This is a genomic window from Bradyrhizobium australafricanum (genome assembly GCF_020329495.1).
In the GTDB taxonomy this organism is placed as follows: domain Bacteria; phylum Pseudomonadota; class Alphaproteobacteria; order Rhizobiales; family Xanthobacteraceae; genus Bradyrhizobium; species Bradyrhizobium australafricanum.
This window is the reverse complement of sequence record NZ_JAGKJL010000003.1, coordinates 224,784-280,978: the sequence shown is the minus strand read 5'-3', so window position 1 is coordinate 280,978 and position 56,195 is coordinate 224,784. Positions and strand designations below refer to the sequence as shown.

At 64.7% G+C, this 56,195-nt stretch carries 57 protein-coding genes (2 of these 57 cut by a window edge); 24 read left to right on the top strand and 33 right to left on the bottom strand.

All coding sequences use genetic code 11. The features are described 5' to 3' along the window. The 7 genes from coaA to hisB form a co-directional block, all read right to left on the bottom strand. Positions 1-623, bottom strand: partial view of a type I pantothenate kinase gene (gene coaA / locus J6525_RS04855; RefSeq protein ID WP_026192056.1) — the 5' portion only. The gene continues 334 nt to the left of window position 1, outside the view; the window shows 623 of its 957 coding nt (coding positions 1-623); it begins with the start codon at positions 621-623; the stop codon falls past the left edge of the window. Positions 624-658: 35 nt separating this feature from the next. Then, positions 659-982, bottom strand: a complete 324-nt coding sequence (locus J6525_RS04850) for a phosphoribosyl-ATP diphosphatase (protein WP_092081190.1) — start codon at positions 980-982, stop codon at positions 659-661. A gap of 150 nt (positions 983-1,132) precedes the next feature. Continuing rightward, positions 1,133-1,909, bottom strand: a complete 777-nt coding sequence (gene hisF / locus J6525_RS04845; protein WP_225642456.1) for an imidazole glycerol phosphate synthase subunit HisF — start codon at positions 1,907-1,909, stop codon at positions 1,133-1,135. A gap of 9 nt (positions 1,910-1,918) precedes the next feature. Beyond that, positions 1,919-2,647, bottom strand: a complete 729-nt coding sequence (hisA, locus tag J6525_RS04840; RefSeq protein ID WP_028335795.1) for a 1-(5-phosphoribosyl)-5-[(5-phosphoribosylamino)methylideneamino]imidazole-4-carboxamide isomerase — start codon at positions 2,645-2,647, stop codon at positions 1,919-1,921. Further along, complete coding sequence (gene hisH, locus J6525_RS04835; protein ID WP_028341984.1) at positions 2,644-3,294, bottom strand: imidazole glycerol phosphate synthase subunit HisH; 651 nt, start codon at positions 3,292-3,294, stop codon at positions 2,644-2,646. The genes hisA and hisH overlap by 4 nt, the downstream gene beginning before the upstream one ends. Next, on the bottom strand, positions 3,291-3,821 hold the full coding sequence (locus J6525_RS04830) for a DUF2628 domain-containing protein (protein ID WP_092081194.1): 531 nt from the start codon (positions 3,819-3,821) through the stop codon (positions 3,291-3,293). The genes hisH and J6525_RS04830 overlap by 4 nt, the downstream gene beginning before the upstream one ends. Positions 3,822-3,909: 88 nt before the next feature. Next, the gene (gene hisB, locus J6525_RS04825; RefSeq protein WP_016841476.1) at positions 3,910-4,503 is read right to left on the bottom strand and encodes an imidazoleglycerol-phosphate dehydratase HisB; all 594 of its coding nucleotides are present in this window, start codon (positions 4,501-4,503) and stop codon (positions 3,910-3,912) included. 244 nt (positions 4,504-4,747) lie between these two features. On the opposite strand from hisB, the gene hslV reads away from it, so the two are divergent. The 5 genes from hslV (at position 4,748) to J6525_RS04800 (ending at position 9,034) form a co-directional block, all read left to right on the top strand. Continuing rightward, the gene (gene hslV / locus J6525_RS04820; protein WP_028335798.1) at positions 4,748-5,305 is read left to right on the top strand and encodes an ATP-dependent protease subunit HslV; all 558 of its coding nucleotides are present in this window, start codon (positions 4,748-4,750) and stop codon (positions 5,303-5,305) included. 2 nt (positions 5,306-5,307) lie between these two features. Continuing rightward, positions 5,308-5,793: a GNAT family N-acetyltransferase gene (locus J6525_RS04815; protein WP_225642446.1), complete on the top strand. Its 486-nt coding sequence runs from the start codon at positions 5,308-5,310 to the stop codon at positions 5,791-5,793. Continuing rightward, on the top strand, positions 5,790-6,386 hold the full coding sequence (locus J6525_RS04810; RefSeq protein ID WP_225642444.1) for a DUF2585 domain-containing protein: 597 nt from the start codon (positions 5,790-5,792) through the stop codon (positions 6,384-6,386). Before J6525_RS04815 ends, J6525_RS04810 begins: the two co-directional genes overlap by 4 nt. Before the next feature lie 61 nt (positions 6,387-6,447). Next, on the top strand, positions 6,448-7,752 hold the full coding sequence (hslU, locus tag J6525_RS04805) for an ATP-dependent protease ATPase subunit HslU (protein ID WP_225642442.1): 1,305 nt from the start codon (positions 6,448-6,450) through the stop codon (positions 7,750-7,752). 157 nt (positions 7,753-7,909) lie between these two features. After that, positions 7,910-9,034, top strand: coding sequence for a hypothetical protein (locus tag J6525_RS04800; RefSeq protein WP_225642441.1), 1,125 nt, complete (start codon positions 7,910-7,912; stop codon positions 9,032-9,034). A gap of 2 nt (positions 9,035-9,036) precedes the next feature. On the opposite strand, the gene J6525_RS04795 is transcribed toward J6525_RS04800, so the two are convergent. Genes J6525_RS04795 through J6525_RS04785 form a run of 3 tightly spaced genes read right to left on the bottom strand, consistent with a single transcriptional unit; the run spans position 9,037 to position 11,916 of the window. Further along, positions 9,037-9,630: a Smr/MutS family protein gene (locus J6525_RS04795; protein WP_225642439.1), complete on the bottom strand. Its 594-nt coding sequence runs from the start codon at positions 9,628-9,630 to the stop codon at positions 9,037-9,039. Beyond that, a complete protein-coding gene (gene mltA, locus J6525_RS04790) occupies positions 9,627-11,234 on the bottom strand; it encodes a murein transglycosylase A (protein WP_249795909.1) in 1,608 nt (535 codons plus the stop codon). Before mltA ends, J6525_RS04795 begins: the two co-directional genes overlap by 4 nt. Next, on the bottom strand, positions 11,212-11,916 hold the full coding sequence (locus J6525_RS04785) for a Tim44/TimA family putative adaptor protein (RefSeq protein ID WP_057020336.1): 705 nt from the start codon (positions 11,914-11,916) through the stop codon (positions 11,212-11,214). The genes mltA and J6525_RS04785 overlap by 23 nt, the downstream gene beginning before the upstream one ends. 411 nt (positions 11,917-12,327) lie before the next feature. Between J6525_RS04785 and secB the strand changes: the two genes are divergently transcribed. Next, the gene (secB, locus tag J6525_RS04780; RefSeq protein ID WP_069279084.1) at positions 12,328-12,816 is read left to right on the top strand and encodes a protein-export chaperone SecB; all 489 of its coding nucleotides are present in this window, start codon (positions 12,328-12,330) and stop codon (positions 12,814-12,816) included. A gap of 173 nt (positions 12,817-12,989) precedes the next feature. Here the strand turns inward: secB and dnaQ are convergent, their stop codons facing one another. The 4 genes from dnaQ to J6525_RS04760 are packed head-to-tail and all read right to left on the bottom strand — an operon-like array spanning position 12,990 to position 15,841. Next, positions 12,990-13,715, bottom strand: coding sequence for a DNA polymerase III subunit epsilon (gene dnaQ, locus J6525_RS04775; RefSeq protein ID WP_225642429.1), 726 nt, complete (start codon positions 13,713-13,715; stop codon positions 12,990-12,992). Between the two features lie 30 nt (positions 13,716-13,745). After that, positions 13,746-14,345: a dephospho-CoA kinase gene (gene coaE, locus J6525_RS04770; RefSeq protein ID WP_092081208.1), complete on the bottom strand. Its 600-nt coding sequence runs from the start codon at positions 14,343-14,345 to the stop codon at positions 13,746-13,748. Positions 14,346-14,385: 40 nt separating this feature from the next. Next, positions 14,386-14,994 carry a Maf family protein gene (locus J6525_RS04765; RefSeq protein WP_225642427.1) on the bottom strand — a complete coding sequence of 203 codons (609 nt, stop codon included), beginning with the start codon at positions 14,992-14,994 and terminating at the stop codon, positions 14,386-14,388. Between the two features lie 10 nt (positions 14,995-15,004). Next, positions 15,005-15,841 carry a pyruvate, water dikinase regulatory protein gene (locus tag J6525_RS04760; protein WP_016841463.1) on the bottom strand — a complete coding sequence of 279 codons (837 nt, stop codon included), beginning with the start codon at positions 15,839-15,841 and terminating at the stop codon, positions 15,005-15,007. Positions 15,842-16,314: 473 nt separating this feature from the next. Here J6525_RS04760 and hemJ point away from each other — a divergent pair, with 473 nt between their 5' ends. After that, positions 16,315-16,737 (top strand): protoporphyrinogen oxidase HemJ, encoded by a 423-nt coding sequence (gene hemJ / locus J6525_RS04755; RefSeq protein WP_038382762.1) that lies wholly within the window; start codon positions 16,315-16,317, stop codon positions 16,735-16,737. Positions 16,738-16,989: 252 nt separating this feature from the next. Next, positions 16,990-18,255: a transcription termination factor Rho gene (gene rho / locus J6525_RS04750; protein WP_021078151.1), complete on the top strand. Its 1,266-nt coding sequence runs from the start codon at positions 16,990-16,992 to the stop codon at positions 18,253-18,255. Positions 18,256-18,374: 119 nt separating this feature from the next. On the opposite strand, the gene J6525_RS04745 is transcribed toward rho, so the two are convergent. Next, the gene (locus J6525_RS04745; protein WP_225642608.1) at positions 18,375-18,653 is read right to left on the bottom strand and encodes a hypothetical protein; all 279 of its coding nucleotides are present in this window, start codon (positions 18,651-18,653) and stop codon (positions 18,375-18,377) included. On the opposite strand from J6525_RS04745, the gene mnmE reads away from it, so the two are divergent. The 5 genes from mnmE to J6525_RS04720 all read left to right on the top strand — a co-directional run bounded on the left by mnmE (position 18,553) and on the right by J6525_RS04720 (position 24,716). After that, complete coding sequence (gene mnmE / locus J6525_RS04740; RefSeq protein ID WP_225642425.1) at positions 18,553-19,878, top strand: tRNA uridine-5-carboxymethylaminomethyl(34) synthesis GTPase MnmE; 1,326 nt, start codon at positions 18,553-18,555, stop codon at positions 19,876-19,878. The genes J6525_RS04745 and mnmE overlap by 101 nt on opposite strands. Before the next feature lie 234 nt (positions 19,879-20,112). After that, positions 20,113-21,996 carry a tRNA uridine-5-carboxymethylaminomethyl(34) synthesis enzyme MnmG gene (mnmG, locus tag J6525_RS04735; protein ID WP_225642423.1) on the top strand — a complete coding sequence of 628 codons (1,884 nt, stop codon included), beginning with the start codon at positions 20,113-20,115 and terminating at the stop codon, positions 21,994-21,996. Positions 21,997-22,131: 135 nt separating this feature from the next. After that, the gene (gene rsmG / locus J6525_RS04730; protein ID WP_225642421.1) at positions 22,132-22,797 is read left to right on the top strand and encodes a 16S rRNA (guanine(527)-N(7))-methyltransferase RsmG; all 666 of its coding nucleotides are present in this window, start codon (positions 22,132-22,134) and stop codon (positions 22,795-22,797) included. Positions 22,798-22,829: 32 nt separating this feature from the next. Beyond that, positions 22,830-23,681 (top strand): ParA family protein, encoded by an 852-nt coding sequence (locus tag J6525_RS04725; RefSeq protein ID WP_028342002.1) that lies wholly within the window; start codon positions 22,830-22,832, stop codon positions 23,679-23,681. A gap of 144 nt (positions 23,682-23,825) precedes the next feature. Next, on the top strand, positions 23,826-24,716 hold the full coding sequence (locus J6525_RS04720) for a ParB/RepB/Spo0J family partition protein (protein ID WP_176936804.1): 891 nt from the start codon (positions 23,826-23,828) through the stop codon (positions 24,714-24,716). 107 nt (positions 24,717-24,823) lie between these two features. Here the strand turns inward: J6525_RS04720 and holA are convergent, their stop codons facing one another. From holA to J6525_RS04700, 4 genes are all read right to left on the bottom strand, one after another. Beyond that, positions 24,824-25,855, bottom strand: coding sequence for a DNA polymerase III subunit delta (gene holA, locus J6525_RS04715; RefSeq protein ID WP_225642419.1), 1,032 nt, complete (start codon positions 25,853-25,855; stop codon positions 24,824-24,826). A gap of 8 nt (positions 25,856-25,863) precedes the next feature. After that, on the bottom strand, positions 25,864-26,421 hold the full coding sequence (gene lptE / locus J6525_RS04710; RefSeq protein WP_225642417.1) for an LPS assembly lipoprotein LptE: 558 nt from the start codon (positions 26,419-26,421) through the stop codon (positions 25,864-25,866). Continuing rightward, a complete protein-coding gene (leuS, locus tag J6525_RS04705) occupies positions 26,408-29,044 on the bottom strand; it encodes a leucine--tRNA ligase (RefSeq protein WP_225642415.1) in 2,637 nt (878 codons plus the stop codon). The genes lptE and leuS overlap by 14 nt, the downstream gene beginning before the upstream one ends. 223 nt (positions 29,045-29,267) lie before the next feature. Next, positions 29,268-30,959: a sensor domain-containing diguanylate cyclase gene (locus J6525_RS04700; RefSeq protein WP_225642413.1), complete on the bottom strand. Its 1,692-nt coding sequence runs from the start codon at positions 30,957-30,959 to the stop codon at positions 29,268-29,270. A gap of 108 nt (positions 30,960-31,067) precedes the next feature. Here J6525_RS04700 and J6525_RS04695 point away from each other — a divergent pair, with 108 nt between their 5' ends. Further along, a complete protein-coding gene (locus J6525_RS04695) occupies positions 31,068-31,772 on the top strand; it encodes a YggS family pyridoxal phosphate-dependent enzyme (protein ID WP_225642411.1) in 705 nt (234 codons plus the stop codon). Between the two features lie 336 nt (positions 31,773-32,108). Here the strand turns inward: J6525_RS04695 and J6525_RS04690 are convergent, their stop codons facing one another. Continuing rightward, positions 32,109-32,894, bottom strand: coding sequence for a 2-keto-4-pentenoate hydratase (locus J6525_RS04690; protein WP_092081230.1), 786 nt, complete (start codon positions 32,892-32,894; stop codon positions 32,109-32,111). A 103-nt stretch (positions 32,895-32,997) separates the two neighbouring features. Continuing rightward, on the bottom strand, positions 32,998-33,537 hold the full coding sequence (locus J6525_RS04685; protein ID WP_225642409.1) for a L,D-transpeptidase family protein: 540 nt from the start codon (positions 33,535-33,537) through the stop codon (positions 32,998-33,000). Positions 33,538-33,778: 241 nt separating this feature from the next. Between J6525_RS04685 and J6525_RS04680 the strand changes: the two genes are divergently transcribed. Beyond that, complete coding sequence (locus tag J6525_RS04680; RefSeq protein ID WP_016841446.1) at positions 33,779-34,465, top strand: response regulator transcription factor; 687 nt, start codon at positions 33,779-33,781, stop codon at positions 34,463-34,465. 57 nt (positions 34,466-34,522) lie between these two features. Continuing rightward, on the top strand, positions 34,523-34,963 hold the full coding sequence (locus J6525_RS04675) for a cyclic nucleotide-binding domain-containing protein (RefSeq protein WP_016841445.1): 441 nt from the start codon (positions 34,523-34,525) through the stop codon (positions 34,961-34,963). A gap of 146 nt (positions 34,964-35,109) precedes the next feature. Here the strand turns inward: J6525_RS04675 and J6525_RS04670 are convergent, their stop codons facing one another. The 4 genes from J6525_RS04670 to J6525_RS04655 all read right to left on the bottom strand — a co-directional run bounded on the left by J6525_RS04670 (position 35,110) and on the right by J6525_RS04655 (position 40,772). Next, positions 35,110-35,925, bottom strand: coding sequence for an exodeoxyribonuclease III (locus J6525_RS04670; protein WP_028335822.1), 816 nt, complete (start codon positions 35,923-35,925; stop codon positions 35,110-35,112). Between the two features lie 216 nt (positions 35,926-36,141). Then, entirely contained in the window at positions 36,142-36,948 is an 807-nt protein-coding gene (locus J6525_RS04665; RefSeq protein ID WP_225642407.1) for an outer membrane lipoprotein carrier protein LolA, read from the bottom strand. A 100-nt stretch (positions 36,949-37,048) separates the two neighbouring features. After that, positions 37,049-39,529 carry a DNA translocase FtsK gene (locus J6525_RS04660; protein ID WP_225642405.1) on the bottom strand — a complete coding sequence of 827 codons (2,481 nt, stop codon included), beginning with the start codon at positions 39,527-39,529 and terminating at the stop codon, positions 37,049-37,051. Positions 39,530-39,545: 16 nt separating this feature from the next. Next, entirely contained in the window at positions 39,546-40,772 is a 1,227-nt protein-coding gene (locus J6525_RS04655) for an aminotransferase class I/II-fold pyridoxal phosphate-dependent enzyme (RefSeq protein ID WP_092081236.1), read from the bottom strand. Positions 40,773-40,950: 178 nt separating this feature from the next. On the opposite strand from J6525_RS04655, the gene J6525_RS04650 reads away from it, so the two are divergent. Beyond that, the gene (locus tag J6525_RS04650; protein WP_225642403.1) at positions 40,951-41,424 is read left to right on the top strand and encodes an NUDIX domain-containing protein; all 474 of its coding nucleotides are present in this window, start codon (positions 40,951-40,953) and stop codon (positions 41,422-41,424) included. Between the two features lie 187 nt (positions 41,425-41,611). Here the strand turns inward: J6525_RS04650 and J6525_RS04645 are convergent, their stop codons facing one another. The 3 genes from J6525_RS04645 to J6525_RS04635 all read right to left on the bottom strand — a co-directional run bounded on the left by J6525_RS04645 (position 41,612) and on the right by J6525_RS04635 (position 44,042). After that, positions 41,612-42,016: a GFA family protein gene (locus J6525_RS04645; protein ID WP_016841439.1), complete on the bottom strand. Its 405-nt coding sequence runs from the start codon at positions 42,014-42,016 to the stop codon at positions 41,612-41,614. A gap of 199 nt (positions 42,017-42,215) precedes the next feature. Further along, complete coding sequence (locus J6525_RS04640; protein ID WP_057020316.1) at positions 42,216-43,664, bottom strand: ammonium transporter; 1,449 nt, start codon at positions 43,662-43,664, stop codon at positions 42,216-42,218. Between the two features lie 39 nt (positions 43,665-43,703). Beyond that, complete coding sequence (locus J6525_RS04635) at positions 43,704-44,042, bottom strand: P-II family nitrogen regulator (protein ID WP_024583097.1); 339 nt, start codon at positions 44,040-44,042, stop codon at positions 43,704-43,706. 659 nt (positions 44,043-44,701) lie between these two features. Here J6525_RS04635 and J6525_RS04630 point away from each other — a divergent pair. Genes J6525_RS04630 through J6525_RS04605 form a run of 6 tightly spaced genes read left to right on the top strand, consistent with a single transcriptional unit; the run spans position 44,702 to position 52,433 of the window. Beyond that, positions 44,702-44,947 carry an acyl carrier protein gene (locus J6525_RS04630; protein WP_057020315.1) on the top strand — a complete coding sequence of 82 codons (246 nt, stop codon included), beginning with the start codon at positions 44,702-44,704 and terminating at the stop codon, positions 44,945-44,947. Between the two features lie 4 nt (positions 44,948-44,951). Further along, complete coding sequence (locus J6525_RS04625) at positions 44,952-46,154, top strand: acyl-CoA dehydrogenase family protein (protein WP_376708430.1); 1,203 nt, start codon at positions 44,952-44,954, stop codon at positions 46,152-46,154. A 1-nt stretch (position 46,155) separates the two neighbouring features. Beyond that, the gene (locus J6525_RS04620) at positions 46,156-47,079 is read left to right on the top strand and encodes an amino acid--[acyl-carrier-protein] ligase (protein WP_057020313.1); all 924 of its coding nucleotides are present in this window, start codon (positions 46,156-46,158) and stop codon (positions 47,077-47,079) included. 1 nt (position 47,080) lies between these two features. Continuing rightward, positions 47,081-48,079, top strand: coding sequence for a DUF1839 family protein (locus tag J6525_RS04615; RefSeq protein ID WP_225642590.1), 999 nt, complete (start codon positions 47,081-47,083; stop codon positions 48,077-48,079). Between the two features lie 44 nt (positions 48,080-48,123). Next, positions 48,124-50,634, top strand: a complete 2,511-nt coding sequence (locus J6525_RS04610; protein WP_225642401.1) for a glycoside hydrolase family 2 protein — start codon at positions 48,124-48,126, stop codon at positions 50,632-50,634. Beyond that, entirely contained in the window at positions 50,631-52,433 is a 1,803-nt protein-coding gene (locus J6525_RS04605) for an alpha/beta hydrolase (protein ID WP_225642399.1), read from the top strand. The genes J6525_RS04610 and J6525_RS04605 overlap by 4 nt, the downstream gene beginning before the upstream one ends. 27 nt (positions 52,434-52,460) lie before the next feature. Here J6525_RS04605 and J6525_RS04600 read toward each other — a convergent pair whose 3' ends face one another. The 5 genes from J6525_RS04600 to J6525_RS04580 all read right to left on the bottom strand — a co-directional run bounded on the left by J6525_RS04600 (position 52,461) and on the right by J6525_RS04580 (position 55,790). Further along, entirely contained in the window at positions 52,461-53,087 is a 627-nt protein-coding gene (locus J6525_RS04600; RefSeq protein ID WP_092081250.1) for an ATP-dependent Clp protease proteolytic subunit, read from the bottom strand. A gap of 52 nt (positions 53,088-53,139) precedes the next feature. Next, entirely contained in the window at positions 53,140-53,496 is a 357-nt protein-coding gene (locus J6525_RS04595) for an SRPBCC family protein (protein WP_225642397.1), read from the bottom strand. Continuing rightward, positions 53,493-53,807, bottom strand: coding sequence for an ArsR/SmtB family transcription factor (locus tag J6525_RS04590; RefSeq protein ID WP_016841428.1), 315 nt, complete (start codon positions 53,805-53,807; stop codon positions 53,493-53,495). The genes J6525_RS04595 and J6525_RS04590 overlap by 4 nt, the downstream gene beginning before the upstream one ends. Before the next feature lie 177 nt (positions 53,808-53,984). Further along, entirely contained in the window at positions 53,985-55,304 is a 1,320-nt protein-coding gene (locus J6525_RS04585) for an ammonium transporter (protein ID WP_225642394.1), read from the bottom strand. A 147-nt stretch (positions 55,305-55,451) separates the two neighbouring features. Continuing rightward, entirely contained in the window at positions 55,452-55,790 is a 339-nt protein-coding gene (locus J6525_RS04580) for a P-II family nitrogen regulator (protein ID WP_028335836.1), read from the bottom strand. A 330-nt stretch (positions 55,791-56,120) separates the two neighbouring features. Between J6525_RS04580 and J6525_RS04575 the strand changes: the two genes are divergently transcribed. Continuing rightward, positions 56,121-56,195, top strand: the 5' end (the start) of a protein-coding gene (locus J6525_RS04575; RefSeq protein WP_225161893.1) for a DUF4339 domain-containing protein. 816 nt of this gene lie beyond the right edge of the window; 75 of the gene's 891 nt are visible here — the first part of the coding sequence; the start codon lies at positions 56,121-56,123; its stop codon lies beyond the right edge, outside the window.

Genomic DNA, 56,195 nt, shown 5'->3' with positions numbered 1-56,195 from the left:
CCGGTCTGCAACACGTTGACGCCCTCGACGATCAGGATGTCAGGCTGGTCGATCTCGACCCATTTGTTCGGCACGATGTCGTAGGTCAGATGCGAATAGACCGGCGCGCGCACGCGGCGCCGTCCGGCCTTGATGTCGCTGAGGAACGACAGCAGCGTCGGCAGGTCGTAGCTTTCCGGGAAGCCCTTCTTCTGCATGATGCCCTGCCGCTCGAGCACCGCGTTCGGAAACAGGAAACCGTCGGTCGTGATCAGGTCGACCTTCGGCCGCGGCGACCAGCGCGCCAGCAGCGCCTGCAGCACGCGTGCCGTGGTCGACTTGCCGACCGCGACGGATCCGGCGACGCCGACGATGTAGGGCATCTTGCGGTCGCGGATGTTGAGGAACTGGCGCTGCGAGTAATACAGCCGCTGCGTCGCATCGACATAGATCGAGAGCAGCCGCGACAGCGGCAGGTAGATGTCCTCGACCTCCTGCAAATCGAGGCGGTCGTGCATCGAACGCAGGCGATCGAACTCGCCCGGCTCGAGCGTCATCGGCGTGTCGTCACGCAGATGCGACCATTGCTGGCGCGTGAAGATGCGGTAGGGGTTGTATTGTTGATCTGGTGCCCGGATGTCCATGAGGCCGCCCCTCTCGATGCGCTCGATCATTTGCGCTAGTCGCGCTTGCGCGACGCCTTCTCTTCCAGTCCCGACATCGAGGTGCGCTTCTCCAGCGCGGCCTCGACGTCCTCCAGCTTCACGCCGCGGGATTTCAACAGAACCAGCAGGTGAAACACGAGATCGGCACTTTCCGCGATGAGGTGATCGCGGTCATTCTCGACCGCGGCGATCACGGTCTCGACCGCTTCCTCGCCCAATTTCTTGGCGCAATGCTCCGCGCCCTTGTCGAGCAGCTTGCGGGTGTAGGACGCCTCACCGCCCGATGCAGCGCGGGCGTCGATGGTGGCGGCCAGATCGTGGACCGTGAAACGCGACATCAACTCAACTCAAGCATGCACAGCGGCACCGCACGGGTGCCACCCCTTAGGTGGGGACTTAGCATTTTTGTGACAAGGAGTCCCAGCTCTCCCTGTTTGAGCGTGGTCTTCACGGAAAACCGGATTCCACTTTTCCTGACCACGCCCACGCTAGGGATCGAGCCGCATCGGCAGGCCGGCGCGCGCCATGTGATCCTTGGCCTGGCGGATGGTGAATTCCCCGAAGTGGAAGATCGACGCGGCCAGCACGCCGGTGGCGTGACCCTCGCGGACGCCGTCGACCAGGTGGTCGAGATTGCCGACACCACCGGACGCGATGACCGGTACGGGGACACTGTCCGCGATCGCCCGGGTCAGCGGCAGGTCAAAGCCCTGCCTGGTGCCGTCCCGGTCCATCGAGGTCAGCAGGATTTCGCCGGCGCCGAGCGAGACGACCTCCTGGGCGTACTCGATGGCGTCGATCCCGGTGGCATTCCGTCCACCATGGGTGAAGATCTCCCAGCGGTCCGAGCCGCCGGCGCGCTTGACCCGCTTGGCGTCGATCGCGACCACGATGCATTGCTCGCCGTATTTCTCGGCCGCTTCCTTGACGAATTCGCGCCGGCTGACGGCCGCCGAATTGATCGAGACCTTGTCGGCGCCGGAGCGCAGCAGGGTCTTGATATCGTCGACGGTGCGGACGCCGCCGCCCACGGTCAGCGGCATGAAGCAGGCTTCCGCCGTCCGCCGCACCACATCCAGCATGATGCCGCGGTTTTCATGGGTGGCAGTGATGTCGAGGAAGGTGAGCTCGTCGGCGCCGGCGGCGTCATAGGCGATCGCCGCCTCGACCGGGTCGCCGGCGTCGCGCAGATCGACGAAGTTGACGCCCTTGACCACGCGGCCGTCCTTGACGTCGAGGCAGGGGATCACGCGAACCTTGAACATGATCTCCTCCTACGCGCCGCGGATCAGCTGAAGGGCGGCGGCCGGATCGAGCCGTCCGTCATAGAGCGCACGGCCGACGATCGCGCCGGCCAGCTTCTTCGCACGCGGCTCCAGCAGCGCCTTGACGTCGTCGATCGAGGCAAAGCCGCCGGAGGCAATCACCGGAATCGAGATGCGGTCGGCGAGCGCGATGGTGGCGTCGAGATTGAGGCCCTTGAGCAGACCGTCGCGGGCGATGTCGGTGAAGATGATCGCGGCGACGCCGGCATCCTCGAAGCGCTGCGCGATCTCGAGCGCGGTCACGTGCGAGGTCTCGGCCCAGCCCTCGACCGCGACCTTGCCGTCGCGCGCATCGAGGCCCACGGCGACACGGCCGGGGAATGTCTTCGCCGCGCCCTTCACGAGCTCAGGATCGCGCACCGCGGCGGTACCGATGATGACGCGCGTGATGCCCTTGTCGAGCCAGGCCTCGATGGTCTTGAGGTCGCGGATGCCGCCGCCGAGCTGCACCGGCATGGTGACGGCCTTCAGCATCGCCTCCACCGCATGCGCATTCATCGGCTTGCCGGCGAAGGCGCCGTCGAGATCGACAACGTGGAGATATTCGAAGCCCTGCGCGGCAAAGCTCGCCGCCTGCGCCGCCGGATCGAGATTGAACACGGTGGCGCGCGCCATGTCGCCCTGCTCGAGGCGCACGCACTGGCCGTTCTTCAGATCAATCGCTGGAAAGAGAATCACGGCTTCCACTTCAAGAAATTGGCGATCAAAGCGAGGCCGAAGCGCTGGCTCTTCTCGGGGTGAAACTGGGTGCCGATCGCGGTGTCCTTGCCGACGATCGCGGTCACCGGCCCGCCATAGTCGGCGCGCGCGAGCACGTCCGCCTCATTGGCGGCGTTGAGGTGATAGGAGTGCACGAAATAGGCGTGACGTCCCTTGGGCCCGAGCGGCAGCCGCTCTAGCACCGGATGCTCGCGCACCATGTCGAGCGTGTTCCAGCCCATATGCGGGACCTTCAGGCTCTCGTCGCGCGGCTCGATCTTCTCGACATCGCCGCCGATCCAGTTGAAGCCCTCGGTGATCACGTGCTCCTTGCCGCGCGTCGCCATCAGCTGCATGCCGACGCAGATGCCGAAGAACGGCCGCGCCTTGACCCGCACCGCCTCGGTGAGGGCCTCCAGCATGCCGTCGACCGCGTCGACGCCGCGGCGGCAATCGGCGAAGGCGCCGACGCCGGGCAGCACGATGCGATCGGCGCGATACACGGCATCGGGATCGCGCGTCACCTTGATGGCTTGCGGATCCTCCATGCTGCGTGCGGCGCGCTCAAAGGCCTTGGCCGCCGAATGCAGATTGCCGGAGCCGTAATCGATGATTGCAACGGTCATCGCGATCCTCCTGGCTCTGGAAACAATCCGATGATGCCGCCCTGCGGCATCGGTGGGGGTTTTGAGAACGACTGACCTGGAACGTCGCGGGTCGGTGGCGGTCCGCCGCGGTCCACGGACCGCTGGTCGTTGACAGCGCCGCGATGCCGCGCGGTCCAGCGCGCGAAGAAACGGCGCTCGGCGGCCTCCACGTCGTCACCCACGACGATGTCGATCTGGCGCCATCTGCGCCGCGACAGCGTCCAGCGTTGCAAGGTCGCGGCCTCGAGCCCGAGCAACACCATCAGCACCAGGTCGACGAAGAAGATCGCACTACGGCCGACGCCAAGCTTGGCCAGCGCGTAGTCGATCACGAAAGTAAGAACGAGCCAGCCGATCAGCGCCAGCCAGAGCCGATGCCAGGCCAGCCAGATCGCGCCCGCAACTGCGGCCCAGAAATGGAAGCCGTCGCGCACGAAGACGAACCTGTCGGTCGCCGCGAGATCGGCGCCATTGGCCACGGGGGCATGCACTGTATAGACCGGCATAGAACGCTCCGCCGAGGATGGACTCTTATTTTTAAAGCATGATCTTTCGGAAAACCGGCATCCACTTTTCCGGATCATGCTCCAGAGATCAGCCGCCGAGCTGACCCTTGGTCGAGGGCACTTCGCCCTGAGCACGCGGATCGATCGCAATTGCCGTCCGCAGCGCCCTCGCCAGACCCTTGAAACAGGATTCGGCGATATGATGGCTGTTCTCGCCATATAGGGTCTCGACGTGCAGAGTCACGCCGGCATTCATCGCGAAGGCGTTGAACCACTCGCGCACCAGCTCGGTGTCGAACTCACCGATCTTGTCGCGCGGGAATTCGGCCTTGAACACCAGCACGGGGCGGCCGGAAATGTCGATCACGACGCGCGACAGCGTCTCGTCCATCGGCATGTGGATCGAGGCGTAGCGGGTGATGCCGGCCATGTTGCCGAGCGCCTGCTTCACGGCCTGCCCGAGCGCGATCCCGACGTCTTCGGTGGTGTGGTGGTAATCGACATGGAGATCGCCATCCGCCTTCACCGTGATGTCGATGCGCGAATGCCGGGCCAGGAGGTCGAGCATATGGTCGAAGAAGCCGATCCCGGTCGAAACCGTGGATACGCCTGCTCCGTCGAGGTTGACCGTCACCTCGATGTCGGTCTCCTTGGTCTTGCGCTTGATGGTTGCGGTGCGCATGAAAATTAAGCTTTCCCGTGCCGAAAACGCCGGTCTTTTAACAGGCTGATGTCACCTTCGCTACTGCGGGATGACCTCGAAACGCCCCAACTTCCGGCCATGGTGACCGGAATTCGTTGTCGATCTGGTTCTGCCGCGTTTTCTTCACGCGAACCGGTGCCACCTCGCCTGAAAACGCTCCGATTTCGTCCCGATTGTAACCCCCTGCCCGACCGCCTAAATCTGCCCGGAAGAGAGGTAACCTATGCAAGCATCCCCAAATGAGCTGCCGGTCTGGCATGGCACCACGATCTGCACGGTCCGCAAGGGCGGCAAGGTAGTGATCGGCGGCGACGGGCAGGTCTCGATCGGCCAGACCGTGATCAAGGCCAATGCCAGGAAGGTCCGCCGGATCGGCAAGGGCGACGTGATCGGCGGCTTTGCCGGCGCCACCGCCGACGCCTTCACCCTGTTCGAGCGGCTGGAAAGCAAGCTGGAGCAATATCCGGGGCAGCTGACCCGGGCGGCCGTCGAGCTCGCCAAGGACTGGCGGACCGACCGCTACCTGCGCCGGCTGGAGGCCATGATGATCGTGGCCGACAAGGACGTGTCCCTGGTGCTGACCGGCACCGGCGACGTTTTGGAGCCCGAATCCGGGGTCATGGCGATCGGTTCCGGCGGCAATTACGCCCTCGCCGCGGCCCGCGCACTGGTCGATACCGACAAGGACGCCGAGACCATCGTCCGCCGCGCGCTGGATATCGCCGCCGATATCTGCGTCTACACCAACCGGAACGTGACGATCGAGACGATCGGCGGCTGAGCATGGCCTGCCCCTATCATTTCCGCCCGATGACGCCGGCCGACCTGCCGCAGATCAAGCAGTGGCTGGCATTGCCGCATGTCCGGGAATGGTGGGGGGACCCGGCCGAGCAATATGCGCTGGTCAGCGGCGACCTTGACGAGCCGGCCATGGACCAGTTCATCGTCGCGGCCGATGGCGGCAACCTCGGCTATATCCAGTGCTACGACATGACGGCGTGGAATTCCGGCTTCGGGGCCCAGCCGGAGGGCACGCGCGGGATCGACCTTTTCATCGGCGAGCCCAACATGATGGCAGGTGGCCATGGCTCGGCGCTGATCCGCGCCTTTGTCGACGACCGGCTGGCGCAGGGCGTGCCACGCATCGTCACCGATCCCGATCCGGCCAATGCGCGCGCGATCCGCGCCTATGAGAAGGCGGGTTTTCGGAAGATGGGTATGGTCGATACGCCGGACGGGCCGGCCCTGCTGATGGCGCGCGACGCATGACGATCGCGCACAAGCCCATCACCGGCGTTTCAGCGTGGCATTGGCTGGCGATCGCGGCAGCGCTGCTCGTGCTGCAGGCGGCGCTGCTTTATGCGATGGGCCGTCTGCCGATCTGCGCCTGCGGCTACGTCAAGCTCTGGCATGGCTCGGTTCAGAGCTCGGAGAACTCGCAGCACATCGCCGATTGGTACACGCTGTCGCATGTGCTGCACGGCCTGCTGTTCTACGGTCTGACCTTCCTCCTGTTGCCGCGCCTCGCCTGGCCCGGGCGGCTGATTGTCGCGATGCTGATCGAAGGCAGCTGGGAGCTCGTCGAAAATTCCAACTGGATCATCGAGCGCTACCGCGCCGGCACGATCTCGCTCGATTATTACGGCGACACCATCGTCAATTCGGTGTCGGACACCCTTGCGATGGTTGTCGGCTTCCTGCTGGCGCGCAAGCTGCCGATCGCGGCGACCGTCGCGCTCGGCGTGTTGTTCGAAACCGTGCTGCTGCTTCACATTCGCGACAATCTGACACTGAACATCATCATGCTGATCCACCCGTTCGAGGCGATCAGGCAGTGGCAGGCCGGGCCGCCGATTCTTTAGAGGACGATGCCTTGGAGGACTGCCGCTTGCCGAGACCGCGATTCCAACCTAGCTAGAGCCAATGACTCACTTCTCTCCCCGTGAAATCGTTTCTGAACTCGACCGCTTCATCGTCGGCCAGACCGACGCCAAGCGCGCCGTCTCGATCGCGCTGCGCAACCGCTGGCGGCGGCTGCAGCTCGCCGGTTCCCTGCGCGAGGAGGTTCTGCCCAAGAACATCCTGATGATCGGGCCGACCGGCGTCGGCAAGACCGAGATCGCGCGGCGGCTGGCCAAGCTCGCCGGCGCGCCGTTCCTCAAGGTCGAGGCCACCAAGTTCACCGAGGTCGGCTATGTCGGCCGCGACGTCGAGCAGATCGTCCGCGACCTCGTCGAGGTCGCAATCGCGCAGACCCGCGAGCGCAAGCGCAAGGACGTTCAGGCCCGCGCCCAGCTTGCCGCCGAGGAACGCGTGCTGGACGCGCTGGTCGGCCCGGGATCGAGCCCGGCGACGCGCGAGTCGTTCCGCAAGAAGCTGCGCGCCGGCGAGCTCAACGACAAGGAAATCGAGATCGAGACGCAGTCGGGCAGCAGCGGCATGCCGATGTTTGAGATCCCCGGAATGCCCGGCGCCCAGATGGGCGCGATCTCGCTCGGCGACATCTTCGGCAAGATGGGCGGACGCAGCAAGACCCGCCGCCTGACGGTGGAGGGCTCGCACGAAATCCTCGTCAACGAGGAATCCGACAAGCTGCTCGACACCGATCAGCTGGTGCAGGAGGCGATCAACGCGGTCGAAAACAACGGCATCGTGTTCCTCGACGAGATCGACAAGATCTGCGTGCGCGAAAACCGCGCCGGCGGCGACGTCTCCCGCGAGGGCGTGCAGCGCGACCTGCTGCCGCTGATCGAGGGCACCACGGTCTCGACCAAGCACGGCGCCGTCAAGACCGACCACATCCTGTTCATCGCCTCGGGTGCGTTCCATATCGCCAAGCCGTCGGACCTTTTGCCGGAGCTGCAGGGCCGCCTGCCGATCCGCGTCGAGCTGCAGGCGCTGACCCGCGACGACATGCGCCGGATCCTGACCGAGCCGGAGGCGTCGCTGATCAAGCAATATGTCGCGCTGATGAAGACCGAGGGCGTCACGCTCGACATCACCGACAACGCCATCGACGCGCTGGCCGATGTCGCCGTGGCGGTGAATTCCACGGTCGAGAACATCGGCGCAAGGCGGCTGCAGACCGTGATGGAGCGGGTGCTGGACGAGATCTCCTTCACCGCGCCCGATCGCCACGGCGAGACCATCCAGGTCGACGCCGACTACGTCACCAAGCATGTCGGCGACCTCGCCAAGAACGCCGACCTGAGCCGGTTTATTTTGTAGGCGGCCACCATAGTCGTCCCGGCGAAAGCCGGGACCCATAACCCCGACAGTCCGCGGTGACAAAGACTCGGGCCGACATTCCTTCTAGAACTACCTTCGGTGGTTATGGGTCCCGGGTCGCGCTTCGCTTGCCCGGGACGACAAGAGTGGGCGATCGATGAATCTGCGGGTGTGGCAAAACCCCTGGCGCCTGATGCTGGCCGTCAATGCGGCCGTGCTGGTCGGCGTGTTCCTGCACAAGATCGCTCTGCCGCCCTTCGTTCCCTACATCCATCTGCTGGTCGACTATCATTACGGCTTCACCAAGCGCGCGCTGGTCGGGGCGATCGTCTCGCTGTTCACCGACAAGGTGCCCGTCTGGCTGGTGTTCGCGCTGGCCGGCGCGATCTGGCTGCTGACGCTCGGACTGTTCATCAAACTGTTCCGCCGCACATTCGGCTTCAACGACGCGCATTGGCCGTTGTTCGTCTTCATCGCGGGCTCGCCGTTCTTCCTGAAGAACTTCATGCACACGCTCGGCCATTTCGACATTTATGGCTGTGCGCTGACGATCGTGCTGCTGCTGATCCCGGCGCGCTCAATGGTGTATGTGCTGATCGCCGCGCTGTTCTCGATCCTGCTGATCCTGGTCCATCACATCTTCGTCTTGATGTATGTGCCGACCATCGCGGCGATCGTGGTGCTGCGCTTTTATCTGGTGCAGGGCGTGACGCCGCGGAACGCCGTCTTCGGCATCGCGGCGCTCGCCGCGGTCGGCATCCTGTTCCTGGTCGCGCAGTTCGCCGGCACGGTCGACGTGCCCTATGACGAATTCATCCGTCATCTGCAGAGCCGGATGGCCGATCCGGCACGCACCGACCTGCTTCAGTTCGGCTACATCTGGTACCAGCCGCTGTCGAAGGAGTTCGCCGACACCTGGGCGCGCATGCCATCGAACATCCTGGGCGTTCCGGTGTTTGCGCTGCTGATCTGGCTGCACACGCCGCTTTGGCGCTATTTCGCGCGTCTGATCGGCGCGCTCGCGAGTGACCTGCATCGGAGGATCGTGCTCGGCGCGCTCGTCATGATCAGCGCCGGCTATTTCGTGATGTTCGTGACCGTGTTCGACTATTCGCGCTGGATCTCGAACTGGGCGGTCTGCATGTTCCTGATGCTGCATGCCACCAGGATGCTGCCGGCGTCGAAGGATGTGCCGGCGATCCCGTCGGACGACCGCAAGACGACGATATCAGGCTGGATCGTGACGCTGATCCCGCGCGTCGGGATCGTCCGCCCGTTTTAGCTTTAGGCTCGCGCGCGCCGGACACGCACGTAAAGCGCGCCCTCGCCGCCATGGCCGATATGCGCTTCCTCGAAGCCGACGACCAGCGAACGGAATTCCGGCAGGCTGAGCCATTCCGGAACCTGGCGGCGCAGCACGCCGCGTTCGGAATCGAGCCCGCCGACCTTGCCCTTGCCGGTGATGACGAGCACGAAAGTGAGCCCATCGCTGTGCGCGCGCTGCAGGAAGGTGAACAGCACGCGATGCGCGCGCAGCTGGGTCATGCCGTGCAGATCGAGCCGCGCATCGATCTCCTGCCGGCCGCGCGAGAGCTTTGCACGTTCGCGACGGCCGATCGGCGCCAGCGGCGGCACGTGCGGGCGTTGCGCCGGCGCGGCCTTGACCGCTGCCACCGGCTTGACCGGGATGGGTTTGGCAATCGCGTGATGGGTGGCCTGATCAGAGGCGACGGCGTGGGCCTTCGCGGCGGCCGGCCGCTTGCGCAGTGGCTTGACCTGCTTTGCCACACTCTCCCAGAGCGCGCGCTCCTCTTCGCTCAGCGCGCGCTTGCGCCGCGACGGAGCGGACAGATCGGGAATCGGCGCGGGTCGTTTCATTGATCGCGGTAATGGCGATAGCGCCGGAAGCGCCGCTTCTCCGGTTGCGGAATATCGGGCCGGGCGACCGGCAACGGCACCGGTTCTGCCACAGGTGCGGCCTGCGCGACAGGGGTCGTTGCTGCGGGCGCGACATCCTTCGCGGCCGGGTTCCTGGCGGCGCTGGTGCCTGAGTCCTTCGCCGCGCTTTTGGCCATGCCGGCGGTCGGCACATCCGCAGCCTTCGCCGCCGGCTTGTCCTTCGGCGGCTCGGTCTGCGGAAACAGCTTTGCGATCTTGGCCGAAGGCCGCTCATCCGGAACCGGCAGCTTGTGGCCACGCGCGACGGGGTCGAGACCCCTCGGCACCAGCATGACGAACTGCATGTTGTGCCGCAGCCGGCCCGAGACCTTTCCGGCCTCCGCACCGGCGCCGAAATAAAGATCGGCGCGCGCCGGGCCGACGATCGCCGACCCGGTGTCTTGCGCGATCATCAGCCGGTGGAACGGCGTCTTCGATTGTTCGGATTCGATCGGCAGTTCGCCGGCGATGAAGAACGGCGTGCCGTAGACATGCAGCGCCTTGTCGACCGCGATCGAGCGGCCCGGCGTCAGCGGCACGCCCTGCGCGCCGACGGCCTCGTCCTTGTCGGACAGCGGAACCTCGCGGAAGAAGACGAAGGAGCGGTTCTGCCGGCGCAGGTCCTTGGCGCCGTCAGGGTTCTGCTCCATCCACTCCCTGATCTTCTGCATCGACATCTGATCCTTCGGGATGATGCCGCGGTCGATCAGGACGCGTCCGACCGGCGTATAGGGATAACCATTATGCGCGTCGTAATTGATGCGCAGGGTGGTGCCGTCCTCGAGCTTGATCCGCGCCGAGCCCTGGATCTGCGCGAACAGGAGATCGGTCTGGCTCTTCAGCCAGCAGATCTCGAGCCCGCGGCCGGCGATCGCGCCGTCCTCGATCTGGCCGCGGTCGTAATAGGGCACGAGCTTGCGGCGGCCGATCTTGCGATACACCGCGCCGCCATTGGGCAGGCCGACCGAATTCTGCGTCTTGCCGCGCACGAACAGGTTGGACGGACGGCGATAGACCGGCACGTTGTAGACGTCGGTCTGGGTCCGCGATCCATCGAGCACCGGCTCGTAGTAACCTGTGACGAAGCCGGCGTCCTCGCCGAGCCGCGAGATGCGCAACGGCACGAAATTCTGCTCGAAGAAGTCCTTCGCCTTGACGCCGTCGCTCAGCGTGAGCCCCTTGGCGATCCGGCAGGGGTCGCGCAGCGAGCTTCCAAGCGCTTTCGAATCGGCAGGCGCGCCCTGCTGGGCCGCGATCGGCTTGCAGCTGGTACGAAACGCCTGGTAGGCCGCGAGATGATCGTCGGCGCTCCAGCCGGCGACGTTGGACCAGGCGAGCGGCTCATACTGGCTGCCGCTGACCTGCAGCGGCATTTCCAGATTGGGATAGGGGATCGGGTGGCTATGCTCGTGTCGCGGCGGAGGGTGCCGGCTTGATCTGTAGCGCGCGGCGATCGCTGCGGTGGAGCACAGCACCGCGAGCGCGCAGCACGCGACCGCGAGCCGCCCGTAGCTGAGATGCTTAGTGAGCGCTTCCAGTGCCAACCAGCTTCCAATTCGGATCGCGGGAAGTCGAGTCGCGGGCGAATGTCCAGATATCGGTGATGTCGGCGACCTTGTCCGGGCTGCCGTCGACGATGGTGCCGGCCTTATCGCGCGTGACCGAGATCATCTGCGACACGAAGCGGACGGTGAGCTGGGTCGAGCGGTCGCGCGTCTCCGCGCTGACGATCTCGGCCTTGTCGATCGAGACGAACCGCGTCTCGGTCTTCTGCTCGTGCTTCTCGCGATCCTTGATTGCGGCCTCGAAGCTTTCATAGACCTCGGTCGACAGCAGGTCGCGCAGCGCGCGGCGATCGCCATTGGCGAACGCCAGCACGATCATTTCATAGGCCGAGCGGGCACCTGAGAGGAAATGCCGCGGATCGAACGAGGAATCCTGGACGGCCACCGCGTCGAGACCCTGCGCCAGCGCCGTACCGGGCTCGGCGATGCCCTTCCAGCGTTCCGTGGGCTCGACCGGCTCGGCGGGCGCCGCCGAGGCCGGCTGGTCGATTACCGATCCCGGGATCGGAACGACGTTGTTGTCCTGACCGCGCTGCACGACGTTGGGCGCGGCGCGATCATAAGGCGGCCGCTCGCTTCCCGTGCGCTGTCCGAGAACGCTGCGCAGGCGCAGGAAGATAAACACGGCCAGCGCCAGGAAGATGATGGTGTAAATATCCACGTCGAATCCGCTTTCTGGTCTCTGCCGGCAACGGGCCGGCCGTCAAAGCGTTCCCGGTCGGGAACAGCAGAGATCACATCACCGATAGAGTCCGAAGATGTAGGCACGAAACTATGCCCGGCCAATGGCGCTTTTTGGCACGGGTAGTGTAGCGCGTTTTGACCCCCGGGGGAAACCGTTCCTTTTCAGGAAATCGCGCATCTTCAATAATTTAGGAAGCTGTTAAGAGATTGGGCAGGCTCGCGCGCGCTGTCCTTTGCCGGGAGAATTTGCCGCCGGCCCGCCCTTTCGTCGTCCTTGTGGACCGAGCCGGGCCTATGATAGCCACTCGCCCGGCATCGGCATTCTCAACACCTTAACGCGTGCCGTCGGACATTCTGTCCATCGAGCGCTGCTCCAGGAGACATTTTCATGACCAATGGCAACGGCGCCCCCGTCGAACAACCCGCTCCCCAGCTCAACGTATTGGCGCAGTACACCAAGGACCTGTCGTTCGAGAACCCGAATGCGCCGGCTTCGCTCGGCCAGCAGCAACAGCAGCCGGCGATCAACATCCAGATCAACGTCTCCGCCAACAACCTGTCGGAGAACGAGTACGAGGTGATCCTCTCGATCGAGGGCAAGGCCGAGACCGCAGGCAAGGTGATGTTCAGCTTCGACCTCGCCTATGCCGGCGTCTTCCGGATCGTGAATGTGCCGAAGGAGAACCTGCACCCGCTGGTCATGATCGAGTGCCCGCGGCTGCTGTTCCCGTTCGCACGCGAGATCGTCGCGACCGCGGTCCGCGACGGCGGCTTCCCGCCCTTGTTGCTCGACCCCGTCGATTTCCTCGGTCTCTACCGCCAGAACATGGAGCGGCAGGCGGCCGCCCAGGCCGCTCCCGGCGTCAAGCCGAGCTGAGTTCTAAACTCGAGAAAATGTAACACGCGCGGAAGTGTGATCCGTCATCCTGAGGAGCCCGCGCTTGCGGGCGTCTCGAAGGATCGACGGCCGCCAGCCGGGCCGTGCATCCTTCGAGGCTTGCAAGAGCTCGCACCTCAGGATGACGGAACTGCGCCCCGACCTATCTTGAATCAAGCCGCCGGTGCTGCAGCAGGCGCTGGCGGCGGCAGGTAATCGTTCCAGATCGGCTGGTCGCCGAGCGTGGCAATGAAGGCCCTGTGGGCCTCCCGATCGGCGTCACTGACCCGCGCCAGTAGCGGGGTCTCGCGCTGCCGCCGCGGCGTGTCACCACTATGGCCGCCCGCGCGCGCATCCGACGTTTCTGATGCCAGGATCAGCTGCGACTGCCGCGCGCCGATCAGGTCGATATAGACCTCGGCCAGCAGCTCGGCGTCGAGCAAGGCGCCGTGCTTGGTGCGGCGGGAATTGTCGATCTGATAACGCGAGCAGAGATCGTCGAGCCGGTTCGACACGCCGGGATGCTTGCGCCGAGCCAGCAGCAGCGTATCGACCAGCTGGTCCTTCGGAATTGCCTTCCGTTTGATGCGGTCGAGCTCGGCGTTGATGAAGCTGATGTCGAACGACGCGTTGTGGATCACCAGCGGCGTATCGCCGATGAAGGCCAGGAACTCGTCGACCACTTCAGTGAACAGCGGCTTGGAAGCCAGGAACTCGGTCGACAGCCCGTGCACGGCGAAAGCTTCCGCCGGCATGTCGCGCTCGGGATTGATGTAGACGTGATAGGTCTGCCCCGTCGGCATACGGTTGAAAATCTCGACGCAGCCGATCTCAACCAGCCGGTCGCCGCGCAGCGGGTCGAGGCCAGTGGTTTCGGTATCGAGAACGATTTCGCGCATGACGTGATGGAATCCGAAAAGGCGGGCGAATCAGGCGCGCCGCTTCGGCATCTTAACAACCTCGGCCAGAATGTCGCGGATACGCGCCCGCACCGGATCTAGGCCGTGCGAGGTATCCACTATGAAATCCGCGCGTTTGCGCTTTTCCTCGTCCGGCATCTGCTTGGCGATGATGGCGTCGAGCTTGGCCGCATCCATCGTGCCGCGGGCCAGCACCCGCTCGCGTTGCAGTTCCGGCGACGTGCTGACGACAACGACGGCATCGACACGCTTCTCGCCGCCGGTCTCGAACAATAGCGGTACGTCGACAACCACGATCGGGTTACCGGCGGCTTCCGCATCGGCGAAGAATTTCTGGCGCGACGCGCCGAGCATCGGATGCACGATCTGCTCGAGCTGCTTCATCGCGGCAGGATCGTGCACCACGCGCGCCGACAGTTTCGCGCGATCGACCTTGCCGCCGGCGGTGGTGCCGGGAAAGGCGGCCTCGATCGCCGGCGCGGCTTCACCTTCGTAGAGCTGATGCACGGCCGCATCGGCGTCATAGACCGGCACGCCGGCCTCCATGAACAGTTTGGCCGTGGTGGATTTCCCCATCCCGATCGAGCCGGTCAGTCCAACAATCAGCATCGCATCAACATCGGTTCAGCATCTCTCCCGTCGCCACGCCTCACACCGCGAGCAGCTTCTCGCCGCGCAGGAACGCCAGCAGCGACAATAGCGGCAGGCCGAGGATGGTGAAATGGTCACCTTCGATCCGCTCGAACAGATGCACGCCGAGGCCCTCGAGCTGGTAGGCGCCGACGCTGGTCGTCACCGCCTCCCCGGCATGGTCGAGATAGCTCTCGATCTCGCCGGCAGCGAGCCGTCGCATCGTCATGCGGGCCACGCTCACATCGCTGAACAGGACCTTTCCATCGCGTGCGACCGAGACGGCGGAATGCAGCTCATGGGTCCGTCCGGCGAGCAGAGCGAGTTGCTCGGCAGCCTGCGTGCGGCCGGCGGGCTTGCTGAACATGCGCTGCCCCAGCGCCAGCGTCTGGTCGGCGCCGACGACATATTGACCAGGCCTCTGCCTGGACACGAACAGCGCCTTCTCGCGCGCCAGGAGCGATGCGATCTCGCCCGGGGCCGAAAGGCCGGAATTCTTCTGCACCGCGCGTTCGTCGATGTCGGCCGGCAGCGCCTCGAAATCGAGGCCGGCATTTTCAAGCAGCATCTTTCGCGTCCGGCTCTGCGACGCGAGGATCAGCTTCTGTGGGCCGCGCCAGATGCTCATGACGCGAGAATCACTCCGACGGCCGCGCGCGCTGGCGGTCGTTGAAGAGTTTCATCACCGCGGCCGCGGTCTCCTCGATCGAACGCCGTGTGACGTCGAGCAGCGCCCAGTTGAATTTCGCGCTGAGGCGCCGGGCAAAGGCAACCTCGTCGGCTACCGACTGCTTGTCGATGTAGGTGTCATTGTCGCGGTCGCCCATGGTGAGCAGCCGGTTCTGCCGGACCTGGATCAGGCGCTCGGGCGTCGCATGCAGGCTGACCACCAGCGGCTTCTTCAAGGTCTCGAGCTGGTGCGGCAGCGGGATGCCCGGCACCAGCGGCACATTCGCCGTTCGGATGCCGCGGTTGGCGAGATAGATCGAGGTCGGTGTCTTCGAGGTGCGGGATACCCCGACCAGCACGACATCCGCCTCCTCGAGGCCTTCGACATGCTGACCATCGTCATGCATCATCGTGTAGTTCAGCGCATCGATGCGGCGGAAATATTCCGCGTTCAGCACGTGCTGCGCGCCGACGCGCCCGGTCGTCGCGGCACCCAGATACGCCTCGAACAACTGCATCACAGGCCCGATGATCGACAGGCTCGGAACGTTGATCTCCTTGCACTTGCCCTCGAGCCGGCCGACCAGATCCTTCTCCAGCAGCGTGAACAGGACGATGCCGGGCGATTCCTCGATCTCGTCGAGCACGCGATCGAGCTGCTTCTGGCTGCGCACCAGGGGATAGACGTGCTCGACCGCGGTCACATTGGCGTATTGCGCGGCGACCGCGCGCGCCACGGTGATCAGCGTCTCGCCGGTCGAGTCCGACACCAGATGCAGGTGGAAATAATTGGAAGTCGTCGGCACCAGAGCCCCTGTCTATCCTGTGAATCCCTGTGGAGGTCGAGGAGAAGAATCCGGGTCCATGACCAGGCCCCTGTATATCTCGCCCCATTCTTCACAGCACGTCGCAAAAGGATAAGTCGACGTCATGGCGGGGATGATAGTGAAGCAGTGTGGATTTGTCTCTTCATAAGCTGGCCACAGAGGCGCGCAACCAACTGAGTCCTGCGACAGATTCCGGATATCCGCCGCCGCCGACCGGAATGTTGAGGGATGTGAACAAGCGCGCAGCAACCGCTGGACCGGATTGCATGAGTCAAATTCACTGCCATTAAGACTCAAACCTTAGATTCTAAAATTAATTAGGTTTAGGAGAGCCGTGTGTGCGGATATGTATCCGTCCCTCGCCGGCGAAGCCTTGCGCGCAGCGCTGAGCCCTCCCGAACTGTTCCCCGAAAGGCATCACTGCGATGTTCGACTGGATCAACGCCCTGCCGATCTATGCCTGGGTCAAGGCTCTGCACATCGTCGCCGTGATCTCGTGGATGGCCGGCATGCTCTATCTGCCGCGGCTGTTCGTCTATCATTGCGAGGCCGAGGTCGGCTCCAGGCAGTCCGAGACCTTCAAGGTCATGGAGCGGCGGCTTTTGAAGGGGATCATCAACCCCGCGATGATCGTGACCTGGCTGGCCGGGCTTTTCCTGGTCTGGGCCGGACACTGGTACCTATCCGGCTGGTTTCACGTCAAATTTGCGCTGGTGCTCGCCATGTCGGGTATCCACGGCTTTTTGTCCCGCTGTGTGAAGGATTTCGCCGCCGACCGGAATCAGCGTAGTCAGAAATTCTATCGTATTATCAACGAGGTGCCGACAGTTCTGATGATCCTGATCGTGATCATGGTGGTGGTGAAGCCGTTCTAGACATCACGATGCTCAAGACGCATGCTTCAGTCCTTCTTGCGAAGGACGAATCGATTTTCTATATAGGATTTATCCCACCCCACGCAGGCGGATGTGGTCGCGTTCCGGTTCTTTTCGGACCGGCGCCGCATCAGGTTTGAAAGCCCAAACGGCACTTTCCTGGCTGAGACCTGCGGACCTTCCTTTGGCGTCCGCTTTTTCCAGAGCCACCTCGCACCCCTTCCCTACCTACTTCCTCACAGGACGACCCCAATGCGGGAAATCAAACTCCAGGACCTCAAATCGAAAACGCCGGCCGAGCTCGTCTCGTTTGCGGAAGAGAATGGGGTCGAGAATGCCAGCACGATGCGCAAGCAGGAGCTGATGTTCGCAATTCTCAAGCAGCTCGCGATCGCCGAGACCGACATTATCGGTGAGGGCGTTGTCGAGGTGCTGTCCGACGGCTTCGGCTTCCTTCGTTCGCCCGACGCGAACTACCTGCCCGGCCCCGACGACATCTACGTTTCGCCGTCGCAGATCCGCCGTTTCGGCCTGCGCACCGGCGACACCATCGAAGGCCATATCCGCAGCCCGAAGGAAGGCGAACGCTATTTCGCGCTGCTGAAGGTCAACACGCTCAATTTCGAAGATCCGGAAAAGTCGAAGCACAAGGTCAATTTCGACAACCTCACGCCGCTGTTTCCCAATCAGCGTTTCCGCATGGAGCTTGAGGATTCCACCAAGAAGGACCTTTCCGCCCGCGTGATCGATATCGTCGCGCCGATCGGCAAGGGCCAGCGCGCGCTGATCGTGGCGCCGCCGCGCACCGGCAAGACGGTGCTGATGCAGAACATCGCGCACTCCATCACCGCCAATCATCCCGACTGCTATCTGATCGTGCTTCTGATCGACGAGCGTCCGGAAGAAGTCACGGACATGCAGCGCTCGGTGAAGGGCGAGGTGGTGTCGTCGACCTTCGACGAGCCTGCGGTGCGTCACGTCCAGGTCGCCGAGATGGTGATCGAGAAGGCCAAGCGCCTCGTCGAGCACGGCCGCGACGTCGTGATCCTGCTCGATTCGATCACGCGCCTCGGCCGCGCCTACAACACCGTCGTGCCGTCATCCGGCAAGGTGCTGACCGGCGGTGTCGACGCCAACGCGCTGCAGCGTCCGAAGCGCTTCTTCGGTGCCGCGCGCAACATCGAGGAGGGCGGTTCGCTGACCATCATCGCGACCGCGCTGGTCGATACCGGCAGCCGCATGGACGAAGTCATTTTCGAAGAGTTCAAGGGCACCGGTAACTCCGAACTGATCCTCGACCGCAAGGTTTCGGACAAGCGGACCTTCCCGGCGATCGATATTGCCCGTTCCGGCACCCGCAAGGAGGAGCTGATCACTGATCCGCAGGTGCTGAAGAAGATGTACGTCCTGCGCCGCATCCTCAATCCGATGGGCACCATGGACGCCATCGACTTCCTGCTCGACAAGCTCCGCAATACGAAGAGCAACTCGGAATTCTTCGATTCCATGAACACCTGAGGCCACGGCCGAAAAGAACAGGGCGCTCCGCACAACGGGGCGCCTTTTTCATGCTGCGGATTTGCTGCGGCTAAGTGCAGCATAAAAGGAGCCGTTCTCCGCGCTGTGTTTCCATTTAACTATCTGATATTATTTATATTTCTATCATAGCTTGGTGATCTAGCTGACGACACCGCAGCAAAATTGCTGCGCGGCTGCTGCAGTGAAATCAGATCATGCTGCATCGCAGCATTTTGCGGTATGGAGTGCGAAATCGAAGCGGCATTGCCTTTGCCGATTTGCTGGAAGAAATAGGCGATGCATCCACGCGACCAGACTATTTTCGCGTTATCCTCGGGGCGGCCGCCGAGTGCGATCGCCGTTGTCAGGCTGTCTGGCCCAATGGCCGAGTCGGTCATTGCAGGACTGGCGGGCAAGACGCCGGTGCCGCGGTTGGCGACCCGCGCGCTGCTCCGCGATTCGAACCATCAACCGATCGATGACGGGGTCGTGCTGTGGTTTCCAGGCCCGGCCAGTGCCACCGGCGAAGACGTCGCCGAATTTCATGTCCATGGCGGACGCGCCGTCTTGGCGGCGATGTTCGATGCGATCGCGGCATTCGACAACGTGCGGCCGGCCGAGCCGGGCGAGTTCACCCGGCGGGCCTTCGAGAACGGCAAGCTCGACCTGACCGAGGCCGAGGGCCTGGACGACCTGATCCACGCCGATACCGACCGTCAAAGGCGCCAGGCGCTGCGCCAGCTGAAGGGGCTGCTCGGCGACCGGGCGCGGGACTGGCGCGAGCGGATCATAGCGGCGTCGGCGCTGATTGAGGCCGGCATCGATTTCTCAGATGAAGGCGATGTGCCGGCCGATCTGATCGGGCCGGCGCTCGAGAAGATCCGCGCGCTGCATGATGAGATCAAGCAAGTCCTTGCAGGGCAGGGGCTTGGCGAGCGGTTGCGCGACGGCCTGGTGGTCGCGATCGCCGGTCCGCCGAATGTCGGCAAATCAACCCTGATCAATCAGCTCGCCAAGCGCGAGGTCGCGATCGTCTCGCCGCATGCCGGCACGACCCGCGATGTGATCGAGGTGCAGCTCGACCTCGATGGCTATCCGGTGACGGTCATCGACACCGCCGGCATTCGCGAGACCGACGACCCGGTGGAGCAGGAGGGCGTCCGACGCGCCCGCGCCCGCGCCGCGGAGGCGGACCTGGTGCTGTGGCTGGCCGACAGCGGCGATGCAAGGGCGGGACATGGCGGAACGACGCCGACCTGGCTGGTGCGGAACAAGATCGACCTGGTCAGGACCATGACGGGCGAGGGTGGCAGTTACCCCGAATTCAGGATCTCGGCTGCTCGTGGCGATGGGTTGTCAGAGCTGATCGCCGCGCTGGTCGGGTTCGCTCAGGACTATTTTGGAACCAGCGAAGGCGGCTTGATCAGTCGGACGCGGCAGCGCGGATTGTTGCAGGAGACCGTCGAATCCCTTCAGCGCAGCATGGACGTGGTCGGGCAGGGCGAGGAACTGGCGGCGGAGGAACTCCGGCGGGCCGCTTACTCACTCGGTCGTCTGCTCGGCCGGGTGGACGTTGAAGACATCCTGGATGTCATCTTCCGCGAATTCTGCGTCGGGAAGTAGCGGGTGCCCCCTCTGTTTCACGTGAAACATGGTTTCGATCTGGTTAAGGAACCCTCATCCTGTTTCACGTGAAACAGTTGCCGATCATACAGCCGCACTGTTTCACGTGAAACGGTCCCATCCGTCATTGCGGGCGAAGCGAAGCAGTCCATATTTGCCTCGGGCTTCGGTCTCAGAGCGGCGATCCCAACTTCGTTCTTCCGGCTTTCATGACTCCACGATAGAAGTCCCGGCATGACTTCCAGGGCAGACTCATTTGACGTCATCGTCATCGGCGGCGGCCATGCCGGCTGCGAGGCCGCGAGCGCTTCTGCCCGGATGGGCGCAAAGACCGCCTTGGTGACCCATCGTTTCGCGACGATCGGCGCGATGTCGTGCAATCCCGCCATCGGCGGGCTCGGCAAGGGCCATCTGGTCCGCGAAGTCGATGCCTTGGACGGTTTGATGGGCCGGGTGGCCGATGCCGGTGGCATCCAGTTTCGCATGCTCAATCGCCGGAAAGGTCCGGCGGTTCGTGGCCCCCGGGCGCAGGCCGACCGCAAGCTCTATGCGGCCGCGATGCAGGCCGCGATCACCGAGACCGCGAACCTCAGCGTCATCGAAGGCGAGGCGGATGAATTGGTCGTCGTCGATGGTCGCGTGACCGGCATTTGCCTGGGCGATGGCCGCCGGCTATCGGCGGGGGCGGTTGTCATCACGACCGGGACCTTCCTGCGTGGTCTGATCCATCTCGGCGAGAAGAACTGGCCGGCGGGCCGGGTCGGCGAGGCGCCGGCCATAGGCCTGTCGGCTTCCTTTGAACGTGCAGGGTTTGTGCTCGGCCGGCTCAAGACCGGGACGCCGCCGCGCCTCGACGGCACCACGATCGACTGGTCCGCGGTCGAAATGCAGCCCGGAGACGAGCCTCCGGAGCCGTTTTCGGTCATGACTGACCGGATTACGACCCCGCAGATCCAGTGCGGCATTACCCGGACCACGCCGGCGACCCATGAGGTGATCCGGGCCAATGTGCATCGCTCACCGATGTATTCCGGCCAGATCAAGAGCTCCGGACCGCGCTACTGCCCCTCGATCGAGGACAAGATCGTCCGCTTCGGCGACCGCGACGGCCATCAGATCTTTCTGGAGCCGGAAGGGCTCGACGACACCACGGTCTATCCGAACGGCATCTCGACCTCGCTGCCGGAAGAGGTCCAGCTCGCGATCCTCGCCAGCATTCCAGGCCTCGAGCGGGTGAAGATGGTCCGGCCGGGCTACGCGATCGAATACGACCACGTGGATCCGCGGGAGCTCGATCCGACCCTGCAGACCAAGCGTCTGCGCGGGCTTTTCCTGGCCGGCCAAATCAATGGCACCACGGGCTATGAGGAGGCGGCGGGGCAGGGCGTTGTCGCCGGGCTCAATGCCGCGCTCGCTGCCGGCGATGCCGATCCGATCGTGTTCGACCGCGCCGACGGCTATCTCGGGGTGATGATCGACGATCTCGTGACCCGCGGGATCACCGAGCCGTATCGCATGTTCACCTCGCGCGCCGAATATCGGCTGACGCTGCGTGCCGACAACGCCGACCAGCGCCTGACCGACAAGGGCATTGCGCTCGGATGCGTCGGGACCCCGCGCGCGAACCGTCACCGGGCCAAGATGGCGGCGCTGGAGGCGGCCAAGCGGCTGGCGAAGTCGCTCGCGATCACGCCGAATGAAGCCGCCAAGCACGGGCTTGCCCTCAATCGTGACGGCAATCGCCGCTCCGCCTTCGAGCTTCTGGCTTATCCGGAGATCGAATGGCCGGCAGTCCAGGCGATCTGGCCGGAGCTGTCGGCCATTGACCCTGCGATCGCGGTGCATCTCGAGATCGATGCCAAATACGATGTCTATCTGAAACGCCAGACCGCCGATGTCGATGCCTTCCGGCGTGACGAGGGTCTGGTTCTGACCGACGTCGACTACGCCGATGTGCCGGGTCTCTCGAACGAAGCGCGCGCCAAGCTGCAGAAGGCGCAGCCGCGGACGGTCGGGCAGGCGGGCCGGATCGACGGCATGACGCCGGCGGCGCTGGGTATTCTGGCGGCCTATCTCCGGCGGGAAGCCCGGCGGAAGACTGCGAAGGCATCTGCCTGACGTTTCACGTGAAACGGGGGACGGTCCCGTCATTGCGAGGAGCGGAAGCGACGAAGCAATCCATCGCTTCCTCACGCGGTACTATGGATTGCTTCGCTTCGCTCGCAACGACGAGCTCGACTGGCATTCCAGAGAATGGCTTCAATTTCGCGATCCGCCGAACTCAGCGTCTCCGCCAAGGACAAGGCCGCGGCGCTCGCGCTGACGCCTGTTTCACGTGAAACAGAGGCGCGGCTCGACCGCTACGTCGCCATCCTCCTGGCGTGGCAGGCCAAGACCAATCTGGTCGCGCCATCGACGCTGCCGACCCTCTGGACCCGCCACGTCTCCGATTCGCTGCAGCTTCTGAGCCTCGCGCCGACGGCCAAGTCGTGGGTCGATCTCGGCAGCGGCGGCGGATTCCCCGGTGTCGTGCTGGCCTGCGCGCTGGCCGAGACTCCGGGCGCGTCGATTCATTTGGTTGAGCGAATCGCCAAGAAGGCGGCATTCTTGCGCGAGGCGATACGGGTGACGGGCTCGCCGGGGGCGGTGCATCTGGCTGATATCGGGGATACTGTGGATAGAATCCTGGGGCCCATCGATTGCGTCACCGCGCGGGCGCTGGCTCCGTTACATCAACTCATCGGCTTTGCGGAGCCGTGGGTCAAAAAGGGCGCCAAGGCGCTGTTTTTGAAGGGTCAAGATGTAGAGGCCGAATTGACCGAGGCCACTAAATATTGGATTATTGAGCCAAAGCTACACTCCAGCCGGACCGGCGGACAGGGCTGGATCGTCGAACTCGGGTCAATCGAGCGGCGCTAGGGGAACTCCGCGAGAACAAATGGTATTTTGGTATGACTGTGATGGACGAGGTTTATCAAGAGGATAAGGCGTCCCAGCCGCCTGGCCATCCGCGCATCCTGTCGCTCGCCAATCAGAAGGGCGGCGTCGGCAAGACCACCACAGCGATCAATCTTGGCACCGCACTCGCTGCGATTGGCGAGCGTGTCCTGATCGTCGATCTCGATCCGCAGGGCAACGCCTCGACCGGCCTCGGCATCGATCGCCGCAACCGCAGCTGTTCGACCTATGATGTGCTGATAGGCGAGGCGCCGCTGCGCGATGCGGTGGTCGCGACCGCGGTGCCGCGGCTACATATCGCCGCTTCCACCATGGACCTCTCCGGCCTCGAGCTCGAGCTCGGCACCACGCCGGGCCGCGCGTTCCGGCTGCGTGATGCGATCGCAGGGCTGAACAACAACGTCTCGCCGGAAGCCGACTACACCTACGTGCTGATCGACTGCCCGCCTTCGCTCAATTTGCTCACGGTGAATGCGATGGCGGCGTCGGACGCGATCCTGGTGCCGCTGCAATGCGAGTTCTTCGCGCTCGAAGGTCTGTCGCAATTGCTGCAGACCGTGGAGCAGGTGCGCTCGACGCTCAATCCGAGCCTGTCGATCCACGGCATCGTGCTGACCATGTTCGACTCGCGCAACAACCTCTCCAACCAGGTGGTTGCCGACGTGCGCCAGTTCATGGGCGACAAGGTCTACGACACCATGATCCCGCGCAACGTGCGCATCTCGGAAGCACCCTCCTACGGCAAGCCGGTCCTGGTCTACGATCTCAAATGCGCCGGCAGCGATGCGTATCTCAAGCTCGCCACCGAGGTGATCCAGCGCGAGCGCGAGCTGCGCACGCATTGACGTTGCGTAGGATGGGTAGAGCGAAGCGAAACCCATCACTCTCATTGCGAGCCGCGATGGGTTTCGCTTCGCTCTACCCATCCTACGTTTCTTTTGAAATTCAAGTCCGGAGTACTGCGTGTGAATCCAAGGGAGCTCGCAACAATGGCCGATGAAGCGCGTTCGCGACTGGGGCGCGGGCTGGCAAGCCTGATCGGAGATGTCGGCGGCGAGGCGGCCGCGCATGTCGAGCGGCCGCGCAACCAGCGCAAGGTGCCGATCGAATTCCTCAAGGCCAACCCGCGTAACCCGCGGCGCACCTTCGCCGACACCGAGCTCGGCGAGCTTGCCGATTCGATCAGGCAGCGCGGCGTGATCCAGCCGATCGTGGTGCGTGCGATCAAGGGCGCGCAGGACCGCTACGAGATCATCGCCGGCGAGCGCCGCTGGCGCGCCTCGCAACTCGCCGGCCTGCACGAAGTGCCGATCGTGCCGGTCGAGGTCTCTGATTCCGACGCGCTCGAGATCATGATCATCGAGAACGTCCAGCGCGAAGACCTCAATGCGATGGAAGAGGCGCAGGGCTATCACGCGCTCGCCGACGAGTTCAAACGCAGCCAGGAAGACATCGCCAAGATCGTCGGCAAGAGCCGCAGCCATGTCGCCAACATGATGCGGCTGACCAAGCTGCCGGCCGAGGTGCAGGCGCTGATCTCGAAGGGCGATCTCTCCGCCGGCCACGCCCGCGCGCTGATCGGCGTGCCGGATCCGCTCGCTGCAGCGAAGCGCATCGTCGCCGAGGGTCTCAACGTCCGCCAGGCCGAGGCGCTGGCGCATGAGGAGGGCGTGCCGGAGCGCAAGCCGCAGAAAGCGCGCAGCGGCAGCGCGGCCAAGGTCGACAAGGATGCCGATACGCTGGCGCTCGAGAAGCGCGTCAGCGATGCGCTCGGCCTTGCCGTCACCGTCAGCCATCGCGATCCCGGCGGCACCGTCCAGATCAGCTACCGCAACCTCGAGCAGCTCGACGAGGTGGTGCGGCGGCTCGAGGGCGGCTAGCGGTTTCGTCATTCCGGGGCGCGCGTCAGCGCGAACCCGGAATCTCTTTTTCAACATCTCTGGATTCCGGGTTCATGCTTCGCATGCCCCGGAATGACTTCTTCAATTTACCCCCGCCGCTTCGCATTCGCCGCGATCGAGAGCAGCGCGCGCTGCGCGATCACGGCGGCGAGTGAGGCCTGCTTGCGCATGTCGAGCGCCGCGGTCGCGAGCTGATCGATCACCGTCACCAGCCGCGGCGGCGTGAAGTTGCGCAGCGCGATCTCGACCGCGGGCTTGCGCGAGAAGTGCAGCCGCGGAAATCCGCCTTCCAGCACGGCTGACGCCGGCGTGCCGTCCGCGATCGCCAGCGCCGATTTGTGCAGCCATGCCGCCTGGCGCTGCGCGGCCGAGATGATCACGCCGGGATAGGTGCCGGCGACCATTGCTTTCGTGAACTCGCTTTCGACCAGCGCGGCGTTGCCGGCGAAGGCGCCGTCGACGATCGGATCGAGCTTCAGCTCGGAGGCGTCGGACACCACGGTCATGACGTCCTCGAGCGTGATCTCGCCCTTGCCGTGCGCGAACAGCGCCAGCTTGCGCAGCTCGTTGCGCGAGGCCATGCGGTCGCCGCCGAGCAGCGACATCAGCACCGCGCGCGCATCCTGCGCGAGCCGCAGATTCGATACGCGCAGCTCGTCCTCGATCAGCTTCGTCAGATCGCGCTCGGTGTCGGGATAGCAGCCGATCGCCACTGCATTCTTGGCGCGCTCGCAGACCTTGCGCAGCGGTGATTCCGGCCTGAGCTCGCCGGCCTCGATCACGATGCGGCAATCCCTGAGCGCGGTGGTCTCGGTCAGCGTCTCGACGCCACTCGAGAAGTTGCGCGAGCCGGCGCGGACGCGGATGGCGCGGCGGCCGCCGAACAGCGGCACCGTCATGGCCTCGTCGACCAGCCGCGACGGTTCGGCGGCGAGTTCGTCGCCATCGAGCCGCACCAGCGAGAATGGATCGTTGGGATCGTCGACCGCGGAGGCCATCAGCGCGTCGGCACGCTCGCGCACCAGCCCGAGGTCCGGGCCGTACAGCAGGATGATCGGACGACCGGCGTCAGGCCGGGCGAGGAAGCTGTCGATCTCTTTTCCGCGAAGCGCGACCAATGCGGCGATCAGGTTCCGGTGGAGAAGAAGGAGGCGAGCCGGGTCTGGATGTTGTCGGCGATCTCCTGCGCGGCGCGGTCCTCGGCGTCGCGGAAGGCGCGGGCGCGGGCGAAGCGCTGGTACGAGCCAGGCATGTCGTAGGACACGCGCGAGAACGTGGTGCCGGTCATCACAGACTTGTTCGACGCGATCTCGATCAGGTTGAACTGGGCGTCGATGCCGTAGTTCTCGCTGGTCGGCAGCGCCGTGGCCTGGTCGATCATCAGCGAGGAGCGGCTGGTGGTGAAGCGTAGCACCAGCCGATGCGTCGGCGGTGCGCCGGTGGCGGTGCCGTAGAGCTTGAAGGCGAGGGCGTTGCGGACCTCGACGCCGACCCGGGCCTCGCGAGAGGCGTTGGGCTTGTCGACCGGCGGAACCTCGACGCCCAGCAGCTTTTCGCGCAGGGCGGACGACTGGCCGTCGAGGGTGCGCTCGGCATACATCGGCTGGAAGCATCCGGCCGTCAGCGCGGCCAAGGAGGCCACGGCCACGAGCCGGGCGGCGATCCTGATCCTAGCCGACAACATTGACGATCCTCATGGGCACCACGATCACCTTGCGGACGGGATTGCCGCCCAAGGCGGCTTTTACCGCATCGAGCGCCAAAACGGCAGCCTCTATATCCGCATTTTGGGCCGCCCGTGGCACGGTAACATCACCTCGTTTTTTACCGTTGACCTGGACGACCAGGGTCACGCTGTCTTCGACCAGCAAATCGCGCTCGATTTGCGGCCAATCGGCCTCGGAAACCAGCCCGGTCTGGCCCAGAACCACCCAGCACTCCTCGGCCAGATGCGGCATCATCGGCGAAAACAGCTGCACCAGGATGGTCGCCGCCTCCTTGACGGCCCAAGAAACATCTGGAGCTAGGTCCGGTGCCGGCTTGTCGCCTTTCGCCAGCACCTCGGACAGCGCATTGGCGAACTCGCGGATATGCGCGAGACACACGTTGAAATGCAGCCGCTCGATGCCGGACGACACCTTGTCGAGCGCGCCATGGGCGGCCTTGCGCAGCGCCAGCGCCTCGGGCCCGAACGTGGCCGGCCGGGCCGCCGGCGCCGTCCTGGCGATTTCGGCCGATTCGCTCACCAGCCGCCACAGCCGCTGCACGAAGCGTGAGGCACCCTGCACGCGCTCGTCGCTCCAGATCACGTCGCGGTCCGGCGGCGAGTCCGACAGCATGAACCAGCGGGCGACGTCGGCGCCGTAGCTCGCGATGATGTCGTCGGGATCGACGGTGTTCTTCTTCGACTTCGACATCTTCTCGATCGGGCCGATCGCGATGTCCTCGCCGGTCGCCATCAGCACCGCGCGGCGGCCGTTGCCGCCAACCTCGATCTTCACCTCGGCCGGCGTGACCCAGCTGCCGTCGGCCTTCTGGTAGGTCTCGTGCACCACCATGCCCTGGGTGAACATGCCGGCGAACGGCTCGCTCATGTCGACGTGGCCGGTGGCCTTCATCGCGCGGGTGAAGAAGCGGCTGTAGAGCAGATGCAGGATCGCGTGCTCGACGCCGCCGATATACTGATCGACCGGCATCATCCGGTTGGCGACCGCAGGCGTGGTCGGCGCGTCCTCGTTCCACGGATCGGTGAAGCGCGCGAAATACCAGGACGAGTCCACGAAGGTGTCCATCGTGTCGGTCTCGCGCACCGCCTTGCCGCCGCACTTCGGGCAGCTGACGTGCTTCCAGGTCGGATGATGGTCGAGCGCGTTGCCCGGCTTGTCGAAGCTGACATCCTCCGGCAGCGTCACCGGCAACTGGTCGTCGGGCACCGGCACCACGTCACAGGTCGGGCAGTGGATCACCGGGATCGGGCAGCCCCAATAGCGCTGGCGTGAAATGCCCCAGTCGCGCAGCCGGAAATTCACCTGCCGTTCGCCGACCGGCGCATTGCCGCGGACTTCGCTTTCCAGCCGCTTGGCGACCTCTTCCTTCGCCGCGTCGATCGTCATGCCGTCGAGGAAGCGCGAATTGATCATGCGGCCGTCACCGTCATAGGCGACGTCGGTGATGACGAACGTCTTCGGGTCCTGGCCCTCGGGGCAGACCACCGGCACATTGCCGAGATTGTACTTGTTGACGAAGTCGAGGTCGCGCTGGTCGTGCGCCGGGCAGCCGAAGATCGCGCCGGTGCCGTATTCCATCAGCACGAAGTTCGCGACATAGACCGGCAGCTTCCAGCTCGGATCGAACGGATGCACCGCCTTGATGCCGGTGTCGAAACCCTGCTTTTCTGCGGTGTCGATGATCGACTGCGCGGTGCCGATCTTCTTGATGTCGGCGATGAACTCCGCGAGCTTCGGGTTCTTCGCGGCAGCCGCCTGCGCCAGCGGATGATCCGCCGAGATCGCCATGAACTTGGCGCCGAACAGCGTGTCGGGCCGCGTGGTGAATATCTTCAGCTCGCTCTCGCCGGCCGGTGTCGTCGCCGCATCCAGCGCGAAGCGGATCAACAGGCCCTCGGAGCGGCCGATCCAGTTGCGCTGCATCAGCCGCACCTTGTCGGGCCAGCGGTCGAGACCATCCAGCGCTTCCAGGAGCTCCTGCGAGTACTTCGTGATCTTGAAGACCCACTGGCTCATCTCGCGCTGCTCGACGACGGCGCCCGAGCGCCAGCCGCGGCCGTCGATCACCTGCTCGTTGGCGAGCACGGTCATGTCGACCGGATCCCAGTTCAGCTTGCGCTTCTCGCGCTCGGCGAGGCCGGCGCGCAGCATGTCCAAAAACATCTTCTGCTGATGCTTGTAGTAGCTGGGGTCGCAGGTCGCGAACTCGCGCGACCAGTCGAGCGACAGGCCGATCGACCGCAGCTGCTTCTTCATCGCGGCGATGTTGTCGTAGGTCCAGGCCTTCGGCGCCACCTTGCGCTCGATCGCCGCGTTCTCGGCCGGCAGGCCGAACGCGTCCCAGCCCATCGGGTGCAGCACGTTGTAGCCCCTGGCGCGCATGAAGCGGGCCAGCACGTCGCCGAGCGTGTAGTTGCGGACATGGCCGATATGGATGCGCCCCGACGGGTACGGGAACATCTCGAGCACGTAGTATTTCGGCCGCGGATCGTCGTTCTTGGAGGCGAAGATCGCCTTTTCGTCCCACAGGCGCTGCCAGCGGGGTTCGGATTCACGGGCGTTATAGCGTTCGGCGGTCATGAAATCGCAGGGATTTTGGGTGGCTCTGGGTGATTTTCGGGCCCCGTCCGGGGACGGCGGACTAGGCCACAAAAGCGCCTGCGCGGTCAACGGCTTGGGGCCTCCAAACGTCCCATCCCCTCGCGCAGCCGCCCTGCCGCTGTCGCAGGGGCGCCGTCTGCAGCCTCCTCGTCGCCGATGGTCATGGTTCCGCGCTCATCGTGACGCTCGATCACGCACGATCTCAACTCGCCAGCGCCATCCCGGCTTCGTCCAGCGTCTGCAGGAAGCCGTGCTCGATCACGGCGTTCCTGCCGCGGCGCTTGGCGGCGTAGAGGGCGGCGTCGGCGGCTTCGATCAGGTCGCCGGGGCGCAGGGTCTCGTTCGGCCTGGTCGTGGCGACGCCGACGCTGACGGTGACGACGCAATGGCTCGAGGATGCATGCGGCACGGCGAGGCCGAGCACGGCGGTGCGCACGGTCTCGCCAATCGCGAGCGCATGCGCGGCGTCGGTGTTCGGCAGCAAGAGGCAGAACTCCTCGCCGCCATAGCGGCCGGCGAAGCCCATGGTGTCGGCGGCGATCCCGGACAGCACTTCGCCGATTCGGGTCAGGCAGGCATCGCCTTCGGGATGGCCGTAGGTGTCGTTGTAGAGCTTGAAATGATCAACATCGATCATCATCAGCGACAGCTCGCATTCATATTGCTGCGCCCGCATCCATTCGAAGTCGAGCCGGCTCTGGAAGCCGCGGCGGTTGGCGAGGCCAGACAGCGCGTCGATCGAGGCCATCACGGTGAGACGATCGTTGGAGGCGACGAGCTCGCGCTCGCGCTGGCTGAGCTGCGCCGCCATGGCGTTGAAGGCGCGCGCCAGCGGCACGAATTCCGCCGGCAGCTTGTGCTTGGCGACGCGCGCCGACCAGTCGCCCTCGCCGAACCGTCGCGCCATGCCGGTCATCAGCTCGATCGGATGGATGACGAGCCGCTCGGCGCCGACCAGCGCACCCAACAAGACGAACAGGCAGACGAATCCGAGCTGCAGATAGGCGGTGCGGATCTCGCGGTTGATCGCCGCCGTCACCTTGGCCTCGTCCATGCTCACGATCAGTCGGGATTGCGTGCCGGCGATGCGCGCGAAGCTCAGCGTGCGCTGTGCGCCGTCGGACGCCGTGAACGACACCGAGCCGGACGGCTCGTCATAGCTCAGCGCCTTCTCGGCGATCGCCGCCATCAGCGGGATGGTGTCGAGCGAGCGGCCGATCAGGCTCGCGTGATCCGCAGGCGCGGCGATCACGACGCCGGTAGAGTCGACCAGCACGGCCGACATGCCGGGCTGACCGCCGAGATTGGCCATGATCTGCGACAGCCAGTCGATATTGATGCCGGCGACGACGACGGCATCCTGCTCCGGATTGATCGCGGCGACCGGATACGCGGCCATCATCATCGGGCGGCCATTGGTCCTGCCGCGCAGATAGTCGCTGAACACGAAGCCGCGGTTGTCCTGCGCCTTCTTGAAATATTCGCGGTCGCCGACATTGAGGCCGACCTGGACGTTGAGGGTCGAGCACTGCACCAGCCCGTCCCTGGAGACGAACATGATGCTGCGGATCCAGGGCAGCACGGTCGGCAGGCTGGCGCGCAGCACCTCGCAGCTCTGCGCGATGCCGCCGGAAGCGCGGATGTAGGCTGCGGACTTCAGCATGGTCTCGACCGAGGAGACCACCTCGCGCTGGGTTTCCGCGGCATGCGCGGTGAGGCTGGCATAGCCGGCCGCGGCCTGCGCGACCTGCTTGCTGCGGGAATCCTCCAGCGTGCGGACGCGGTCCAGCATCAGGGGCGCGACCAGCATCAGCGCAAGCAAGGCCAGCCGGGCACGAATTCCCAGAACCTTCTTGAGCCTGACCCGGTTGCGGTTGAAAGTGACGCCCGACATTCTATTCCCTTGCCCGTGCGCAAGTTAGAATGCAGGGCTTCAAAAAGCCTTTCCCGAATTTGGTAAAATTCGAGCCAACCCCCGCACCTGTCAGAGAACGGCACAAGCATGACGCAAAGCCCGACCACGCCGTTACCGGCCGATTCACCACATGGTCTCGCCGCCGTCGAACGCGAGATCGCCCTTGCCTGCAAGGAAGCGCGGCGCGACCGCGCGTCGGTGACCTTGATCGCGGTGTCGAAGACGTTCGCGGCCGACGCAATTTTGCCGATTATCGGCGCCGGACAGCGCGTATTTGGCGAAAATCGCGTCCAGGAGGCCAAGGGCAAGTGGCCGGCGCTAGCCCAGGCTCATCCGGGATTGCAACTGCATCTGATCGGGCCTTTGCAGTCGAATAAGGCCAAGGAGGCGGTCGCGCTGTTCGATGCGATCCATTCGGTCGATCGCACCAGCATTTGCGAAGCGTTAGCCAAGGAAATCAAAAATCAAGGGAAGCACCCAGAACTGTTCGTCCAGATCAATACCGGTGAGGAGCCGCAGAAGGCCGGCGTCGCGCCGCAGGACGCGGATACCTTCATCGCCGCGTGCCGGGACACCTACGGCCTGCAGATATCAGGACTGATGTGCATCCCGCCGGTCGACCAGGCGCCGGCGCCGCACTTCGCGCTCTGCGCCAAGATCGCCGCGCGCAACGGGCTGACGAATCTCTCGATGGGCATGAGCGCGGATTTCCCGGTGGCGATCCAGATGGGCGCCACCCATGTGCGGGTGGGCTCGGCGATCTTCGGGACGCGGACGGTGCCGCATAACTAGTGTCGTCCTGGCGAAAGCCAGGACCCATACTCCGCGGCCATTGCAAGGGACACGCGGCCAGATCGGCGGACAACAATTCACTTCGGTGGTTATGGGTCCCTGCTTTCGCACTAGGGCATTTACACATCTCTTCGAGGCTAGAAAACCGACTCATCATCAAGGGGTTAGCTACTAGGCGAGAGCCGAAATCGGCGGGCGCAACCCTAGTGCAGATGAGTAAGTTCTCTGCGGTTTTCGGCCAACTCTTTGAGAAGACTCCGGAAAGACTGCGGAGGATATGTATATACGCTAGTGCGAAAGCAGGGACGACAGCGGTGTGTGTGGCGCGTGCGCGGCCTACACGAACCGCACCGACACTTTTCCGATCGCGCCAAAATCGGCTCCGAACGCATCGCCAGCCTGAATCGGCAGCGGCGGGTGGCAGGTGCCGGTGGTGACGACCTCGCCTGCCCGCAAGGTCAACCCGAGCGCGGAGAGTTCGTTGGCGCACCAGGCGAGCGCTGCGCGGGGATCGCCGAGCACGTTCTTGCCATGGCCGATATAGCGCTCGCCGTGCAGCGTGATGGTCGGGCGGTCCTCGACCAGGTCGATCGCGCGCCAGTCGGCCGAGGTTGCGGGTCCGAGCACAAACAGATGCGCGCAGGCATTGTCGGCGATCAGCTGCGCCTCGCCGGCGGAGGCGAAATCGGCGAAACGCGAATCCGGAATCTCGATCGCCGGATGCAACGTGCCGACGGCCTCCAGCACCTCCTGCACGCTGTAAGGCGTTGTGCGCGGCGCGAGATCGCGCGCCATGCGGAAGGCGTATTCCGGCTCGCCGACGCGCATCTCGTTGCCCTGCATCGACGCGGTGCCGCCATCCGGTATCACCGTCTCGGCAAGGATGCGCCCGGCGAGCGGTCCGGCGACATTGATGTGCTTCTGGCCGGCCGCGCTGGTCGCCGCGATCTTCCAGCCAAACAGTTTTTCGCGCGAAGTCTTTTCCAGCTGAGCCTGCACCGCGTAGCCCTCGGCGCGATCGCGCGGCCGAATTGCGCCATCGAGCGCGCCGAGTTTTGTTCCCGCGTGCCAGTGATCGTGCAGGACTTTTGCGGCGGCCGCGATTTTTTCGTTGTCGAGCATGCTTTTTCACTCCCGCGGGAATTATTTTCTGTTGTGTGCAATCTCAGCACAAACGCGTCGCGCCTGTCGCGTGGGAAAACCGATGCTGAGCTACTCCACCACCCTACCCAATAACGATCCGGGTCTGCGGCGACATCCGCCGCAACAACCGCAGCATCGAGGTCTTCGTCATCGAGACGCAGCCCGCGGTCGGCGAAAAGTTCGGCCGCGCCAGATGCAGGAACACCGCGCTGCCGCGACCGGCGACGCGCGGCGCGGCGTTGTGATCGATCTCGATAATGAAGTCGTAGAGATGATCCTCGCGAGTCAGGCGGTCGCCGCCCTGCTCGCGATCGAGCCGGATCGGCTGGTTGTAGTGACGGTCGGCGGGGTCCTCGCACCAGGCGTCCTCGCGACGGATCGGCCGGGTCGGCAGGAAAGTCGTCGGACGCTGGTGCCGGTCGGCGCGCCACCAGAGCTGGCGCGGATGGAAGACGCCGCGCGGCGTGCCGCCGTCGCCCTCGCGCTTGTTGGCGAGGATTCCGCCGCGCCCGAGCGCCACCGGCACGGTCCAGGCGTCGGCCGACAGCCAACCCCGGCGAGGGTCGCCGGCGGCTGCTCGGACCTCGATAATGGAGAGCGGGCGATCACGTTTGACTGTCATATAAGTGATTGAAATAGCTGACCTTCCCTTAAGAATCGTTCCAAACTGAGCTTGCCTTGGAGGTTCAGAACATCCTATCTCCCGGCATTACAGGACATTCACGTCCTGCCCCGCCGGATTTGAGGTAGACTGCGTTGCCTTGTGAATCGGTAACAATCGCCTACCTGAACACATATCTAGCCGATGTTACGGCCATAAGCGTCCTCTGCTTCTGACCGCCCGCCCCCGAAGGATTGTACCTATGGCCAATGCCCGCAAGATCTTGATCGTGGATGACGATACCGATCTGCGCGATACGCTGGTCGAGCAGCTGTCGCTGCACGAGGAATTCGAAGCCTCCGCAGTCGACACCGGCGCCAAGGGCGCCACTGCCGCCAAAGCCAATTCCCCCGATCTGGTCCTGATGGACGTCGGCCTGCCCGACACTGACGGCCGCGAAGTGGTCCGCTCGCTCCGCAAGGGCGGCTTCAAGGCCCCGATCATCATGCTGACCGGCCACGACACCGATTCCGATACGATCCTGGGGCTCGAATCCGGCGCCAACGACTATGTGGCGAAGCCATTCCGCTTCGCGGTGCTGCTGGCCCGGATCCGGGCGCAGCTCCGCCAGCACGAGGCCAGCGAGGACGCGGTGTTCTCGGTCGGTCCGTACTCGTTCCGGCCCGGCTCGAAGATGCTGACCGGCGCCAATGCCAGGAAGGTGCGGCTGACCGAGAAGGAAACCGCGATCCTCCGCTTCCTCTACCGCGCCGGCCAGATGCCGGTGTCGCGCGAGACCCTGCTCCAGGAAGTCTGGGGCTACAATTCCGGTGTCACCACCCACACGCTGGAAACCCACATCTACCGCCTCCGCCAGAAGATCGAGAAGGACGCCGCCAACCCGGAAATCCTGGTGACGGAAGCCGGTGGCTACAAGCTGGTGCCGTGATACGCTTTGCGCTCAACGATTCGTGAAATCGAGGCGCGCCGCGGTTACCGGACCTGAATGTCGATCGATGATGACGTAGCCCTGCTCGAGCGGGTCCCGACAATGCGTCTGTTGGGCGAAAGCTCCTTGCGCATGCTGGCGATCGGCTCCGAGCAACGTGATTTCAACGCAGGCGACGTGCTGTTCAAGGCCGGCGACGCTGCGGACGCCGGCTATGTCGTGCAGCGCGGCACCTTCCGCGTCGAGGAAGGCGGCGCCGAGATCATCGCCGGCCCCGGCGCGCTGATCGGCGAGCTCGCCTTGATCGTCGCCATGAAGCGGCCGTCGACCGCCACCGCACTGGAGCGCGGCTCCGTGATCCGCGTCGCGCGCAGCTTGTTCCAGCGCGTGCTGGAAAGCGATCCCGCCGCGGCCCGCCGGCTGCGCGACGAGCTCGCGCTGCGCACCAGCCAGCTCGCAAGCGATATCCTGATGGCTGGCGGGAAGTTGAGCACGTGATCCGTCACCCTGAGGTGCGAGCCTTGCGGCGCAATTGCGCCGCTGGGCGAGTCTCGAAGGGTCGACGGCCACCAGCCGGGCCGTGCACCCTTCGAGACGCGCGTTCCGCGCTCCTCAGGATGACGGGTCGAGGGTCGGCGGCGCCCTTAAACCTCCATCACCGCCGTCACCGGCACGTGGTCCGACGGGCGCTCCCAGCTGCGGGCGTCGCGGGTGATCTTGAAATCGCTGACCTGATCCTTCAGCGCGCGCGAGACCCAGATGTGATCGAGCCGTCGGCCGCGATCGCCGACGGTCCAGTCCGCCGCGCGGTAGCTCCACCAGGTGTAGACCTTTTCCGACATCGGGATCCGCTCGCGCGCGATGTCGAACCATTCGCCATGCGCCTGCGCGGCGAGCAGCTTCTCGGTCTCGACCGGCGTGTGCGAGACCACCTTGAGCAGCTGCTTGTGCGACCACACGTCGTTCTCATGCGGCGCGACGTTGAGGTCGCCGACCAGGATGTGGCGGTCGTCGCCGCGCGGATGCAGCGGCTCGCAGGCCTTCATCTCGTCGAGGAATTGCAGCTTGTGCTCGAATTTCGGATTGAGCGCGGGATCGGGAATGTCGCCGCCGGCCGGCACGTAGAAATTATGCAGCACCAGCGGCTTTGACAGCTGCGCCTTCTCGCCGAAGGACACCGAGATGTGTCGTGAATCGATCTTGTCGCAGAACGTCCTGATGTCGGTCGTCTCGAACGGCAGGCGCGAGACGATGGCGACGCCGTGATAGCCCTTCTGTCCGTTCAGCGCGACGTGCTCATAGCCGAGCCGCTTGAAGCGCTTGAGCGGAAACGCATCGTCGATGCATTTGGTCTCTTGCAGGCACAGCACATCCGGCCGCGCGCTCTTGATGAACTTGGCGACGGTGTCGATGCGCAGGCGCACCGAATTGATGTTCCAGGTGGTGACGGAGAACCGCATGAGAGGTGCCTCTTAGCACGGTTCTCGGTGCGATTGTCCACAGGGAGGCTCCCACCTCGCCCCGCTTGCGGGGAGAGGTCGGATCGCATGGGCGAAGCGCAATGTGATCCGGGTGAGGGGGACTCACCGCGTACTCGCGTCTTTCGGATTCCTGGAGGCAGCCCCTCACCCCAACCCTCTCCCCGCAAGAGCGGGGCGAGGGAGAAGGAAAGGCGGTCAGCCCGGCGAGGTGCCGGGATAGGTCGTGAAGTCGATCTTGAACAGCGCCGGATCGGGCTTCTGCGTCGCGTCGAGATTGTAGACCGCAACTGTCGTGTCGTAGCCCTGCGGGTCGGTAACGGTCCACTGCTTGAGCTTGCCGTCCTTGGCGCCGATCATCAGCAGGAAGCGGCTGGTGCCGACCAGCGCCTGCTTTTCCTCGATCGTGATGCTGACGAACACGTCGTCGGCGGTGACGCTGATGACGTTGGTGTCCTTCATCAGGTCGATACGGTCCGACAGCAGATAGCGCAGCGGGGTCTGCGATAGCGGATAGACGTCCTGGGTGGCGAGCCTGCGGTCGCGCACCGCGACCGAGGAGCCGTCGGCGATCACCTCGATCGGGCTCGGGTCGTCATATTCGAAGCGCAGCTTGCCAGGTTTCTGGATATAGAAATCGCCCTTGGTCTTGGTGCCGTCGGGGCCGACCTGGACGAAATTTCCGACCAGCGTTTGCAGCGACGAGAGATAGGCTGAGACCTTGGCGGCCTGCGCCTTCTGGTTGGCGTCGAAGGTCTGGAAGATGTTGGCGGGCACGTTGCGGCGCGGATCGGGAATCACCGGGTTCGGCGGTGCCTGGGTGGCGCCCGTCGTCGTCGGACCCTTGTCCGCATTGGTCTGCGCGCCGGCGTCCTTCTTTGGCGCAGCCTTGGGTGCGGGCTTCGGGGGCGGCGCATTCTGCGCAGTCGCAGCGCTGGCGATCGCGGCGGTGACGAGAAGAGCCAGCGCGGTGCGCGTGCCGCGGTCAATGAGGTGTTTTGCCATCAGATATGTCAGGTCTCTGTTCGACGCTCGTCCCGCTGCGCCGGATTTTATCCCGCCTCTTCCGAGGGAGATATGGTTTTTCCGTGATGATCGCCCCCGATCAGAACTGGCCTTCTTCCTCCCCGACCAGGATTTCGCGCTTTCCGGCGTGATTCGCCGGGCCGACGATGCCCTCAAGTTCCATCCGCTCCATCAGCGAGGCCGCGCGGTTATAGCCGATCTGCAGTCGGCGCTGAATGTATGAGGTCGACGCCTTGCGGTCGCGCTTGACGATCGCAACCGCCTGCGTGAACAGATCGCCGCCGCCGTCGCCGCCCATGCCGGTGGCATCGAACACGGCGCCGTCCTCGTCGGTCGGCTCTTCCGCGGTGACGGCTTCGAGATATTCCGGTGCGCCTTGCGTCTTGAGGTGACGCACGACCTTCTCGACTTCCTCGTCCGAGGCGAACGGGCCGTGCACGCGGCTGATGCGGCCGCCGCCCGCCATGTAGAGCATGTCGCCCTGGCCGAGCAGCTGCTCGGCGCCCATCTCGCCAAGGATGGTGCGGCTGTCGATCTTCGACGTCACCTGGAAGGCGATCCGGGTCGGGAAGTTCGCCTTGATCGTGCCGGTGATGACGTCGACCGACGGACGCTGCGTGGCGAGGATGACATGCAGGCCGGCGGCGCGTGCCATCTGTGCGAGGCGCTGCACCGCGCCTTCGATATCCTTGCCGGCGACCATCATCAGGTCGGCCATCTCGTCGACGATGATGACGATGTAGGGCAGCGGCTCGAGGTCGAGCTTCTCTTCCTCGTAGATCGCCTTGCCGGTCTCCTTGTCGAAGCCGGTGTGGACGGTGCGCGTCAGCTCTTCGCCCTTGGCCTTGGCTTCGACGAGGCGCGCATTGTAGCCGTCGATGTTGCGCACGCCGAGCTTGGCCATCCGCTTGTAGCGCTCTTCCATCTCGCGCACGGCCCATTTCAGCGCCACCACCGCCTTCTTCGGATCAGTGACGACGGGCGTCAGCAAATGCGGGATACCGTCATAGACGGAGAGTTCGAGCATCTTCGGATCCACCATGATCAGGCGGCACTGATCCGGCCGCAGCCGGTAGACCAGGCTCAGGATCATGGTGTTGATCGCGACCGATTTGCCGGAGCCGGTGGTGCCGGCGATCAGCATATGCGGCGTGCGCGCCAGATCGATGATGACGGGGTCGCCGCCGATCGTCTTGCCGAGGCACAGCGGCAGCTTCGCAACCGAATCGACGCTTTCCTTGGCGACCAGAAGCTCGCGCAGATAGACCTTCTCGCGATGCGCGTTGGGCAGCTCGATGCCGATCGCGTTACGGCCGGCGACGACCGCGACGCGGGCCGACAGCGCGCTCATCGAGCGCGCGATGTCGTCGGACAACCCGATCACGCGCGACGACTTGATGCCGGGCGCCGGCTCGAGCTCGTACAGCGTGACCACCGGGCCGGGATTGGCCTTGACGATCTCGCCGCGCACGCCGAAGTCCTGCAGCACGCCCTCGAGCGAGCGCGAATTGGCTTCGAGCTCGGCCTTGCTCAGCGGCTGTCGATCGCTGGCCTTCGGCGCACTGAGCACGGAGACCGAGGGCAGCTCGAACTTGTCGGAATTCTTTTTCTTCGGCTTCGGCTCGGCCTTCTTGCGCGGGGCGCGGGCGGCGGGAGCTTCTTCCTCCTCGTCCTCCTCTTCCTCCTCGTCGTCGAAAGCCTCAGCCTCGTCCTCATCATGGTCTTCATGCGCCGGTGCGATCGAGGGCGCCGAGCGGCCGCCGCCGATATTCGGCTCCTGGCGCTCGAACGCGGCGCTGCGGCCCTGGGCTCCGCTCGAGACCAGCGATTTGTAGGCGGTGGTCAGCAGCCAGCCGAGCCGCGCTTTGGCGCTCATCAGCGCATGGAACAGCCAGCCCAGCGAGACCGAGCTGCGATCGTTGTCTTCGTCCTCGACGAACGGCTCGTCATCGTCGGAGATCGGCGTCAGCTCGTCGTCCTGCTCCTTGGCGCCCCAGCCGCAGGCGAACAGGAAGCTTGCCGCCATCGCGACGAACAGGATCAGGCCGAGCACGACGCGATAGATGAAGCCGGGCGGGCCGAACACGACGGCCGGCGCACGCAGCAGCGCGTCGCCGACCACGCCGCCGAGCCCGGTCGGCAGCGGCCATGCGGTGTTGTGCGGCCAGCAACTGGCGAAGCCCGCCGCGATCACCGTGCACAGGATCCAGCAGCCGAGCCGCAGCGCCTCGCGGTCGAACGGGCGATGCGTCAGCATCCGCCAGCCCCACACAGCGACCGGCAGCACCAGCATGATCGCGCCAAGGCCCAGAATCTGCATCAGGAGGTCGGCGCCGATCGCGCCGGGATAGCCGAGCACGTTGCGGATCGCGCGCGAGGTGGCGTGGCTCAGCGACGGATCCTGCACCGACCAGGTCATCAGCGCCGCCGTGATGGCGCCGGACAGCGCGATCAGGCCGAGCCCGGTGAGTTCGCGCAGCCGTCGCGCCAGCGCCTCGCGGAGCGAGAGCGGCAGATGGCCGACCAAGGGGATGACACGTTCGATCGCTGGCATACTCAATCTTCGCGCTTCGCGATTAACCCAGGGTTTCGACCAGGCGATGCATCGCCTCGGCCGTCGATTCACTGTCGGAGACGAGCGCAAGGCGGATATAGCCCGCGCCCGGATTGGAACCGTCGGTCTGCTGGCGCGCCAGATAGCTGCCGGGAATCACGCGCACGCCGGCGTCGCGATAGAGCCTGACCGCCGCAGCCTCGTCGCCGCCGCGCTCGGAGACGTCGAGCCAGACGCAGAAGCCGCCGGCGGGACGCTTGTAGCCGTAGCGGTTGCCGAGGATCTGGTCGGCGAAATCGAACTTGATGCGATAGAGCCTGCGGTTCTCCTCGACATGCGCCTCGTCGCTATAGGCGGCGACCGCCACATGCTGCAACGGCACCGGCACCTGTGGTGCGGCGACATTGCGCAGCTCGTGGAATGCGGCCAGAAACTTTCGATCGCCCGCGGCGAAGCCGACCCGCATGCCCGGCAGGTTCGAGCGCTTCGACAGCGACTGGAACGCCACGACATTGCTGAAGTCGGGACCGGCGCATTCCAGAATGCTGCCCGGCGCCTCGCGGGTGTAGATCTCCGAGTAGCACTCGTCGCTCAGGATGATGAAGCCGAAGCGATCGGCGAGCTGCTTCAGCCGCGTGAAATAGGCGCGCGAGGCGACCGAGCCCTGCGGATTGGCGGGCGAGGCGATGAAGAACGCCACGGTGCGCGCCAGCGTCGCCTCGTCGATCGAATCGAGGTCGGGCAGGAAACCGTTAGCGAGCGTGGTCGGCAGGTAGATCTGCTCGCAGCCGGCCGCGCGGGCGCCGGCGCCATAGGCCGGATAGAACGGGTTCGGCATCAGGATCGCCGGCCGGCCCTTGCGCGGCGCGACGTAGCGCGAGGCTGATATCGCGGCAAAGAACAGCCCCTCGCGGCTGCCGTTCAGCACCATCACCTCGCTCTCCGGATCGACCGGCCGCGGCAACTGGAACCGGCTCGAGAGCCAGGTCGCGACGGCGCGGCGGAACGGTTCAATGCCCTTGGCGATCGGGTAGCGGCCGAATTCGGCGGTATGCTTTGCCAGCACCGGTCCGACGAAATCGGGCACCGGGTGCTGCGGCTCGCCTAATGACAGCGTAATCAAGGGTTTGGCGGGCTGATAGGGCGCCAGCAGCTCGGTCGTGCGCAGGAAAGGGGAACGCTCGGCCTGGCCGGCGGATGCGACATCGCCAGCGCCCTGCGCCAAGCCGGATGAGGCGGTCATTGCCATGATTGAAATGCCAGCACTTTCACTGCGGTCGGAGGGTAGGGGCGCCGACCGTAAACCGATCAAGTCACCATAGATAGGGCGAGGTTAAGACGCGATTAACCATCGGTGCGCGGCACGATCTGCCGGCGCGTGATATCAGCGCTCACGCCAGAAAACCGCATCGAAATTGCTCCGAAACATGATCCATCGCCGCGCCGTCCGGGCGCTCATTATCACCGGCGAGCGCGAAGTCCTGCTGATGCGGATTCGCCCGCCGCAGGGCGGCGACTGCTTCTGGATCGCGCCGGGCGGCGGCGTCGAGGGCGACGAGACGGCGGAAGCGACGCTGCAGCGGGAACTGGCCGAGGAGTTGGGGCTGATCGATTTCGAGCCCGGGCCCGCCGTCTGGCGGCGACACCACACCTTCAACTGGGGCGGCAGGCGGATTTCCCAGAAAGAGGAATACCGGATCGTTCACGCGGATCGCTTCGCGCCCGTGATGGCCGACGAGGCCGAGGCAAAGGTGCTCGATTGCTTCCGCTGGTGGCCGATCGCCGATCTATCCGGTGCGAGCGAGCGCCTCACGCCGCTGTCGCTTGCCGACATCCTCGAACGCTATTTGCGCGACGGTGCACCGAGCGAGCTGCCGGATGAGGAAGTTTTGATCGACTGACGCGGCTCGATGGCTCCAACCTCCCCTTGAAAAGGGGAGGTCGCTTTGCTCGGAGAGCAAAGCGGGTGGGGATCTATTCTCTCCGCAGACAGCAGAGTGCGCGGCTAACCCCCATCCCGACCTTCCCCCTTTCAGGGGGAAGGAGAAAACAGACAGCAGGCCGGGCTACGCGCGCGATACGTGGCGGCTACCGCGCCGGCAGCTTCTCGAACGACGGCTTGCCTTCGGGCAGGTGGTGGAAGGTCTGCTTGTCGCAGGTGTAGATCGTCATCTGCGGGGTGAACACCGAGGGGTCGTCGAAGGTGCCGACCTTCAGGATGGTGGCGGGCAGGCCCGGCACCTTGGTCACGAGATGCGTGCCGCATTCCGGGCAGAACTCGCGCGTCACGGCGCGGTCGAGATCCTTGCGGGTGAACTGCTTGGGCTCGCTGGCGGTGTATTTGAAGCCGGTGGTCGGCATTGCCATGAACATGTTCGGTCCGCCGCCCGTGATGTACTGGCATTCCCGGCACAGGCACTGCGCCGCCATCATCGGCTCGCCTTCGGCCTCATAGCGCACATTGCCGCAATAGCATCTGCCCTGCACCTTCATGACGTCCTCCCGTTTTCGTTGTTTGTGGCCTGTCATTCCACAATGGCAGGCAATTCCGACAATATTTTCTCAAGCCGCGGAAAAAAGAAAGGGGCCCCAGCTTGCGCTGGAGCCCCTCAACGGTCCGGACATTGCCGGGTATGTGCCCGAACCGTAGTTCTGGACCCGGCCCCGGAGGGAGCCAGAGTCCCGGGAGAACTCACATGTTGTAGGCGCGCTCCGTGTGCTCGGTGATGTCGAGGCCTTCACGCTCGGTCTCGACGTTGGCGCGCAGGCCGACGATCACGTCGACGATCTTGTAGAGGATCGCCGAACCGATGCCCGACCACACCAGCGTGGTGCAGACGCCCCAAACCTGCGAGATCATCTGCGCCGCGAAGTCGTAATCGGCGACCTTCGGCGGGATCGCGGTGTAGTCGATGATGCCTGCACCGCCGAGCGCCGGGTTGACCAGGATGCCGGTGCCGAGCGCGCCGACGATGCCGCCGACGCAGTGGACGCCGAACACGTCGAGCGAGTCGTCATAGCCGAGCGCGTTCTTCACGACCGTGCAGAAGAACAAGCAGACCACGCCGACCACGAGGCCGAGCACGATGGCGCCCATCGGACCGGCATAGCCGGCCGCCGGGGTCACCGCGACGAGGCCCGCGACCGCGCCCGAGAGCGCGCCGAGCAGCGAGGGATGGCCCTTGATGATCCATTCCGCGAACATCCAGGCCAGCGCCGCCGCGGCAGTGGCCACGAAGGAGTTGGTCATGGCGAGCGCAGCGCCGCCATTGGCTTCGAGGTTGGAGCCGGCGTTGAAACCGAACCAGCCGACCCAGAGCAGCGAGGCGCCGATCATGGTCATGGTCAGCGAGTGCGGAGCCATCAGCTCCTTGCCGTAGCCGGTCCGCTTGCCGATCAGCAGCGCGCCGACCAGGCCGGCGATACCCGCGTTGATGTGCACGACGGTGCCGCCCGCGAAGTCGATCGCGCCCTTCTTGAAGATCCAGCCGGCATCGGCGTTGATCTCGTCGAGCTTGGCCTGCGCCGCGGTCTTGGCCGCGCCGTCAGCCGCAGCGGCGAGCGCCTTGGCGGCATCCTGGATCGCGTCCGGGCCCGGCCAGTACCAGACCATGTGCGCGATCGGGAAATAGATCAGCGTCACCCAGAGCGGGATGAACAGCGCGATCGCCGCGAACTTCATGCGTTCGGCGAAGGCGCCGACGATGAGGGCCGGCGTGATCGCCGCGAACGTCATCTGGAAGCACATATAGATGAGTTCCGAGATGTTGGCGTCGACCGAGAAGGTCGCCGCCTTCGAGTCCGGCGTGACGCCCATCAGGAAGGCCTTGGAGAAGCCGCCGATGAAGTCGGAACCGCCGGTGAAAGCGAGGCTGTAGCCGTAGAGGGCCCAGAGCACGGTGACGAGGCAGACCGTGTAGAACACCTGCGCCAGCACCGAGAGCATGTTCTTGGAGCGGACCAGGCCGCCGTAGAACAGCGCGAGGCCCGGGATGGTCATCAAAAGCACCAGCACCGTCGAGGTCAGCATCCAGGCGTTGTCGCCCTTGTTGACTGTCGGCTCGGCGTAGGCGGCGGTCGCGGCGAACAGGCCGACTGCAAGGGCCGCCAGTCCCGCGCCATAGGGACGCTTGAACGTCATGTTATTTCACTCCTGAGGTCTTAAGGTTTGAGCGCGAAATCAGAGGGCCGCGGCATCGGCCTCGCCGGTGCGGATGCGCACGGCGTGTTCGAGGCTGATGACGAAGATCTTGCCGTCGCCGATCTGGCCGGTCTTGGCGGCGGAGGTGATGGCGTCGATGGTCTTGTCGACCTGATCGGAATTGACCGCGACCTCGATCTTGATCTTCGGCAGGAAGCTCACGGCATATTCGGCGCCGCGATAGATTTCCGTGTGGCCTTTCTGGCGGCCGTAGCCTTTGACTTCCGTCACCGTGAGACCGTGAACGCCAATGGCGGTCAGGGCGTCACGGACCTCTTCGAGTTTGAATGGCTTAATGATCGCCATAACAATTTTCATGAGTCCTATCCCCGCTTGGGCCCGGTGCGAATGAACACCGGGAGTTTCGACTGAGGTTCACCACGCGGAGGACATCCACTACGCGGGCACAGCCTGGACCCTTAGAATCAAATGCCGTGCCAAACGGCCGGAGTTCGCTAATGGATTATGAATCCGGACCTTTTCCCGCTTTACGGGTGGGAGGTGCCCCTGCGCTATTCCGCCGCGCCTAAAATATGGTCAGGCCTGTCTAGAACGCAGGCACGGCTAACTCCGGACACAATTCTGCTCAGCCGCGGGGCAGTAGGCGGTATCCGGCGAGCGCTTCTGGATCCGCCCCACGGTCCGCGAACACCCTCTCGATCATTTCGCCATTCGCGTCTGTCGGACGATTGCGCGATAGGAATTTGATGTTGGGTTTCATCGGCTTGTTTGGGTTCCCACCCCGAACCGGGACCGGCGCGAGGACAGTTGCGGCAGCCTCGCCGCGTCGTTCTGCGCGAAGCGGACAAGGGCTCGCATCAGGTACGCCCGCCAGGACAGCAAATGCTGGACTTTTGCCGGCGCTCGTTACCGATCGTTAGCTGTCTGTAACATTGTCGTTCCGGCGTTAACGCCACGGTTGCCGTCGTTGCGCTATTGCCGCCGCATAAGAACTTCAATGACAGGTGGGGCAACCAATGATTGATCGTATCCGCGCGCTGCTCGAGCAGCAGCCGATGATTTCGCTGGATTTCAACACAATCACCGACGACACGAATCTCTATGACGCAGGGCTGACATCCTTCGCCACGGTGCAGGTGATGCTGGCGCTTGAGGAAGAGTTCAACATCGAATTTCCCGAGGCGATGCTCACGCGACGGACCTTCTCGTCGCTCGCCAACGTCGCCGACGCCGTTTCACGGCTGACACAGCGGGCGGCGTAAAACCATGATCGTGGTGAGAAAGATAGAGCCCGTGCCGGCCTCTGCCGCCACGCCGGCCGAGCGCATGCGTTTGGTCGCCAAGGTCGCGGCGCAGCAGGTCGATGCGGTAGACCGTGAGGGCCGCTTCCCGGCCGATACCATCGAAGCATTGAAGCGCGAGCGCCTGCTCGGCGTTGCGATTCCCGTCGAGCATGGCGGGGAGGCATTGGGCACGATGGAGATCGCGGAGCTGATCGTTCAGCTCGCCCAGGCCTGCGGCTCGAGCGCCATGATCTACGCCATGCACCAGATCAAGACGTCGAGCTTCGTCAGCCATGGCGGCGCCAGCGACTGGCATCTGGCCTATATGCGCCGCATTGCGGCGGAGCAGTTGCTGATGGCCTCGGCGACCACGGAAGCCGGCATCGGCGGCAATCTGCGCAATTCGATCTGTGCGGTCGAAGTGGCGGACGGCCGCTTCTCGCTGACAAAGGAAGCAACCGTTATTTCCTACGGCCGCCACGCCGACGCGATTCTTGCCACGGCGCGGCGCGCTCCCGACGCGGCAAGCTCCGATCAGGTGATGGTTGTCATTCCCGCGGACCTGAACCGCACGCTGGAGCGCACCTCCGTATGGGATACGCTCGGAATGCGCGGCACCTGTTCGGACGGTTTCCATCTCGTCGCGCATGGTGACGCGGCGCAGATTTTCCCCAAGCCGTTCTCGGAGATCGCGGCACAGTCGATGCTGGCGAGCTCGCATATCTTCTGGGCGGCGACCTGGTTCGGTATCGCCACCGATGCCTTCAATCGCGCGCAAGCATTCGTCAAGGCTGCGGCGCGCAAGCAGGCGGATGGAAGTCTGCCGCCGGGTGCGCTTCGGCTCGCCGAGGCAGCCGCCCTGCTTCAGGAGATGAAGGGTCATCTCACGGCTGCCATTGACCGCTTCGATGCGGCCAAGGGCAATGACGACGCGCTCTCCTCGATTGGCTTTACCGCCGAGATCAACGCGTTGAAGGTCGCTGCGAGCGAGAAGGCTGGGGCGATCGTGCGGCTCGCCATGCTGATCAACGGCATCGTCGGCTACAAGAACGGCACGCCGTTCAGCGTCGGCAGGCATCTGCGCGATGTGAGCTCAGCGCCGCTGATGATTTCGAACGACCGTATTCTTTCCAACACCGCGACGCTCCTGCTGATGAGCCGCTTTGACACCAGCCTGAGAGGTTGAGATGGACGCCAAGACGTTCGATGCCAAGAGCCTGCTCGACACCCTGTTCGACAAGAGCATCCTGTTCAAGACCGGAGTAGACGGGCTTTATGGCCGCTCCGGCGTTTTCGAAGACGTGATCGAGCGCTTTGAGCGGCTCGTGACCAGCATCGGAGCGCCAGACAAGGCAACCCGCATCCACTTCCCGCCGGGCATGAGCCGCGCCACGCTTGAAGGCAGTGGCTATATGAAAAGCTTCCCCCAGCTTGCAGGCTGCGTGCATTCCTTCATGGGCGGCGAGCGCGAGCATGCGCAGCTTCTCGGCATGATGGCTGCGGGAGAGGACTGGACCGAACTGCAGCAAGCGACCAACGTCGTGCTGACGCCAGCCGCCTGCTATCCGCTCTATCCGACCGTTGCCGCGCGCGGTCCGGTGCCCGATGACGGTGTGCTGTTCGAGCTTTCCTCTTACTGCTTCCGTCATGAGCCTTCCAAGGATCCCGCGCGCATGCAGCTGTTCCGCATGCGCGAATTCGTCCGCATCGGTACGGCCGAGCAGGTGTGCGCCTTCCGCGAAAGCTGGCTGGAGCGCGGCAAGGCGATGATCGAATCCCTCGACCTGCCCTGCGAGGTTGATCTCGCCAACGATCCGTTCTTCGGTCGCGGCGGCAAGATGATGGCCAACAACCAGCGCGACGAGGGACTCAAGTTCGAGCTGCTGATCCCGGTAACCAGCATCGAGAAACCGACGGCCTGCTTGTCCTTCAACTATCATCGCGACCATTTTGGCCAGACCTGGGGCCTCAAATTCGCGGATGGCAGCCTGTGCCACTCAGCCTGCGTCGGCTTCGGGCTGGAGCGCGTGGCGCTCGCGCTGTTCCGCCATCACGGCCCTGACGTCGAGGCATGGCCGGCTTCCGTGCGTGACACGCTTTGGGGCAACTGAAATGCAGAGTGCCATCGCCGGGCTCGATCCGGCCGACTACAAGCCGCACCTGCTACACGACGCGGAGCGGCGATGGCCGCAGACCAACTGCTATGTCGATCTTCTGATCGAAGTCATGCATGCGAACGGGAATGACCCGGTCGCTGCGCTCGGCTTCACCGTGGCGCAGGATTTCGAAGGCGACCAGTTCACGTTCTTCAAGTTCCCGACGGCCGACCTGCAGCGATTGGCCGGCCTGGATATCCAGGAACTGTCCGTGTTCGATCGTCTGGAGGCGCACGTTCTCAATCAGATCGAGCGCGGGCGGCTGCCGCTGGTCGAGGTCGATGCCTTCTACCTGCCCGACACGAAGGGCATCACCTATCGCAGTGGCCATTCCAAGACGACGATCGGCGTCAACGTGCTCGTTCCCGGGCGCCGCCACATGGCCTACTTCCACAACGACGGCTACTTCGCCCTGGACGGCGAGGACTATGACGGCATTTTCGGGCAGCGCAACGACGCGCCGGCCGGCGGCCTGCCGCTGTTTCCCTATGCCGAGTTCGTCAAGTTCGACACCATGCGCCCCTCGCGCGATCCGGTCAGTGCGGCCACGGAAATCCTCGCGCAGCATCTGCGGCGGAGGCCGAAGCGCAATCCGCTCGATGCCTACGCGGCCGTGTTCGGCAGCCATGCCGAGGCACTGGCCGCCCGGTCACCGGAGTATTTTCACGTCTACGCCTTCAACACGTTGCGGCAGGTGGGCGCCAATTTCGAACTCCTCTCCAGTCATCTGGAATGGCTGGGACGGCACGGCGAGGCCGGTCTGGCCGAGGCGATCGAAGCCGCCGCGGCAATCGCCGAGGGCGCCAAGGTCATGCAATTCAAGCTCGCCCGCGCCATGGCCCGGCATCGGTTCGATGGGCTCGCGGACGCCATCGGGCCGATGGCCAAGGCCTGGCAAACGGTGATGGACGCTCTGGACGGTCGCATGGCGGATCTCGCCAGCAAGGCAGCGTAGGACCGGCCTGCCGGTCATGGGAATGCATGTGTATGGACGCTTTGGTGTCGACGACCGACACGGCCGAGCCTCTGGACAGCGGCTGGTGCATGGTCGTCTCGCCAGCCGGCGCGTGGGCGTCTCCGGCGGCGATCGACGGCAGCGCCGAATGGCTGGAGGCGGCGTGCCCCGGCACGGCCGCTGCTGCGCTGGAGCGGCTTGGCCGCTGGGACCGCAACCATCCTACTCCGCTGCACGACCAGGACGTCTGGTATCGTCGCCGGCTCGATGTCACCGGCCCGGCCCGTCTCGTATTTGACGGCTTGGCGACGGTTGCAGAGGTCTGGCTCGACGATCGCCTCGTGCTGTCCTCGACCTCGATGTTCGAGCGCCATGATGTGGCCCTGACGCTTGCCGGCGGCGAGCAACTGGCCATCGCATTCCGCAGCCTCGACCGCCATCTGGAAACCCTGACCGGTCCGCGTGCGCGCTGGCGGCCGCGCATGATCGACGATCAGCGGCTGAGGCTCGTACGGACCACGCTGATCGGCCATATGCCGGGTTGGTGCCCCGGCTTCGATATCGTCGGACCATGGCGACCGATCAAGCTGATCCGCGATACCAACCGGCAAGGCGTGCGCGATGTGCAAATGCAGGCCGACCTCGTCGGCACAACAGGGCATCTTTCCATCGCGATCACGCTGGTCGAGCCGTTTGATGACGCGCCGGCCACGGTCGCCTGTGCGGGCGCTGTCGCCGCATTGACTTCAGAGACAGCGACGCGGCTGACGGCGAAACTGGATATTGCGAACGTTGCGCCATGGTGGCCGAGCAGCCATGGCGATCCGGCGTTGCACGAGGTTGTCGTCACGCTCGGCTCGATGCGAGTAACGCTCGGCCGCGTCGGCTTCCGGCATATCGAGATCGATCGCGGCACCGACGGACGCGGCTTTCGGCTGGTCGTCAACGGCGTATCCGTCTTTTGTCGCGGCGCGGTGTGGACGCCGTCCGACCCGGTGCGGCTGCCGTCCTCACGCGAAGAGATCGCGCGCGACCTCGATCTTGCACGACGGGCGGGCGTCAACATGCTCAGGGTCGGCGGCACGTTCGTCTACGAGGGCGACGCGTTTCACGAGCTTTGCGACGAGATGGGCATCCTGGTCTGGCAGGACCTGATGCTCGCCAATTTCGACTATCCGGCGAAGGACGAGGCCTGGTGCGCGTCGCTCTCGCGCGAGGTCGAGGACCTGCTCACGCGGCTCAGGCATTCGCCATCACTCGCCGTTCTGTGCGGCGGCAGCGAGGTGGCACAGCAGGCGGCGATGATGGGCATGCCGATGTCGATGGATCCGACGCCCTGGTTCGACAAGGTGGTGCGCCCCATCGCCGAAGCGAAGCGGCCCGACCTGGTGCTTGTGACGTCATCGCCATCCGGCGGCAACCTGCCGTTCACGGCCGATGGCGGGCCGATGCATTATTACGGGGTCGGCGCCTATTGCCGGCCGCTGGATGACGCGCGCCGGGCCGAAGTGCGCTTCGCAAGCGAATGCCTTGCCTTTGCCAATGTGCCTGACCAGGCAACGCTGGATGCGCATCTGCCGGTGCCGCCGGTGCACGATCCGCGCTGGAAGGCGGGTGTGCCGCGCGACGTCGGCGCGTCGTGGGACTTCGAGGATGTGCGCGAGCACTATCTGGAAACGCTTTTTTCCGTCGACGCGCGCCGGCTGCGCATCGAAAATACCAGACGCTATCTCGAACTCTCCCGTGCGGTGACGACCGAGGTGGTGGAGCGCACCATCGACGAATGGCGCAGACCCTGTTCGCCGACGGCTGGAGCGCTGCTGTTCTTCTGGAAGGACTTGCGGCCGGGCGCGGGTTGGGGCGTGGTCGATTCGACCGGCCGGCCCAAGCCCGTCTGGCACGGGCTGAGGCGCGCATTTGCCCCGCTACGGCTGATCCTGAGCGACGAGGGCGTCAACGGACTGACCGTCCATGCCGTCAACGATACTGCGAAGACCGTTCGGGCGACATTATCGCTGACCTGTCTGCGGGATGGCGTCACGCCGGTGGTGTCAGCGCGCCAACCAATCAGCGTGCCGGCGCACGGCGGCCTGTCGCTTTCGGCCTTCTCGGTACTCGGCGCCTTTTTCGATATTTCCTACGCCTATCGCTTCGGGCCGCCCGGACATGAAGTCACCGTTGCAAGCCTGGAAGGCGACGACGGGAAGATCTTTGCCGAGGCCTTCCATGTGCTGCCGGGTGTCATGACCGCGCAGCGCGACGTCGGCCTGACTGTGAGTTTGGTGCGTCGGAAGGACGCGTGGCGGCTGCGGCTGGCCTGCAAACGCGCGGCCTACCACGTCTCCATCCAGGATGATCGGTTCGTTCCAACGGAGAACAATTTCCACCTGATGCCGGGCATCGAGCGGGAGGTCGGCCTTGACGGTCCGCCCCTGGCGACGCCTGGCGGCGCGGTGACGGCGCTCAATGCCGATCGCGACGCGAGCTACGAGGTGCCGAGAGCGGAAGAATTGGAAGTCGTGCGGACAAGGGAGTCCGCCGGGAGCATGACATGAAACCAGTTGTCTTTGCCGATACCATCGGCTGGCTGAACGTAGCGAAGGGGCGGCGGGGCGTTGTCATCGCCGGCGCGCATGGTCATGAGGATCTGTGCAGTCGCCGATTCCTGAAGCTGTTGTCCGACAGGGCGGCCGCGGCGGGCCTGCCTGTCCTGCTGTTTGACTATCCCGGCTGCGGCGACGCCGCCGGCGACGATTCGGCGCCGGGCCGGGTGATGGCCTGGACCGCAAGCATCGGCGCGGCGATCGACCGGTTGAAGCGGGATTGCGGCGTGGAGGATGTCATCCTCGCCGGCTTCCGTCTCGGCGCGCTGCTGGCCCCGCTCGCTGCGGCGGGGCGGGACGACGTCGCAGGCCTTGCGCTGCTTGCGCCACCGAGTTCCGGCAAAACCTATGTGCGCGAAATCACCGCGATGTCGCGCGTGATCGATGGGTCGCTCGCCAAGAGCGCCGCAAGCGACGCGACGTTCGCCGAGGGCCGCGAGGTCGTCGGCTTCCGGCTTTCGCATGAGACGCTCGCCGATCTGTCGAGGCTGGATTGGCGGCGGGCCGTCGCGGCCCTTCCGCCCCTGCCGATGCTTTTGCTCGCGAACGGAAAGCCGTTGGCAGGCTCTGAAATCCGCGACGGTCGAACTTCTTTCGAAGGCGCGACAATCGCGGAGTTCAAGGACTATCACCTGCTCGTGTGCGACCCGACCGCGAACCGGATCCCGGCCGACGTTGTCGATTGCTGGGCGGATTGGTTGTCCGACCGGGCCGTCGCCGGCGTAGCTCGGGGCGTCGAATCCTTGACCGGCCGCGAGCTATTGGAGGGATCGCACTACACGGAAGAACCGGTTGTGATCAGGCAGGCGCCATTGATCTGTGGCGTGCTGACCCGGCCACGTGACGGCCATGCGGCCGATCCGGTCATCTTCCTCAACTCCGGCGGGGTGCCGCATGTCGGTTGGGCGCGCGGCACGGTCGAGGCGGCGCGCGAGCTTGCCGCCGCCGGCGTGGCGTCGCTTCGCATTGACCTGCCGGGCCTCGGCCTGAGCGACGATGCCGGGAGCAATCGTCTGTTCCTCTATGATTCCCGCACCCGCTTCGACGTCAGCGCGGCGATTGACTGGATGCAGCGGGCGGGCTTTGCCAAAGTCGAGCTTGTGGGCACATGCTCGGGCGCCTTCCAGGCCTTTCACACTGCGCGCGCGGACCGCCGCGTCCGCGCCCTGACCATGATCAACCCGCTCTGCTTTGCCTGGAACAGTTCCTACGCGCTGGAGCTTACGGCCTGGAAAGCATACGAAACCTCCAAGGCGAATCGCGGAAGCCAGCAACAGATCGGTCCGGCGGACGGGCCTGCGATGACGACCAGGTCCGCCTGGAAGCTGTCAGTGTCAGATAGCGCCAGGCGGCTGGTGCGGCGCGGATTGGAAGCCGTCAAGTCGACGCTATCGGCGATGCATCCGTCCGCCTTGCTTGGCCGTAACCGCGTCGAGCGCTGGATGCGCGAGCTTTGTAGCCGCGGCGTGCGCGTCCTCATGGTCACCTCGGACGGCGATCTCAGCCTGCAGGAGATCGCACGGCATTTCGGTCAGGACGGCAAACGGCTCACAAGCATCCCTGGAGTGACGCGGTTGACGCTGCCGAATGCCGACCATTCGCTGACGTCTCGTCATGCGCGGCGCGCTGTCGTCGCGCGCCTGATCGACCACCGCGGCGGCGGCAGGCGCGGAGGATCGAACCGTCCCGATACCGTGCGGGTCACGGTGCAGCATGCCGAGGTGAAGTCTAAATCGATGGCGCTGTCATGAACGGTTTGGCCGCTCCAGCGACGAAGATCAGCGCGGCACCGGATCATGCTTTTCGGCGGCGTCGCGTTCGGCGAAGACCTTGTCGATCAGTCCCCATTCGAGCGCCTGCTGCGCGGACATGAAGTGATCGCGATCCAGGGTCCGTTCCACGTCGGTTTCGGTGCGCCCGCAGTGCTGCGCATAGAGCCGGATGATGCGCCGCTTGGTCTCCTGCATCTCGGTGGCATGGATCAGGATGTCGGACGCCTGGCCCTGGAAGCCGCCGAGCGGCTGATGCACGTGGAGGCTCGCATTCGGCAGCGCGGCGCGGTGACCGGGCTCGCCGGCCATCAAGAGGAACGACCCCATCGAGCGCGCCGTGCCCATGCACAGCGTGTGCACCGGCGCCTTGATGAACTGCATGGTGTCGTACATCGCAAGCCCGCTGGTGATCACGCCGCCATAGGAGTTGATGTAGAGGTTGATCGGCTTGTTGGGGTTGTCGGCTTCGAGGAACAGCAACTGCGCGCAGACCAGTCCGGACATCGCATCATTGACCTCGCCGTTCAGGAAGATGATGCGCTCGCGCAGCAGCCTGGAATAGATGTCGAAGGAACGTTCGCCGCGGCTCGACTGTTCGACGACCATAGGGACGAGTTGCATCATGTCGCGCATCGGCGACCTCCATTGCTGCAGGTGATGAAGTCTCGGTAGGTGAGGTTGGGGATCAGGCCGCGCGCATCATTGTGCGGTTGTTGCTGTTGGCCGGTTGCGGCTGCTTTCCCCTGATGTCGCATGCTTGCTGGATGATGCGAAAGCGGGTGCCGCCGGCCTCGTTCGGCTCGATCCGGAAGGTGACATGGCTTTCGCGAAACGGCGGCTCGGACTCGCGCAGCCGGAAGCGCACCTCTTCGCCAGCGATCGATGACAGGGGTTCAGCGTCCGCGAGATCGCAATCCGGGAGCCAGCGTTCGCGCAGGGCCGGAATGGTCACCGCGCGCCATACTTTTTCAGGCGGTGCATCGAGCTCGTATTCGAGCACCAGGTCGGCGTCGTCATGATCAGGCTCAACTGTGTCGCTCATTGATCCATGTCCTTCAGCAGATCGGAGAGCGCTTCGATGCGCTTCGGCCAATAGGCGCGGTAGCGGGCGAGCCAGGTGCCGATGCTGGCGATGCCGTCCGGGTCGACCTCATAATTCACGAAGCGGCCCTGCCGCTGCTCGCGCACCAGCCCTGCCGCGCGCAGCACCGCCAGATGCTGCGACATCGCCGGTTGGCTGATCTCAAGTCCGTCGCGCAAGGCGCTGGCGTTCAGGCTGCCGCCGGCCAGCTTCTCAAAGACCTTGCGGCGGGTCGGATCGGCCAGCGCCTTGAAGATGTCGGTGTCGACCATGACGACACATAAGCATACACTTATGTGTCGTACAAGCCCGAACCTTGCTCGCGCCGTACTTCGTGACGTCGCGGCGCTCGGGTCCTTTGCATGGGGTTGTTTTACAAATTCGCCCTCGCGGTGGCCGGTGTCGTCGTCCTGGCCCGTGAGTCCGGCTGCCACCGCCGCCTCGGCTACTTACTGCAGCGCCTCGCCATGCTGGGAGATGTCGAGACCTTCGAGCTCCTGCTGCATCGAGACGCGCAGCGGGACGAAGGCGCTGACCAGCTTGAGCAGCACGAAGGTGACCCCGCCGCACCAGACAAAGGTGACCGCGACGCCGTAGAGCTGGATCAGCAGCTGCTTCGGATTGCCCTCGAGCAGGCCGGACGTGCCGCCGATTGCCGAGGCCGCGAATACGCCGGCAAGCAGCGTGCCGGTCAGGCCGCCGATGCCGTGCACGCCGAACACGTCGAGCGAGTCGTCATACTTGAAGCGATGCTTCAGCCAGGTGCAGGCCCAGAAGCAGACCAGGCCGGCAATGATGCCGATGACGACGCCGTGCCACGGCGCGACGAAGCCGGATGCCGGGGTGATGGTGCCGAGCCCCGCGACCGCGCCCGAGATCATGCCGAGCACCGACGGCTTGCGGCGCGTCGCCCATTCGATCGCGCCCCAGGTCAGCGCGCCGGCGCAGGCCGCAAGATGGGTGGCCGTGATCGCCATCACCGCGCGCGAATTGGCCGCGAGCGCCGAACCGCCGTTGAAGCCGAACCAGCCGACCCAGAGCAGGCCGGTGCCGACCACCGCGAGCGACAGATCGAACGGCGAAAGATTGTCATGGCCATAGCCGTGGCGGTTGCCCATCACCTTGGCCGCGACCAGGCCGCTGATGCCGGCGGAGAGATGCACCACAAGACCGCCGGCGAAATCCAGCACGCCCGCTGCAGCGAGGAAGCCGCCGCCCCACACCCAATGCGCCAGCGGCACATAGGCGAAGATGAACCAGCCGATCGAGAACAGCACATAGGCGGAGAACCGCATGCGGTCGGCGACCGAGCCTGCGACCAGCGCCACCGTGATGATCGCGAACGTCATCTGGTACAGCATGAACAGCGCTTCGGGGATGGTCTTCGCCGCCGGATTGATGCTGTCCATGGTGATGCCGGCCAGGAACCAGCGATCGAGCGAGCCGAGCCAAGGACCGTCGCCGACGAAGCTCAGCGAATAGCCGAAGGTGACCCAGAGGATCGAGACGAGCGCAACGGCGGTGAGGCTCTGCGCCATCGTCGCCAGCACGTTCTTCTTGCGCACCATGCCGGAGTAGAACAGCGCCAGTCCGGGGATCGTCATCATCAGCACCAGCGCGGTGGCGACGATCATCCAGGCGGTGTCGGCGGCGTTGACGCCGGAGCTGGATGCCGAGTCTTGCGCGAAGGCCGGCGTAGCCTGCGCGAGCAGGATTGCAGCAGTGATCGGCGCAGCTGATATCGCTGCACGAAGAGCTCGTGCCCCCATCATCATTCCCCGGCGGTCGTCGTTTCTTGGTGTGCGGTTGTGGCGTGCGCCGGCGTCGTTGCCGGCGATGATCTCGATCGTTTTGTTTGGGCATGATCTCCGCGCAAACGCTTTCCGCGTTTGTCGCGAGCGATCAGGCTCCAGGGTTCAGAGCGCGTCGTTGTCGGTCTCGCCGGTGCGGATGCGCAGCGCATGATCGATCGGCGTCACGAAGATCTTGCCGTCGCCGATCTGGCCGGTGCGGGCGTGCTCGGTGATGACGCTGACCGCCTTGTCGGCGAGCTCGGTATCGACGGCGATCTCGATCCGAAGCTTGGGCAGGAAGTTCACGACATATTCGGCGCCGCGATAGATCTCGGTGTGGCCCTTCTGGCGGCCATAGCCCTTCACCTCGGTCACCGTCATGCCGTGGACGCCGATCGCGGTCAGCGCTTGGCGCACCTCATCGAGCTTGAACGGTTTGATGATCGCGACGACGAGTTTCATGGTTCAGGCCTTCATTCCCTTGAGGTTTTCCGTGTGCGCCCGTCCCGGAGCGGCACTTGCCGTCCCGCGAGCCGGCACCTGCTGCCTCCCGGAGCGGCAATTTGCCATCCCCGAGCGGCACTTCGCGTCCGCCAAATCTGGCAGCTTTCTGGGCAAATGGCATAAAAAACTTGCAGGTTGAAGCGGAAAACATGCGCAGCGCGTGAGCTCCCTCACTGTACGGAATGGAAACGCTCGGCCACAATGTGGCTTTCCCGCCCCGGCCAGCGCTCTTGCTGGTTCGTTTCGCCTATCGCGTGTCCCTGCGCGCGCGCCCCGAGGAAACAAGAAATGTCGAACCGAAACTGGTTTTATGCATCCGAAGGCCAGCAAAAGGGCCCCCTGCCTGAAACCCAGCTCCGCGAC

Coding starts and splice junctions, on each gene's coding strand:
- leuS (WP_225642415.1), bottom strand. CDS start 29,044: ATGACCGCCGAACGCTATAACGCCCGTGAATCCGAACCCCGCTGGCAG.
- mnmE (WP_225642425.1), top strand. CDS start 18,553: ATGCATCCACGCGACCAGACTATTTTCGCGTTATCCTCGGGGCGGCCG.
- J6525_RS04580 (WP_028335836.1), bottom strand. CDS start 55,790: ATGAAACTCGTCGTCGCGATCATCAAACCGTTCAAGCTCGATGAGGTG.
- J6525_RS04640 (WP_057020316.1), bottom strand. CDS start 43,664: ATGACGTTCAAGCGTCCCTATGGCGCGGGACTGGCGGCCCTTGCAGTC.
- lptE (WP_225642417.1), bottom strand. CDS start 26,421: ATGTTGTCGGCTAGGATCAGGATCGCCGCCCGGCTCGTGGCCGTGGCC.
- J6525_RS04690 (WP_092081230.1), bottom strand. CDS start 32,894: ATGCTCGACAACGAAAAAATCGCGGCCGCCGCAAAAGTCCTGCACGAT.
- dnaQ (WP_225642429.1), bottom strand. CDS start 13,715: ATGCGCGAAATCGTTCTCGATACCGAAACCACTGGCCTCGACCCGCTG.
- J6525_RS04795 (WP_225642439.1), bottom strand. CDS start 9,630: ATGAAACGACCCGCGCCGATTCCCGATCTGTCCGCTCCGTCGCGGCGC.
- hslV (WP_028335798.1), top strand. CDS start 4,748: ATGCAAGCATCCCCAAATGAGCTGCCGGTCTGGCATGGCACCACGATC.
- J6525_RS04800 (WP_225642441.1), top strand. CDS start 7,910: ATGAATCTGCGGGTGTGGCAAAACCCCTGGCGCCTGATGCTGGCCGTC.
- J6525_RS04590 (WP_016841428.1), bottom strand. CDS start 53,807: ATGGTCGACACCGACATCTTCAAGGCGCTGGCCGATCCGACCCGCCGC.
- J6525_RS04655 (WP_092081236.1), bottom strand. CDS start 40,772: ATGGCAATGACCGCCTCATCCGGCTTGGCGCAGGGCGCTGGCGATGTC.
- J6525_RS04625 (WP_376708430.1), top strand. CDS start 44,952: ATGATCGTGGTGAGAAAGATAGAGCCCGTGCCGGCCTCTGCCGCCACG.
- J6525_RS04605 (WP_225642399.1), top strand. CDS start 50,631: ATGAAACCAGTTGTCTTTGCCGATACCATCGGCTGGCTGAACGTAGCG.
- rsmG (WP_225642421.1), top strand. CDS start 22,132: ATGGCTTCAATTTCGCGATCCGCCGAACTCAGCGTCTCCGCCAAGGAC.
- secB (WP_069279084.1), top strand. CDS start 12,328: ATGACCAATGGCAACGGCGCCCCCGTCGAACAACCCGCTCCCCAGCTC.
- J6525_RS04670 (WP_028335822.1), bottom strand. CDS start 35,925: ATGCGGTTCTCCGTCACCACCTGGAACATCAATTCGGTGCGCCTGCGC.
- J6525_RS04585 (WP_225642394.1), bottom strand. CDS start 55,304: ATGGGGGCACGAGCTCTTCGTGCAGCGATATCAGCTGCGCCGATCACT.
- J6525_RS04635 (WP_024583097.1), bottom strand. CDS start 44,042: ATGAAAATTGTTATGGCGATCATTAAGCCATTCAAACTCGAAGAGGTC.
- J6525_RS04815 (WP_225642446.1), top strand. CDS start 5,308: ATGGCCTGCCCCTATCATTTCCGCCCGATGACGCCGGCCGACCTGCCG.
- J6525_RS04650 (WP_225642403.1), top strand. CDS start 40,951: ATGATCCATCGCCGCGCCGTCCGGGCGCTCATTATCACCGGCGAGCGC.
- mnmG (WP_225642423.1), top strand. CDS start 20,113: ATGACTTCCAGGGCAGACTCATTTGACGTCATCGTCATCGGCGGCGGC.
- J6525_RS04695 (WP_225642411.1), top strand. CDS start 31,068: ATGACGCAAAGCCCGACCACGCCGTTACCGGCCGATTCACCACATGGT.
- J6525_RS04830 (WP_092081194.1), bottom strand. CDS start 3,821: ATGCCGGTCTATACAGTGCATGCCCCCGTGGCCAATGGCGCCGATCTC.
- J6525_RS04685 (WP_225642409.1), bottom strand. CDS start 33,537: ATGACAGTCAAACGTGATCGCCCGCTCTCCATTATCGAGGTCCGAGCA.
- J6525_RS04680 (WP_016841446.1), top strand. CDS start 33,779: ATGGCCAATGCCCGCAAGATCTTGATCGTGGATGACGATACCGATCTG.
- J6525_RS04765 (WP_225642427.1), bottom strand. CDS start 14,994: ATGAGCATCTGGCGCGGCCCACAGAAGCTGATCCTCGCGTCGCAGAGC.
- J6525_RS04675 (WP_016841445.1), top strand. CDS start 34,523: ATGTCGATCGATGATGACGTAGCCCTGCTCGAGCGGGTCCCGACAATG.
- J6525_RS04620 (WP_057020313.1), top strand. CDS start 46,156: ATGGACGCCAAGACGTTCGATGCCAAGAGCCTGCTCGACACCCTGTTC.
- coaE (WP_092081208.1), bottom strand. CDS start 14,345: ATGCTGATTGTTGGACTGACCGGCTCGATCGGGATGGGGAAATCCACC.
- J6525_RS04745 (WP_225642608.1), bottom strand. CDS start 18,653: ATGACCGACTCGGCCATTGGGCCAGACAGCCTGACAACGGCGATCGCA.
- J6525_RS04600 (WP_092081250.1), bottom strand. CDS start 53,087: ATGCGCGACATGATGCAACTCGTCCCTATGGTCGTCGAACAGTCGAGC.
- J6525_RS04700 (WP_225642413.1), bottom strand. CDS start 30,959: ATGTCGGGCGTCACTTTCAACCGCAACCGGGTCAGGCTCAAGAAGGTT.
- hisB (WP_016841476.1), bottom strand. CDS start 4,503: ATGCGCACCGCAACCATCAAGCGCAAGACCAAGGAGACCGACATCGAG.
- J6525_RS04630 (WP_057020315.1), top strand. CDS start 44,702: ATGATTGATCGTATCCGCGCGCTGCTCGAGCAGCAGCCGATGATTTCG.
- J6525_RS04810 (WP_225642444.1), top strand. CDS start 5,790: ATGACGATCGCGCACAAGCCCATCACCGGCGTTTCAGCGTGGCATTGG.
- J6525_RS04725 (WP_028342002.1), top strand. CDS start 22,830: ATGACTGTGATGGACGAGGTTTATCAAGAGGATAAGGCGTCCCAGCCG.
- J6525_RS04615 (WP_225642590.1), top strand. CDS start 47,081: ATGCAGAGTGCCATCGCCGGGCTCGATCCGGCCGACTACAAGCCGCAC.
- J6525_RS04665 (WP_225642407.1), bottom strand. CDS start 36,948: ATGGCAAAACACCTCATTGACCGCGGCACGCGCACCGCGCTGGCTCTT.
- rho (WP_021078151.1), top strand. CDS start 16,990: ATGCGGGAAATCAAACTCCAGGACCTCAAATCGAAAACGCCGGCCGAG.
- J6525_RS04595 (WP_225642397.1), bottom strand. CDS start 53,496: ATGAGCGACACAGTTGAGCCTGATCATGACGACGCCGACCTGGTGCTC.
- hslU (WP_225642442.1), top strand. CDS start 6,448: ATGACTCACTTCTCTCCCCGTGAAATCGTTTCTGAACTCGACCGCTTC.
- J6525_RS04645 (WP_016841439.1), bottom strand. CDS start 42,016: ATGAAGGTGCAGGGCAGATGCTATTGCGGCAATGTGCGCTATGAGGCC.
- hisF (WP_225642456.1), bottom strand. CDS start 1,909: ATGTTCAAGGTTCGCGTGATCCCCTGCCTCGACGTCAAGGACGGCCGC.
- J6525_RS04850 (WP_092081190.1), bottom strand. CDS start 982: ATGTCGCGTTTCACGGTCCACGATCTGGCCGCCACCATCGACGCCCGC.
- J6525_RS04720 (WP_176936804.1), top strand. CDS start 23,826: ATGGCCGATGAAGCGCGTTCGCGACTGGGGCGCGGGCTGGCAAGCCTG.
- hisH (WP_028341984.1), bottom strand. CDS start 3,294: ATGACCGTTGCAATCATCGATTACGGCTCCGGCAATCTGCATTCGGCG.